A 52327-nucleotide genomic window follows, 5' to 3' on the forward strand; every position below is an offset into this window, starting at 1 on the left:
CCTACACCCCTACACCCCTACACCCCTACATCCTCAAGATCCATCAGCTTTAGCTTATATTATCTACACTTCCGGTTCTACGGGTTTACCCAAAGGCGTGATGATAGATCATCGGGGTGCGGTAAATACCATTTTGGATATCAATAGACGCTTTGGAATTAAATCAAGCGATCGCATCTTAGCTTTATCAGCATTAAACTTCGACCTCTCAGTTTACGACATCTTCGGCATATTAGCGGCGGGAGGAACGATAGTTATTCCCTCAGCAGATAAAACCAAAGATCCTGCACACTGGTTAGAGTTAATAGTATCTCAGCAAATTACCCTGTGGAACTCAGTTCCAGCTTTGATGCAAATGTTGGTAGAATATCTTACCAACCAACCACAACAACCATCATCTCTGCGTTTAGCTTTGTTGAGTGGAGATTGGCTACCTCTGAATTTACCAAATCAAATTCAAAAATTGTGGTCAAATATCCAAGTAGTGAGTTTGGGAGGAGCAACAGAAGCTTCCATTTGGTCAATTTACTATCCAATTACCCAAATCGATCCTAACTGGAAAAGTATTCCCTACGGCAAACCACTCGATAATCAACAAGTATATGTATTAAATCACAATTTACAGCAAACTCCTGTTTGGGTAACGGGACAACTATATATTGGGGGAGTCGGTTTAGCAAAAGGTTACTGGAAAGATGAAGAAAAGACAAACGCTAGTTTCATTACTGATCCAGTTACCAAAGAAAAATTATATAAAACAGGTGACTTGGGACGTTATTTACCCGACGGGAATATAGAATTTTTAGGAAGAGAAGATTTTCAAGTCAAAATCAATGGTTATCGCATTGAACTTGGTGAAATTGAAGCAATATTAAAACAGCATTCCACTGTTAAAGAAGCAGTAGTTACAACAGTGGAAAAAACACAACAATTAGTTGCTTATATTGTTAGCGATACACCAACTCCCAATTTAGCAGAAGCTTACCAACCATCTCAACAAGCAGGAGTATTAACCGATGCTGGAGAACGCATCGAATTTAAACTCCAACAACCAGGAATCCGCAAATCGGAATCATCGCCAATTACTATTCACTTACCCAAATCTGAACTTGAGCAAACACCTTATCTAGAACGCCAAAGTTACAGACAATTTTTACCACAACAGATATCCCTAGAACAATTTAGCAAATTTCTCAACTGTCTCCAGCAAATGCAACTAGGTGATTATCCCCTCCCCAAATATCGCTATCCTTCTGCTGGGAGTCTTTATCCCGTACAAACTTACTTATTCATCAAACCCAACAGCATCGAAACCCTTCCCGCCGGAATATATTATTATCATCCCAGCGACCACAATTTAATCTTACTCCACAGCACCAACGAAATAGATAGTAGTGTTTATCTTGAGAATCAACCACTTTTTCAACAATCCGCTTTTGCGATATATTTGATTGGGAAACTAAGTGCGATCGCACCGATGTATGGAGAAATCGCTAGAGACTTCTGTCTTTTAGAAGCAGGACACATCGGACAATTACTCATGAACAGCGCACCGACTCAAGAAATTGGTCTTTGTCCCCTTGGCTATTTAGAATTTCCACCAATTCAAGATTTATTTCAACTAGAAGCCAATCAAATTCTCCTTTATAGCTTTGTTGGTGGAAAAATATACCCAACAGATTCTCAGCAATGGTCAATACTTAAAAATCCTCAAACTACCAAATCAAATACTACCCAATTCCGAGAATATCTACAGCAGAAACTTCCACAATATATGATACCTGCTGAATATATTTTCATTGACACCTTACCCCTAACCACCAACGGAAAAATAGATAGAAAAGCCTTACCAACCCCCAATCTCGCAACAGCCAAATCAGCAACCTTAGTTCCTCCGCAAACCCAAACCGAAAAAACAATCGCCGAATTTATCCAACAACTGCTGCAAATCGAAGCAGTGGGAATACAGAATAATTTCTTTGAGTTAGGAATAGACTCACTCAAACTTGTGCAATTGAAAAATCACTTACAAAATCAACTCCAAGTCAATATTCCCATGCGCCAATTATTAGTGGAAACAACAAATATTCAACAACTAGCATTAGCCATTGACGAACAATTAATTATCGCTAAAATCACACAAAAACCATTAGCCACAGAACAAGACGACGATAAAGAAATCATCCAAATTTGAATGTATTCCGCATAGACCTCTTGCAAAATTTCTTTATTTTATATTCTTCTTTGCGCCTTTGCGCCTTTGCGTGAGATAAAAATAGTATGGTTCATTTACCTGAAAATTGCTGTAAATGAGGTACAAATTTTTGAAACGCAAAGGAACGCAAAGTAAAGCACAGAGTTACGCAGAGATTTCTGAAGAGACTAAAAAATACTATAAACGAACCACAAAGAACGCAAAGAACGCAAAGTTAAGAGAATTAAAAAGGGTTTTTGCATTATCAAGTGAATATTATTATCTGTGCAATTGGTGTTCGTTAAATCAAAAATTAAGAAAAACATTATGAACAAAAACCAACTTTTAATCGAACTCGAAAAACGAGGAATCAAACTCTGGTTAGAAAATGACCTATTAAACATCGAAGCACCAAAAGGAACATTAACACCAGAACTACGCGATTCCCTCAAAGAACATAAACCAGAAATTATCAAACTCCTAAATCTCAGCAATATAAAAACAACCTCCTTACCAATCATAAAACCAAATCCCCAGCAACGTTACCAACCATTTACACTCACCGACATCCAACAAGCACATTGGTTAGGACGCAACCAAGTATTTGAATTAAGCCATGTCAGCAACCATGTTTACATAGAATTTGAGACTAATAATTTAGACATATCCCGCCTAACAGCAGCTTGGCAAAAACTCATTCAACGTCATGATATGCTACGAGCGATAGTATTACCCACAGGAGAGCAACAAATCTTAGATCAAGTTCCCAATTATCAAATTAATATCCTAGATTTACAAGAATCAGAAACCCAAAAACTCGAAACTGAATTAATAGCAATCCGCAAAAAATTATCTCAGCAAAACTTACCTTCACACCAATGGCCTTGGTTTGATATTCGAGCCACTTATTTAAATCAAGAACAAATTCGGCTGCATCTTAGCATGGATTTATTACTGATAGATGCTGCGAGTATTCGGATTTTATTTCACGAATGGAATCAACTTTATCAAAATATCGAGTTATTATTACCACCATTAGAACTATCATTTCGAGATTATGTGATTACAAAAAATTCTCTCCAAGACTCAGAATTAGTCAAGCGATCGCAATCTTACTGGTTCAATCGTTTAGATACTCTACCACCAGCACCAGAATTACCCCTAGCTTGTTTTTCTAGTGAATTAAAAGAGTATACATTCAAACGCTATGCTGGAAAACTAGAACCCCATATATGGCAAAAATTAAAACAGCGAGGTCAAAAAGCTGGTTTAACTCCTTCTATTATCTTGCTAACCGCTTTTGCAGAAATTTTAACTTTGTGGAGTAAAAATCCTCAGTTTACTCTCAACTTAACTGTCCTGGAACGTCTACCCCTCCATCCTCAGATAAATCAAATTATTGGCGATTTTACCAATACAAATCTCTTAGCAATAGACAATTCATCTCCAAATACATTTACAAATCTAGCTCTAAAAATACAGCAACAATTACTACAAGACTTAGATCATATTTATATTAGTGGAGTAGAAGTACTGCGGAAATTGCTCAATCAAAAGAAAACAGAATTAACCGCAGCTATGCCTATAGTATTTAGTAGTGTTTTAGGTTTGGGTAATTTTGCTCAGGGAGATTTAGAATATAACTTTTTGGGAGAAGTAGTATATGGTATTAGCCAAACACCGCAAGTTTCCTTAGAACATCAAGTAGCAGAACACAACGGAAGCTTAATTTTTAATTGGGATGCAGTAGAAGCACTTTTCCCTATGGGAATGTTGGATGAAATGTTTACAGTTTACTGCAATTTGCTGGAGCGTTTAGCCCAAGAAAATGAATTGTGGACAGAACCCATAGAATTATTACCATCAATCCCAATTCATCCTCATCCACCAATCCCAGAAACAGCTTTACTCCACACCTTGTTTTTTGCACAAGTATCTCAACGTCCACAACAACAAGCCATCATTAGCAGCGATCGCATTCTCACCTATCAAGAGTTAAGCGATCGCGTCACTGAATTAGCACGACAATTAGGCGATCGTTCTGAGGTGGCGATCGCTATCATTATGGAAAAAGGTTGGAAACAGGTTGTCGCTGCTTTGGCTATCCTTACTGCTGGTGGGATCTATGTCCCCATCGATCCAGGATTACCACAAGAACGTATATGGTATTGTTTACAACAAGCACAAGTCAAACTCATACTGACTGAAACTTGCCTTGTTCATAGTCTGGAATATCTAGCGAACATCCCAAGGCTGTGTATAGATTCTCCACAACCTTGTTCATCTTGTCCGTCATTCAAGCAAGTCCCAAAACCCACAGACTTAGCCTATATCATCTACACCTCTGGTTCTACAGGAACACCCAAAGGTGTAATGATTACTCATGAAAGTGCAGTCAACACGATTTTAGATATTAACGAACGCTTTCGCATCGATTCCAGCGATCGCATCTTAGCTATTTCTGCTTTCAGCTTTGACCTCTCAGTTTACGACATCTTCGGCACTTTAGCAGCAGGAGGAACAATAGTCATTCCTGATGCTGCAAACAGTAAAGATCCATCTCATTGGAGTGAATTAATTACCACACACCAAATCACAATTTGGAACTCAGTTCCCGCTTTCATGCAGATGTTAATTGAGTATAATTTAAATCATCATCAAGTAGTATTTAATACTCTCAGGTTGGTTTTATTGAGTGGTGATTGGATACCCCTGAATTTACCCACTCAAATCCAAGCATTATCTCCACAAGCCGAAATCATTAGTTTAGGAGGAGCAACAGAAGCCGCCATCTGGTCAATTTATTATTCAATTACCCAACTTGACCCCAATTGGAAAAGTATTCCCTACGGAAAACCACTTAAAAATCAATATATTTATGTTTTAAATACATCTCTGAAAAAATGTCCTGTTTGGGTGACAGGAGAATTATATATTGGCGGTATCGGATTAGCAAAAGGTTATTGGCAAGATGAAGAAAAGACAAACGCTAGTTTCATTACTCATCCAATTACGAAAGAAAAATTATATAAAACAGGTGACTTGGGACGCTACTTACCCGATGGGAATATAGAATTTTTAGGAAGAGAAGATTTTCAAGTTAAAATCAATGGTTATCGTATTGAACTAGGTGAAATTGAAGCAACACTAAAACAGCATTCCACTGTTAAAGAAGTTGTCGTTACAACAGTCCCAAAAACACAACAACTAATTGCTTACATTGTTCCCCAAATAGAGTCAAACATCACCACTCAAGAAATACGTTCTTTTCTCCAAACCAAATTACCAGCATACATGATCCCCTCTACTTTTGTGTTGTTAGCATCTTTCCATCTCACAGCAAATGGTAAAGTGGATCGTCAGGCACTACCTATTCTTGAAGGTACACAACCAGAATTAACACAAACTTTTACGCCGCCTCGTAACCAAATAGAAGAACTATTAATTACAACTTGGACGGAATTATTTCAAATTCCGCAAATCAGCATTTATGACAACTTTTTTGCATTAGGCGGACACTCATTTTTAGCACTAAAATTAATCTCAAAAATCAATCATAAATTTCAGACAAATATACCTCTTAGTACACTTTTTCACTATCCAACTGTAGCCGAATTAGGAAATTTTCTCATCCAAAATTATCACGCTTCCCCAACACCAATATCTTTAGTCCCCATTCAACCAAAGGGAACTCAACCACCATTATTCTGTATTCATCCCACAGGGGGACAAGTAATGGTGTATCAACATCTTGCCAACTGTTTAGGAACAGATCGACCTGTATACGCTCTCCAGTCTCGCGCTCTCAACAACTCACTTGATGAGCATAATAGCATTGAAAATATGGCTGTCGAATACGCAAAAATCATTCGCCAACATCAACCTCATGGTGGTTATCATCTCATGGGCTGGTCTATGGGTGGAGTCATTGCTGTTAGTATTACCAAAGAATTAGAACACCAAGGATGTCAAGTTGATTTTCTTGGACTTGTAGATGCGTTCTTATTTCCAGATAATACACCAACTTTGACACCCGATCCTTTATATGAATTAGCATTAGTGTTTGGTGGGACTTTTGTTGATGCTTTGATGACGCTAGATACTGTTCAACAGCAGCAACTACGAGAGCAACTCATAAATTTAACTGCTATTGAACGTCTGCAATTAATCATGAATTGGGGACAATCACAAAATTTACTTTCAACAGAACTATCTGAAGTATCAATGAAAATATTGCAAAAACAACTAGAAATAACCGAAATCCACCAAAAACTCTTGAAAAACCATCAACCACCTCAAATCAAAGCCCAAATCTGTATCTGGTGGGCTGCACAACAACTCACACCTAAATTACCTTGTACCAACTGGAGTCAATATACTATCAACACAACTCACAACAGAATCTTAGATGGCAACCATTTTACCATTATGTATTATCCGTATATTACAACACTAGCCCAGGATTTACAATACCGTATGTGTGTTTAGTGGAGCAGGGGAGAAAAAATTACTTAGGAATCTTACAAAGAGAAGGGAGTAAGTCAGAAAGTTTGACAGATTGTCATTTGACGACGCAAGCCATGAGAAACGAAAATCATTGAGGATATTGTGCCGAATAAACTTTTTGTAGAGAGAACATGGGATGAAAAAAATTATTTCAGTGTTGTTGCTGGGTGTAGCGATTCTCGCTTTTGCTTTCAATAGTCCAGCTTTAGCAGCAGATGCAGCTAGTGGAGCCAAGGTCTTTAGTGCCAATTGTGCTTCTTGTCATGCAGGTGGTAAGAACTTGGTTCAAGCTAACAAAACTTTGAAAAAAGATGCTTTAGAAAAGTTTGGAATGTACTCGGCAGAAGCGATTATCGCTCAAGTTACAAACGGTAAAAACGCTATGCCTGCTTTCAAAGGTCGTTTAAAACCAAATCAAATTGAAGATGTAGCAGCATATGTGCTGGGACAAGCAGACAAGGACTGGAAATAAAGTCAGAATACGAGAATAGGGCTGTTATTCTTTAGTTACTAAATAGTAGATAGGGTATGTGCCTTATCTACTACTCTTGTTCTGCTAGTAAAGTGAGATGTTATTATGAGTCGTTTTTACCGATTCATGCTCAATTTTGGTATTACTGTTGCACTCACCTGCTTTTTTCTCATTTCACCTGCATATTCATTGTCTACATCGGACATAGGAATCTCAGAAGATGACCTATTCAAGCTAGGTATTGAAAAAATACAGCACGGCAATTACCCGGAAGCTATTCAAGATTTTACTGAGGTGATTAACCTCAAACATGATTTTTCTTCAGCTTATAGCAATCGTTGTCTTGCTTATCTGCAATTAGGAGATTATCAGAATGCGATCGCCGATTGCAATCAGGCTCTAAAGCTAACACCCAACAATGTGGAAGCACACCTCAACCGAGGACTAGCATACTACAGACAAGGGGACTATCAAGCAGCGATCGCTGACGATAATCAAGTTATCGCACTCAACAAGAATGATTTCAGAGCCTACTACAATCGAGGGGTAGCCCGTGGTATGTTGGGTAATCATCAACAAGCAATATCAGATTACAATCTAGCACTCACTAATATTCCCCAATTATCCAGTCTATTAAGAGCAGATATTTACAATGACCGGGGATTAGCTCATTTTGAGTTGTCAGACTTAAAAGCAGCTATGCTCGACTTCTCCCAAGCAATTGAACTCAATCATAATGACTACAGAGCATACTATAACCGAGGTTGTGCTTGTGGTAGAAGCGGCGATAACTCGTGTGCTATTAGGGATTTTGCTGTGGCACTCAAACTCAACCCAATTAATGCGATGGCTTATCTTAATCGGGGTATAGCCTACCATCAACTTGGTCACGAACAAGCGGCAATTGCAGACTTACAAAAGGCAGTTGCATACTTTGCCCAACACAGAGAAACTAAAATCTATGAAAAAGCTTTAGGTTTCTTAAAAAATTTACAGCAACAGCTTTCATCTTTATCAGAAATTGCCCTCATTGGAGAGTGGCCGCTTTTTCCAATCTCAACAAATTGATGAATTTCACCTAGGTAAATATACTGCTATTCAAAAATTATTAAATTCATAAAAATATTTGGTAGATACTAATTATGCTTTACATATCTGAACAAAGTAATTTATTAGCTTGAGGGGGAAGATAATATATCAATATTTGCAGGAATTTATTCAGGTAAATATCAAGATTTATTTAAGTTAGTAATCAGGGATTTATGCCAAATAAATAGATGAAATACTACTAATAGTCTTATCTTTGAGCCAATTTAATATACATTGTTGATTAATCAAAAATTAGTGATAAAGACAATCTATTTTTATCCTAATGCTCTTTCTTTACACCTGAATTTAAAATAATGTCTCCTTTACCTAATTATCGTCCTCAGCAGCTCTCGCTTGGCCCTCTGGAGAAAGAGATTTTGCATATCATCTGGGAACTTGGGAGCGTCACTGTTAAAGATGTGCATGAACGGGTCTTGGCTGACCTAAAGCGACAGTTAGCTTCTGCTTCAGTGACAACTATCCTAAATCGTTTGACTAAAAAAGGTTGGCTGACGTGCAATAAAGAAAGTCGCAATTATAGATGGCAACCACAGATATCCAAGCAAGAGGCACAGATACTCCAAGCCTACGATTGCTTGCATCAATTCTTAGCAGTAGGTAATCCAGATGTGGTTGCAGCTTTTGCCGACAGCCTGGATCGAGACAGTGTGGAAAAATTTGAGGCGATCGCTCAAAAAATACAAGCATTTCGCGTCCTTAAGCAGGATAATTAATGCGTCATTTAATACTAACCAAAGTTAATTACGCTTTGTTCTACGTTTTACTCTAATAAGCAAATTCCTACCGTACTCCACGAAAACTGCGATCGCAATCTTCGTCGATACTCAAAAGCCATAATTGCTTCTTATCTAATACCTTTAGACTTCTGAGAAAAACATTCGGTAGGATAGGAAATAGGGATGAGTTTTCGTAAGGATTCAGAGGGTGTTTGAAAAGTTGTGAGCAGTAAAAATTTATGCAAAACGCCGCACCATGATGCGAATCATCGCAAGATAGATAAGTAGGTAAATAGAATCCGCATCCGAGAGTAAAGTTTTGTTTATGACTCATGAGCAGAGTCAGGATTATTCATCCGAGAGCTATACCTTCAGATTCTTACCGTTATCTATTGCGTTAGCAGGTAAAAAAAGGATGACAACAGTTCAAAATTCAAAATTTAAAATTCAAAATCTAATACTCACTAACCAGCCCGTAACTAGAGTACTGTTGCTACTGCTATTATTCACCCTTGCAGTTTTGGGGATGAGCCTGAGTTTGGGAGATTACCCTGTAACACCAGCAGACATAGTGAAAGCCGTTCTTGCTTTACCAACCCAAGATCCAGAATCTCCCTTTGTTGTTGTTACCCTACGTTTACCTAGAGTGTTAATTTCTTGGTTGGTAGGAGTAGGTTTAGCAGTTGCGGGTGCAATTTTACAAGGATTGACACGTAATCCTTTAGCTGACCCTGGCATCGTTGGGGTAAATGCAGGTGCAGCCTTAGCATCTGTGACTTTAATTGTATTATTCCCAACTTTATCTACTATGTATTTACCCTTAGCTGCCTTTGGCGGTGCTTTTGTTGTTGCCTGTCTTATCTACTTGCTAGCAGGTACGGGAGAAAAATCACCTCTGCGTTTAGTGGTGGTGGGAGTAGCACTCGCAGCAATTATGGGAGCTTTCACTACCTTGATGTTGACTTTTGGTAAAATCAACGACGTTACTAGAGCATTAGTATGGCTGGCAGGTAGTGTTGCTGGTAAAAGTTGGGAGCAAGTATGGCAGCTACTACCTTGGATAGTTATTTTTGTTCCCTTAGCCTTGCTGTTAGCGCGGGAACTGGATACTCTGCAACTGGGTGATATGGTAGCTAAAGGACTTGGTAGCCGAGTCACATGGCAAAGAAGCAAATTATTGTTGGTAAGTGTGGCGCTGGCTGGGTCAAGTGTGGCGATCGCTGGTACAATCGGCTTCGTCGGATTAATGGCTCCGCATTTGGCACGTAGACTTGTAGGGTCAATACATCAAAATTTACTACCAGTCACCGCTTTAATCGGAGGATTATTGGTAGCAGCAGCAGATGTTTTAGGTAGAACTTTATTCTCACCGACAGAATTACCTTGTGGTTTGCTTACTGCTGCCTTGGGAGCACCTTATTTTATTTATTTACTGTATCAAAGGCGGAGGGGATGAGTAAGGAGCGTTTATTCCGTGCCTTGAATCTGAAAACCCAGTTTTGCTCACTTCAAAGCAAAATTTCAACTCTTTGGGCACATAAAACTCAGTCACTGTTAGCTATTGGGTTGTTGATGGTGCTTTTGCTGTATGCTTGTAGCAAAACACCAACCTATCACCAGAAATTTACTTCTAGCCCAAAATCAACGCTTGCCAACTTACGTATAGTCAAACATCAATTGGATGAAGCAAAACTTCCCATATCTCCTAAAAGAATTATTGTGCTAGATGGGGCTTTAACTGAAGCTGTCTTAGCTTTAGGTATCACACCAGTAGGCGCTCCTATTAAATTTATAAACTACACCCTATCCGCAAGACAACAAGCAGGTATAGAGGATATAGGGACACGAACCCCAAACTTAGAAAAGATTTTAGCCCTGAAGCCCGATCTAATTTTGGGAATTTCCAACTATCAGGAAATATATGGTTTATTATCGCACATAGCACCCACAGTATTGATTAATTACAGCTATTCAAAATGGAAAGAAATGTTTTGGTCAGTTGCTCAAATACTAGGCCAGACTACTGTTGCAAAGGAGTGGATGTTTCAGTACTACAACCGTATATCTGAATTTAAAGCTGCTATGGGCAAGCGATTAGCTTTAACTCATGTATCTGTCTTTCGGATTGCTGGATATACTGTGTTCATTAAAGGTTCTTTCTTTGGCAGCATCTTTAACGATATTGGTTTGAAAAGTCCTCTTTCACCAAATCTAGATGTTCTTAGAAACCGTCATCACATATTCACGAACGGATATGTTTATGCACTGTCTCCAGAACTATTGAATGAGGTAGATGGGGATGCTCTATTTCTGATTTCTGACGCTAGTTTTGGTCTAGCATCTGCCCAAAAAGCTAGAGAGAAATTACAAGTCCAGCCTCTTTGGTCAAAGTTAAAGGCAGTTCAGCAAGGCAAAGTTTATGTAGTAGGAAATTATTGGATATGTTGTGGACCTCTGGCTGCTAATCAAGTTCTCGACGACCTATTTAAGTCTTTACTCGAAACATCAAACTTGAAATAAATCTACTCATTCTCCTTTAAGATATTTAGTATAAATCTGGCGATCGTAAAATCTCACCATGAGATGCTGTCTAGGTTGTACTGCATTAGGTGAGATTGGAGAAACTACGTGCCAAGCGTTATGCTCACACAGAAAAAGAACGGAGTTACCTAACTGTGGTGGAATCTCTTTAACGACAGATTCACGATGTTCATTTTCTAAAATTTGAAGACTTCCTCCCCAGTTAATATCCCAATCTTTACTAAAATAGAATAGATGACTCAGAGCCATTCCTGAGTCCTTATTGTTCACAAACCATGAGTCTTTATGAGGTGCTAAGTTTTTGTTTGCAGTGCTATCTATTTGAGATAAATAAATACGGATTAGATAGTGTTCTAGGTTTAATCCAGTAAGTTTAGTAACAGCTTCTCGATAAGCAGGGCTAATCAATTCATCAACCAAAGTTTGCCAAAGACTATTCAGATTTGGTAGAGGATAAATATAAAATTCGTTTTTGGCAGCGTTGAAAAACTTTTCTGCATTTGTCACCACTTCTGCCCCTTGATCTAAAATCAATCCTCCAGGTCTTTGGGGAAATTTATTATATGGAAAACTATTAAACAACTCAACTAGTTGAGGTTTAGGTATGAGATTGTCAAAGAAAATCCAGTGATAAGGATGTTTTTGTATTACACCATTGCAAATTGCATCTAAATTCAACATGATAGTTATTTTGTTTAATTATTACTAGTTAAACTCTTGCTCTTTCTAACAAAGTCGTTCGGTCATAAAATCTAACTAGAACATTAAGTCTATCTTGCGATGCCTCTTGAGATGAAACTGGAGAAACGTTATGCCAAGAATTTTCCGAACGCACTATAATTACGCTTGTACCATTACGAGGAAGAATTTCTTGAAATATAGATTCGAGTTTTTCGTTTAAGAGAATTTGAAGACACCCTCCCCATTCAGTTTTCCAATCTTCACGACCGAAATAAAGCAGGTGTGACAGGATAATTCCTTCAGAATCCGAATGAGAACCATTTACAATCGGGTCTAATCGACTTAAAAAAATACTTATAAATTGCTCTTCCAGGTTTAACCCAGTTAGTTTGGCAATGCTTTCTCGATAAACATTGCTATGTAATTCCTCAACTAATACTTGCCAAACACTGCTCAAACCTGTGTTTGGGTAAAAATTTTTTGTTCTGCGATCGCCAACAAACTCTTGAAATTCGTCGTAAACTAAGATCGCAGGTCTGTGGTGGGGTTGCTCCCTTATTGGAAAAACTTCTATTGGGGGAAAAGTGTTTCTTAACTCAATTAGTTGGGTTTTAGGTATGAGATTGTCAAAGAAAATCCATTGATAAGGATATTTTTGTATTATTCCATTACTAATTGCATCTAAATTCAGCATCATCTACTCCATTTTTGTCAAACATCAATTTCAGGTTAAAAAAACTGTTGCGCCCAGCGATACTTGCAGCAAGGCTGCAATTAAAGATAGCTGCACAATTTGGCTTTTTTGTAGAAACAAGATAGTTTTTAAAACTTCCACCTTAGTGTAAAGTTAACCGTAAATGGGTATCCATAATAGACTGTGGTATTTACTGGCGTACTACCGAAAGCACCCTCAAAGTAATTTATGTCAAACAAATTCTGGAAGTTGAGTGCTGCATCAAATTTTTCCTGGCGGTAGAAGAGGGCAGCATCAGTGCGGACATAATTAGGTAACTTAAGAGTGTTAGCTGAATCAACAAAGCGATCGCCCACATAGTACAAACCCAAACCAGCGCCAAATCCTTTGAGGTTTCCTTTAGGAATAATGTAAGTCGTCCAAAGACTGGCTATATTTTGCGCTGCTCCAGGGAGTTCTTTGCCAACAGGAATGGAGTTATCTTCGGTAACGCGAGGATTGGCATAGGCATAGGAAGCAATCACATTCCAGCCTGGGGATATTTCACCTGTAATAAACAACTCAACACCTTTGCTGTTTGCTTCACCTACAGGAATAGAAAAGCCAGAATTATTGGGGTCATTAGTGAGGATATTAGATTGGGTAAGGTCAAACAAAGCTAAATCTACCGAAAGTTTATCACCGAGCAAATCTGCTTTAGCACCTATTTCGTATTGAGTTCCGTCCTGTGGTTGAAATGCCTGCCCAGTTGCGGTTAGTCCAGCCTGGGGAACGAACGAGCGAGCGTAGCTAGCATAAAGGCTTAGGGGTTTAATGGGTTGATAGACAATACCCACACGGGGACTAAATGCTTCACTTGAAAAGTTGGTTGAGGTTGAAGCGAGTTTGTTATCATTTGTCTGCCATGTCCAGTCATAGCGACCACCCAAAACTAGCTTGAAGTTTTGAGATAGAGTGATTAAATCTTGAGCATATACACCCAGGTTATAAGCATTGGTTGAACTGCTGGATTGGTTAGAAAGTGTACCACCTCCTCCAAACCCATAAACTGGATTGAAAATGTTGATTGAGGAAGCAGTAAAATTCTGATTATACCCATTAACAAAACTCCAAGCATACTCCGTTCCTACAATAAGTTGGTGTTCCAGGCTTCCAGTTTTAAACTGTCCCGTAACGAGAGTATTTAAATCAGTTCCATTCTGGAAACTCTCACCAACCTGAACAAATCTGCGTCGAGTCAAAGTCTCATTATCTGGCTGTAGGGCGATTGGAACTCCTCTGCCTATTGGGGAGTTGTCTATTTTAACATTCAGTAATCCAAAAGCATTCTCAATTGACCAATTATCATTGAAGTGATGTTCTATTTTGTAGCTCAAGCGAGTAGTAATAATATCTGTAGTCCCTACTTCTCCCACATAACGACTAATAGGCACTTTGCCATTGGGATTTGGATACAGAGTGCCGATCGCGGGCAACCCTTCGTTGGTTAAACTGCTATTGTAATCACCATAACTGGAATTAAATGTCAGTTTTGTATTACGATCTATATCCCACGAGAGTGCCCCAGCGAACTGATAGCGTTCCTCGTTGTAAAAATCAATAAAGCTATCAGAGTTGAGGTAAGAAGCATTGAAGCGATAGGAGACATTTTTATTTGTTGTTAAAGGCCCAGAAAAGTCAAGTGAACCTCGATAAGAGTTGAAATTGCCAATAGAGAAGTCCGCAGAATAGTAAGGGTCTTTTAAAGGTGGTTTAGTAACTAAATTGACAACACCGCCAAGCCCAGCTCGTCCGTAAAGCACAGAGGCTGGGCCTCGCAGAACTTCTACTCGTTCAATATTGTTGAGATTGAGAGCGGCTGATCCTCCCAAAGAGAAACCCCTGAGTCCATCGATTAAGATATTGCCAAAAGAAGAGTTAAAGCCTCGAATTATAAATCTATCTTGCGAACCTGGCTCGCGCTCTGCTGATACACCAACATTTTTCAATGCATCTCCAATGTAAAGAATATGTTGGTCTGTAATCACCTGTTGAGGGATAACATTTACTGTCTGAGGAATGTCGCGTAGTGGTGTATTTGTTCTAGTTCCAACAGCGGTATCAATAGGGTTGTAGCCTGTTTCCGGGGGAGCAGTCACCTCTAGTTCTATCGGTGCTTGGTTTTCACTAGATGACGGTTTTTGCTGTGGCGGCTTTGGTTGCTGTCCGGTGATTGCACTACTAGTCACTCCAAATACTAACCCTTCATTACTATCAAACAACTCCACTGCTGGCGCACTCGATTCACCTGTGACTGTTACCCGCAGGGTATTACCATCGATATTAGTAACACTTACTTCAGTAATTCCCGCTACTGGCTTTGATTGCCGAAATGTATTGCCACTAGCCAAGCGCAACTGAGCGTTAGGTATGTCTGCAACATAGGAATTACCCTCAGTTTTGGGAGTTACTTGCAAGCGATCGCTTTTCACTCCCGTCTCTAAAACCACCTCCAAACCCTTATCTGTACTATTTACCTTTACTCCCGTCACTGTTATCACTTCTGCTTGGAGAGGAGTTGGTGACTGTACTAACTTTTGGGCATCGATGAGACGGCGAATCTCTCTAATCGTCGTAACTGATTTTGTTATTCTTGTCCTGGGTAATAGTTGCTGGTTACTAGCTGGTATTTTTGCTGCTATAATAGGGAGAGCAACAACTCGCACAGGCTTAATCGTAAACACTACTGCGGAACCTGTTAGCAATATACTCTGCCAGAAAAAAATTTTTAATCTCTGGGACTTCATTCAAACTTCCTCACACACACTCGCTCACCACACGCTCTTAGTTTAGGTATAAAAGGTAAGTGGAAAATCTATTACCCTTTATCCGAACCCTGTGACAATCTGACCCCAAAATCCTGCTTGCGAAATTGGGGTTATTGCATCAAGTACGTTATTTAACTCAGTCTGAATATTACCAACTTAGTGAGTAAAATACCAAATGTATTTTTGATACAACTCTCAAAAATAGCATTCTAAATTTTGCTGCTTTGATGCAAGGAACTCATTATTGGGCTACTCAAATTCTTTATGGAAGCGGTTTTTAATTAAAATCATTTGGCAAAGTGCTGTGAAATTAACCCAAGTCCTTTGTCAGGGTATCTTTACCAAATACAATATTAACGAGCCAAAGTGTACTTGAGAAAGCAGGACTGGTTAGCAAGTGTCGAAGTGGTAAGGAGAAAGTTATTCAGATTACACCAAAGACTATCAAAGCAGCCGCAGCACATCTGAGTGAGTATGAAAAAGTATGGGGTAGGCGCTTCGACGCTCTGGAAAAATTATTAGAAGAAAATTGACACCTAGGAGACTTACTGTATGGCACATCTAAAAGTAACAGTCCCAGAGAATTCACAAAATATCTTGGGCACCGTCACTATCAATGCAACGCTTGAAAAGGTATTTGAGGCGTATATCAAGGAGGAACTCTTCACTAAATGGTGGTGTCGCGGTAAAAAAATGAAAGTGTACCACTTTGATTGTAAAGACGGGGGTAGCTGGCATATTGCCGAGCAATCAGAAGACGGTAATGAGTATGAATTTACTGGCTGTTTTCACGAAGTAGCTAAAGATAGACGGATCGTGCAGACATTTGAATTCTTAGGTATGCCGGAACGCGGACACGTCATGCTGGAAAAAATTGAGTTTGTCGCGGTTGACGAGCATACAACTGAGATTCGTACACACAGCACTGCAATGAACCAACTTGACCGTGACGGTATGATTGCAAGTGGAATGGAAAGCGGCTGGCGACAGTCAATTGAAGCCCTAGGCAAGCTTTTAGAATCAGACAATTAAGTAAATTGATCGGTCGAAAGACCGATTATGTTTGGAAACAGCTGATGAGAGCAGGCAACACAACAGAAGCGATCGCTATCCAGCAGTCCAATCGCTGAGAGATTCATACTTGCGTCTCCAACTTCGTTTGCTTCTAGTTGCGATCGCGTTCTTGGATGTCGTGTTTTAGGGGTTAGGCGACATCACGCCCAGAATAGCGATCGCTCGTATCAACCTGAATTCAATATAAGTGACGAAAGTAAAAGGGACTGGGGATTGGGTTACAAATCGCTCATATTCTGGTGGGTCAAAGCCCCCACCACTAAATTCTATCGAAATTTTTCCCAGTACCCAGTAGCCAATACTTTGCAATAGAGATGCACAGCATTGGCGCTGAAAACCGTTAATACGGCTCGGCTGTGACAACTATTGGTAAGAAGGTTTCGGCTAATTTTCTTACTTTTAGGTTTTTGGGAGCATCGTTACTATCAGCTGGCGATCGCCATCTGAACGCGAGATATAGCTTACATTGCCATATAATCGAACTTTCTACACGTCTTTCCCTACCATATTCTAGTAGTACAACCAATTGAGTTTCACTAGCAGGATGTTGAGGTTCTACTTTTAAACTCAATACGGTTTAGTTAAGGCTGAAAGTCGTGTAAATTAAGCATTGTCCCAAGAATGAAAATGAGCGTGTGGTGCATCTCAAAGATTTCTCATGGGTGTATCCAAATATACAAAATGTTGACGTACTCAAAGCAATCGAGACAGCGATTCCAGCTTTTGCCATCGAACAGGCGATTGCTAATACCAAAACCGAAGAGGAACGCAGGCGATCGCTACCAGCACAATTAGTGGTTAGTCTGGTAATAGCAATGAGTCTTTGGTCAAGAGACTCGATGCGTGATGTGCTGAAAAACTTGATTGATGGACTAAGTGAACAGGATAGCTTTGGTGTAACTCCAAGTAGATTGCAGTTTTATATTACAAATGTAGTTATTAAGTATTATTTGTTGACGTTGGTTCAAAGTTTTTTTAGTTTTGGCTCAAAAAAACTTTCAAAAGTTTTTGGCGTACTGTGCGTCAAAATTCAATATTATTTCGTGACGGAAAGCATAATACTACTCTGATATTCACCGCTTGAGAGTCGACGATCAGCAACGTTGTCCACTTGGCTCTTGCCATTCAAACCGCCACAAATGGCGGCACTCAATACAGCTTGACTAACATAAACTGTTAGAGAGAATTGAAAATGAAGAAGGATTGAACTGAATGAATAACGGCTCCATGAACAACAACCCTGCCACCCCTCCTGCACAATGTCCCTTCCGGGGAACCCGCATTGGCGGCGCGCTCGGCTCCAAGCCGCAAGTCGATGATTGGTGGCCGAACCGACTTCAGGTCGAACTGCTTCACCAAAATTTGCCCCAAGCTAACCCACTGCGAGATTTCGATTACAAAGCAGCCTTCTCGCAGCTTGACTTTGAACAATTAAAGAGCGATATCAAAGCGCTGCTGACCGATTCAAAGGACTGGTGGCCCGCCGACTATGGGAATTATGGACCTCAAATGATTCGTATGGCGTGGCACTCAGCAGGCACCTACCGGATCGCAGACGGTCGGGGTGGAGCGAGTCAGGGTATGCAACGCTTTGCACCCATCAATTCGTGGTGGGATAATGGAAACACAGATAAATCACGACGGCTGCTCTGGCCCATCAAGCAGAAATATGGTGCGGCACTAAGCTGGGCCGATCTGATGGTTCTGACTGGCAACTGCGCGCTCGAAATCATGGGGTTTAAGACCTTCGGTTTTGGTGGCGGTCGCATTGATGCCTGGGAGGCGGATCGCGCGACATACTGGGGACCGGAGTTCTGGAACGGCGATCCAGTTGACGACATTAAGGAACACCCTGGTCATCCTGATGAGATGGTCACTCGCACGATTCGGTGGGTTGGAAAACCGGACGAGCAATACTACGACCTTGAAAACCCGCTAGCGGCTTCGCACCAAGCGCTAATTTACGTCAATCCAGAGGGTCCAAACGCCGAAGGCGACCCCTATGGCTCGGCGCGAGACATTCGCGAGACATTTGCGCGGATGGGCATGAATGACGAAGAAACTGTCGCGCTGATTGCAGGGGGTCATGCCTTTGGCAAAAGTCACGGCATGGTCTCGCCAGACAAGATTGGTCCAGCCCCGGAAGCCGCGCCGATTCAGGCGATGGGCTTGGGGTGGCAGAACCCTGAAGGCACTGGGTTTGCCGAATATACGATGACGAACGGGATCGAAGGATCGTGGACTCCAAATCCAACTCAGTGGGACAACAGCTACCTAACCAATCTTTTTAAGTACGATTGGGAACAGACAAAGAGTCCAGTAGGTGCTATTCAGTGGAAGCCGAGCAATCCTGATGCGCCAAAGACACCGGATGCCCATCAACCGGGCGTTGAGCACCCGTTAATGATGATGACTTCGGACATTGCCTTAAAGGTCGATTCGGCCTATCACGAGGTTTGTCAGCGCTTCTTGGGTGACTTCGATTACTTCAGCGATGCGTTCGCGCGCGCCTGGTATAAGCTGATTCATCGGGATATGGGGCCAAAAACGCGCTATCTCGGTCCAGAAATTCCAGAGGAAGATCTGATCTGGCAAGATCCAATTCCGGCACTCGATCATGATGTCGTGGATGCCGCCGATATTAAGTCTCTCAAGGATCGGATTTTAGCGAGTGGACTCTCGGTTTCGGCGCTCGTGTCAGCCGCTTGGGCATCAGCATCGAGCCACCGCCATTCCGACAAGCGCGGCGGCGCAAATGGGGCGCGCGTTCGCCTCAATCCCCAGAAGGACTGGGAAATCAACCGCCCGCAGGAACTCGGCGAAGTGCTATCGACCCTTGAGCAAATTCAGGCGGACTTTAACGGCTCTCAGTCGGGCAACAAAAAAATCTCGATCGCAGACCTAATTGTCCTCGGTGGTTGTGCTGCGGTCGAGAAGGCTGCACAAGAGGCTGGACTTGCCGTTGCCGTCCCGTTTACTCCGGGGCGGATGGATACGACTCAGGAGCTGACAGATGTTGAAATGTTTAATTGGCTGAAGCCAGTTTCGGATGGTTTCAGAAATTATCACAATGAGGCGGTTGGCTATAAGGTGAAGCCAGAGCGTATCTTCCTGGATCGAGCGCAGCTCCTGACGCTGACCGCGCCTGAATGGACGGTTCTTGTCGGCGGACTTCGCGCGCTCGATCAGAACTGGGACTATTCAAAGCACGGTAGCTTCACTGACCGACCGGGTGTCTTGACCAATGACTTTTTCCGTGTTCTGACCAGTATGGACTACGAGTGGAAGCCTGTTGACAATCGCGAAATGCTTTTTGACATCTGCGATCGCGAAACCGGTACAGCGAAGTTCACTGCAACCCGCTGCGATCTCATCTTCGGCTCGAACGCCCAGCTGCGTCAGATTGCTGAAGTCTATGGCGCTGATGACGGTCACGAACGGATGGTCAAGGACTTCGTCGCAGCCTGGAACAAGGTGATGATGCTCGATCGCTTCGACGTTCCTGCTGAACAGACACGCTAAAGTCTTGAGCGCTCAACACGCCCGAACTCCACGGGTGTATCGCTGCGCTTTGAAGAACTCACCGTGGATAAGAACGCTGCTTATCCACGGCAAGAGGAACCTTGCGCTTTGGATTAAAGCAATACGAACGAGATTATCTCGTTTGTCACTTAAAAGTTTTTGCGACCTAACGCCATTGGACTGAAGCACTGCGATCGCACTTAGATTCAATTCTCAAAAGATACTTGCAATGTCAGGGTCATTTTTTGCTTGAATCTATCAGAGAATTGATAATACTTTGGGGTAGAATTAGGAAATTTTAGCTTATAAACCTTTACATAAAAGGATTTCAGATTCTGAGATCAAAAAGATGCTCCAGTTTTTCACCGGAAAATTATAACTAAAGTTAATAAATACTGCTGCTATTGTCGCTATACATACCTAAAATTTGCACTGTAGCGTAATTTGTACTGAAAAACCTGAAATCTATGTAGAGCAAGAATTTAGAGATGAGCTTGACTAGAATCCGTTGGGAAATATTAAACTAATCGGTTTAGTTTGCCCCCGGTGTCACCTACACCATATCATATCTATGCCTAATTGTAGTTCATTGTTCGCATTACCTACTTTTAATGGAAGGGAAGTAAGATGGCTCCTACTATTTTGACAGTCAATACCACAGTCGATCAAAATGATGGCAGTGCTGCTAATGGTTTATCTCTGCGGGATGCGATTTTGATTGCTAATGCGAATCCGACTACTGATTATGAAATCCAGTTAACAGGAGGGACAACGTACAATCTCACATCAAATGGTGTTAATGAAAATGCAGCCCTGACAGGAGATTTAGATATCACAAGTCGCAGTAATGTGCTTTATATTGTGTCAGTTGGTGGGAAAGCAACTATTGATGCGTCAGGTTTATTAAATAGCGATCGCGTTTTTCAGGTACTGGATGGAGGTCAATTAAGCTTACAGAACGTAGTAGTTACGGGTGGCAATATATCTAGTGATGGTGGAGGTATTAGGGTTGATTCTAATGCCGCTCTCGATTTGTATAATTCGACAGTTACGGGCAACAAAGCGTCCGGTTCTTATAATAACGGCGGCGGCATCTACAACAGTGGTGTTGTCTACCTACGCAACGGCAGCACAGTTAGTAACAATATCGCTGCTGGTGGCTCTAGTCAAGAAGGCGGCGGCATATACAATTCCGACGGTACACTGATTGCAACAAACTCGACAATTAGTAACAACCAAGCAGGAGTTTACGGTGGTGGCATCTCTACCATTAGTGGCTCGGTGACTCTGGTTAATACTACTGTTAGTGGCAATAGTGCAGGAAATGGGGGCGGCATCAGAAGTAATGGCACTTCAGTTGCTTTACTCAATACTACAGTCAGTGGCAATAGTGCTAATTCTCAAGGTGGCGGTATATATGCTTCTACTGATGGAGTATTCAATTTGCTCAACAGCACCGTTACCAATAATACTGCCATCAGCACCGCATCTGGCAACGGTGGCGGTGGTATTTATAGTCTTAGTGCCACAATTAACCTCAAAAATACGATTATTGCTGGGAATACAAATAATAATGCTCCCGATCTTCTCTCTTCTAGTTTGAGTTCAGCAATATTTAATGGTAACAATAATAACCTCATTGGTAGCTTAACAGGTGCTAAAGGTACTGTAGGCACTGGTACAGATATCGTTAAACCCAACCCCGGACTCGGCCCCTTACAAAACAACGGTGGACTAACCCTTACTCATGCTCTCCTTGCTGGTAGCCCTGCAATTAACGCCGGTAACAACAGCTTGATTCCTGCTGATACACAAGACCTTGATGGCGATGGAAATACAACAGAACCCACTCCCTACGACCAACGCGGTTTAACACGGGTTGTTGGCGGTACAGTCGATATCGGTGCATTTGAGGTACAACCAGCCGCATTACCCAGCCTTAGCATCAAAGATATTACTGTTACCGAAGGTAATACAGGCACAACGAACGCTACCTTTACTGTGACTCTTTCTGCCGCCAGTACCTCTACTGTCACAGTTAACTATGCTACTGCTAACGGCACAGCCACAGCAGGTAGTGACTATACCGCCACCACAGGTACATTAACTTTTAATCCTGGTGATACCAGTAAAACTCTTAATGTTGCTGTGACTGGCGATTTAACAATTGAACCGAACGAAACCTTCTTCGTTAACCTCAGCAATGCTGCTAATGCCACTATTGCTGATAATCAGGCAGTGGCAACCATAACTAATGATGATACTTTGCCCACTCTCTCCATCAATGATATCACTGTTGTCGAAGGGCAAACTTCGCAAGCTGTCTTAAATGTCACTCTAAGCAGTGCTTCTAGTCAAACAGTCACAGTTAAATATGCTACAGCCGCTGGAACTGCTACTGCCAATGCAGACTATACCAGCAGCAGCGGTACTTTAACTTTTGCTGCCAATACTACCACTGCCAAAATTACTGTTCCCATCCTCAATGATAGTCAGGGCGAAGCCAACGAAACTTTTAAAGTCAACCTTTCTAGCCCTACCAATGCAAATTTGCAAAAAGCTTCTGGGACTGTTACCATCACTGATACTTTCCAAGCTAGTACCACCACAACCTTAGCTTTGGGGATCGAGAACTTAACTCTAACTGGAACGAGCAATATTAACGGCACTGGCAATAATGGCAACAATATTCTGACGGGCAATAGTGGCAATAATATTCTCGCTGGTGGTATTGGGAATGATACCTACGCATTCAATGCTTCCACGCCATTAGGTAGCGATACCATACAAGAAACCAGCACAGGCGGCAATGATACTATCAGTTTTAGCGGTACTAGTACTGATGTACGAGTAAATTTGGGTGCGATCGCTACGCAGACAGTCAACAGTAACTTGAAGTTGACTCTATCTGCTAATAATGTAATTGAAAATGTGGTCGGTGGTAGTGGAAGCGATCGCCTGATTGGCAATAGCCTCAATAATAATCTCAATGGGGGCAGTGGCAATGATGTGTTAACAGGTAGAAGCGGTGCAGATATTTTAATTGGCGGGGCGGGAAATGATATTCTTTCTGGTGGGACTGAAAGCGATCGCTTTTGGTATAGTAGTGGACGAGCTTTTACCAGTAGCGATTTTGGCAACGATACCCTGACTGACTTTACATCTGCAAGTGATAAGTTGGTGTTGAGTAAACAGACTTTTACCGCTTTGACTAGTGTTGTCGGTGATGGATTGAGTCAAGCTTCTGATTTTACTACCGTAGAAGATGACAGTTTAGCTGCAACTAGTACAGCATTCCTGGTTTACAGCGTCAGTAGTGGCAGTCTTTACTATAACCAAAACGGCAGTGCTGCTGGGTTTGGGACTGGTGCTGAATTGGCTAATTTGATCGATTTGCCTAATTTGACTGCTACTGATTTTGCGATCGTTGCTTGATACTAACCTGAATAGGGTTAAGTTAAAGGTAATTCAAAGTAGAAGAACCCTGGTTTCTTGAAAAACCGAGGTTCTTGGATTGTGCAGCTTTCAGGGAAAACACATCTAAATATTGACTAGCTATTTAACCTGAGTTCGGGTTAAGCTGTTTGAGATAAAAGCTAGTCCATCTGAAGGCTAGAGAGGCAGTCCAGTAAAAGTAGTTGACAAGATGCACAGTTTTTGCGGAGTGTAAAAAGAGGAGAACACGGTATCAGGAGTGCAGCTATCATGCGTCCGTTAGTTTGGAACCCTCCCGTAAAACTGTCAGCAAAAGAAGAAAAAGTCTCAAAACGTATACGCAAAGCGAAACTGTTTGTATTTTTAAGGCAGATACGTCACGTATTATTTGATGCAGAATTTCAAACAGAATTAGCAACGGTTTTTAAGGATAGTAGCGTTGGGTTAAGCCCAGTACCACCCGCACAATTAGCACTCTTCTATCATTCTACAAGCTTATACAGGGGTTTCAGATGACGAGCAATGGAAGCAATTGAAACGGATAGACGATATTTTCTATGGTGCTCATTTTATTTCTAAGTCAACCCATTAGTGATTAGACAGAAGTCTGATCTTTTCTGCTTTAAAGTTCTCTATATATAGAGTTATGTAGTCAATATCTAAGTAGTTGCTTAAAAGTATGGCTGCTTTTTGCGTTTTTTCCTCTGCTCCTATTTGAGATTATCTTCTTTTAGAGGTGATTTATAAAGTAAACCTTAAATTGTCGGGTGTGTTATGGCAACGCTTAACGCAGTGAGAAAAGGAGTGCCCTGCGGCTATTTTTGATTCTCTTAAACTCTCAAATCCTTGAACATCTGTAACACAACGCTAGTTGCTTTATGCCGTCCAAGATGGGAGTTGCTTCACCGCACTGGCTCCCCTACCTTAATATTTACTTTATAAATAGGCTCTCAAATTTGTGCTAAATGATTTTGCACTTTTATGAATGCAAAACCAACCAATATTTTCCAGACGACAAGTCTAGAAAATAAATGTTTATTGATGTCTTAACCTATACATTCAATGATTATGAGACAGTCCTTTATGCAGAATCCATCCAACGATCTTGACCCTTCAGAGCAAAAGTTACGGGAGGCACTCGAACAGATAGAAGTGAGCGATGCCTCCGGCGGGCTACGCCTACGCACATCGCCGCAGCCTGAATGGACTAGAATTCAATCAGTCAAAACTCCATCGGTCAGACCTTCGCAGATCGCAATAAACACCAACATCAACGCAGCACCATTCTCAGCACAAATTTCTGAAGATGTGACCATCGTGCAAGTCGCAAGTCCTCTTCCAAAACCAGAAACAGGAAATCACAAGACCATTCTGCAAAAATCACCGAACCCAAGCTCTCAAAACTCTTCTGCTTCGGTAGTATCGGTCAATCATGTATCTCTTTCGCCGCAAAAACCTGGAGTGGTAGAACAAATCGGCTCTTCATCCCAACCTACTCGAACCGTTGAACCAGTAGGCCTTAAGCCAAATCCCGTTGCTCAATTTTCCTTAGAGGATGATTCTAAAAATCTTAATGCTGCTGGGGTTGCTGTAGTTCAAAACCATAACAACACCATTGTCCAACACTCAGATGCGGTCATTCAAAATCTAATGAATCGCACTGTTATCCAATACTCGGACTCAGCCATTCATAATCCAGCAGAGCGAACGGCTCTTCAAGCGATACCGCCATTATCTACCAATCTGGAGCAAACGATTCTCCAATCGGGGATACGAAAATCTCCGCAGCCATCGACACTGACGACTGCGCCAAAAAATCGGGCGCATGTTCAACTATTTCACCCAAATATTTTTCGGGATATATTTCGGACATCAAGCTCATTTCCCTCGCGCTTTATAAGTACCACAGGGCAATTTTTTGATTCAATCTGGAGGAAGATTGATCTAAAGCAACTACAATCTCGTTTTCATCTAGGTAAGCAGCCATCTTCAAGCCGCATCAACAATTCTACTGATAACGTGATGGTTTTAGAAGAGCAGCCTAGCTCAGAGCAATATCAGAAAAAACTGCGAGAGTTGGATCTTTGTCGCCTTTCTTATGCCAAAGAGTTAGCTAGAAATGGTAAATTTCGCAATGCGATCGCTGTGGCAGAACAAATTTCTGAGACGAGCCACTTTTTTAAAGATGCCCAGATGCTGATTCAAAGTTGGAAGTAATTTTCCGGAACTGCCTTTTGGGATTTGAAATACGACATTTGTCTATTTTCATGCTTCATTACTCACCCTAATATGGCCTTATCCAAGGAAATACACACGTTATAGTGTAGCGGGTTAACGCCCATTTATAATTCGGTGATGTCTATGCCCCAAAACTCTAGTCAGACAAATTTAACTGACACAGATTTTGAGTATAACCGTCTGGCACAATCAGCTCAACTATATCTCAACAATCCGGTACTAATGCATCAATTATGCGATCGCGTTTACGAACGACTCTACGCAGATATCAAAATTCAAAGAGAGAGAATCGGTAACTCTAGTACAGGAAGACAATAAAATGCCTACACAACAATCTAATTCTCACGCTGAGAACTACGTCACAACCAACCGATTTTATATAGAAATAGGGAAAAATATAGTTGCTTCATTTTCGGAATGTTCGGGCATCAGTATTGAAGTAGAAAAAGAAGTCTATCACGAGGGTGGCGTAAACGAACAGCAAAGAATTAGTTTAGGACAAACTCGTTATTCAGATATCACACTCAAGCGGGGGACAACTGACGACAACACCTTTTCGCAGTGGTTAAGCGAATTATTTGAGCGAAAGACACAGCGACGCAACGTTACTATTCTGACATACAACCAAGCTGGAGAAATTATGAAGAGCTGGTGCTTGATTGGTGCCATTCCAGTAGGATGGAAACTCCCAAGTTTAGAGGCCGATGGCAATATGGTTGCAGTTGAAGAATTAACTTTAGCCTTTGAGGGTTTGAAAATTGGCAAGCAGTCTGCTGGTGGCGATGCAGTCTCTAGGGATGCGAAGGGATATTTTGCTGAAAGCACCTGGAAATGAACGTAAGTTGGAAGTTTAATCATGTATGAGTTTAAACGCCCTATCAAGCCCACGCTAACCCAAGACTTAACTCAGCAGGGAAGCGAGCTGCCACCGGGGACTTTTGCGCCTCAAAACCCCATACTTGAGGAAGTCCTAACTCCAGCCGTTAATAGTGTTGAGCAAGCAGCAGAAGATTTAGAATTGCTTGTGCAGATGATTTGCGATCGCATCAGTCCGCGTCTAAACATTGAAATGGAACGTAAAGGCTACCATCAAAGCCATCGCATCTTTTCGCACCAAACGATTGCAACCCATCAGACTTCCTCAGAATCCGAACAGTCAACAGATGTACTAGAACAGCTAACTCAAGAAATCGAGCAGCTTTTGCACCACCGTTTAATCCACGAGCGCGAACGACGGGGACGATTTGTAGGCTGTTTACCCTGGTAATTTTAATGCATTTAAAGGGTTGAGGAAAACGCAATGAAACTTGAAAAAGCAAAGCTGATAGTTCATAGTGACCCCAGCGGACAAGCTAAAGATATTGAGTTCATGTATAATCCGTCAGAACTTGATTTTACTCGGCGAATAATTTGGGATAGTGACGTAGGCGATCGGGGAACCACTTTATTGCCAAAGGTTAATTTTTCGGGCGTAGAACCCTATTCGTTTACATTAAAGAATTTGTTGTTTGATACTTATGAAAAAAAGACATCTGTTCTTAAGGAATATATTGACAATATTAAGAAAGGTGCAACAGCTCGTAGCAATACTCTTACTCGCCCGCCAGTCTATATCCTGACCTGGCACGATAGTTATTTTCACTGCGTGATGACGAGTTTAAACTATCGACTCACCCTGTTTTTGGCTGATGGCACCCCGGTTAAAGCGATCGTTAATATTGCGCTCGAAGAAGTCGATCCTGAAAATATAGCGGGAGGAAAGCCACCGACAACAGGAACCCTTAGTAAAAAATTTCCCTAAATTCTAAAACTTACTGAATATCTCAATCCAGAATCTATTCCACCTGTCAATATAATTCGTAAGTCGTAATTATTACCTGAGAAATTACGAATTAGCAATTATTTATCAAGAAAATAACCTCTAAATTTTTACCCAACAACACTGAGAATATTTCCAATGCCTACCAAGAATAGTCAAACTCTTTATTTACACAAGCCTATACTCAAACTGGGTGGAGCGAATGCACCACAAGAACTAATGAAGGACATTCTGGAAATTGTCGTCGATGAAAGCTTACATATGCCAAGTATGTTTGTCATCAAAGTCCATAATACCTATGTTTCTGCGATCGATAACAGCAAGCCTTGGAAACACGAAAAATACTTTAATATTGGCGATCGCATTACGATTGGATTTGAGGCTGGTACAACAGAAGATCCTGAATTTTTATTGTCTGAGATAGAACAGCGGTTAATTGAGGGCGAAATTACAGGTATTGAAGTCAAATTTTCCCATACATCTGAAGCGCATATTGTCGTGCGTGGCTATGACATTTCCCATCGACTGCATCGGGGTCGCTTCAACCGATCTTTCTTAAACTGTACAGATACCGATATTGTGCGACGTATTGCTCAAGAAGCAAGAATTAGAATTGGTCAATTGGATGCGAGTGGTGTTCCCCATGAGTATGTTTTTCAAGAGAATCAAACTAATATGGAGTTTCTGCGGGAGCGCACTGCCAGAATAGGATTTGAACTCTTTGTGCAGGACAACAAGATTAACTTTTGCAAGCCCAAAAGTGAAGCCTCTCTCAAGCTGAAGTGGCTCAAGGATATTAGGAGCTTCGATGTAAAAGTTACCAGTGCCGAACAAGTCAGTTCGGTCGAGGTTAATAGCTGGGATTATGGTAATAAAAAGTTAATCTCAGAAACCGCTTCAAAGGAACAGTTGGTCACGGTGACGGGAAATGGCGACGGAAGCAGCATCAGTCATAAGTTTAAAATGAAACAACCTCCTAAAATGATTGTGGTAGACCAACCTGTAGAGACTCCAAAAGAAGCAAAACAGATGGCTCAGGCGCTTTGTAATGAGCTAGGCGGAGAGTTTGTGACTGCTGATGCCAAAGCTTTGGGAAACCCTAAAATTCGACCGGGCAAAGTGGTTGCGCTGGAAAATATGGGAACTCGCTATAGCGGCAAATACTACGTAACAGGAACCTGTCACCGTTACATCCATAGGAATTACACAACTGATTTTACAGTTCGAGGGCTGAGAGAAGGGAGCTTACTTTCTACACTACCGCCTAAAACTCATCTGCAACCCGGTCAAACTCTCTTAGTAGGTCTGGTAACTAATAATAAAGATCCAAAAGGTTGGGGTCGCGTTAAAGTAAAATTCCCCACTTTGACAACACAGCATGACAGTCATTGGGCCAGAGTGGTGGGTTTAGGGGCAGCCAATACCAGAGGATTTTATTGCTTGCCAGAAATTAATGATGAAGTGCTTGTCGGTTTTGAGCATGGAGATATTCATCGACCCTATATAGTGGGGGGTGTCTGGAATGGCAAGGACAAAACGGTTGAAACGGTTGCTGATACCATTAAAAACCGCAAAGTAAGAGTACGCACCATTAAAACTCGTACAGGACATACGATTCAATTTGTCGAGGAAGATCATAAGAGATCCAAAGCAGGAATTTATATTAAAACTAAGGGCGGACATCGTATCGACATCAACGATAGTCAAAAATTTATAGAAATTAAAACTGCTGGTAGGCATAGCATCCGTATGGACGACAAACCCACGTCAAAAAAGATCGAAATTAAAACGTCAGGTAGAAATCAAGTGATTTTAAATGATACAAGATCTCTTGTTAGCGTTAGAACTAGAATGGGGCAACAGCTAACCTTTCTTGACACTGGAATGACGGTTATGCTTAGAACCACAGGGACGATTAATGTAAACGCTGGCCCCCTTATCAATGTCAATGCAGTGGGCGCAATTTCATTAAAAGGTGCATCAATTAATATGATGGCCCCTACAATCACTATGACAGGAACTGTGACAACAACAGGACCTTTTACAGTTGTTGGCCCTGCAACAATGGGGCCTGCTGTTACGATGACTGGGGCAGTCACTGCTAACGGTGCACCAGTCATGGTTGTACCAATCTAACTTATATCTTGCACCTGGAAATATGTATGTCAAAACTATAACTACGTATCAATACCTTCGCCAAAAAAAGAGTATGAAGAGAGAGGGCTGAATGTCACTAAGAAAAGATGAAACTTCGCTTTTGGCAGGGTGTAGTGGTTTAACACGATTGAATTTTAGTGCCTCAAACAAAACGACACTCCAATTTATTCCCTACACCCCACACCCCACACCCTACACCCGCTCATCCTTATAAATACTAGGTTTACCGTTAACAAGCGTGCCATTCGAGAGAGGGCTGGCGTAGTAGAATTATGCGGAATGTGGGTTTTATCGTTAGCTGAATCTCCTAAAACTTACGCAAAATATCTCTGGAACTTTCATGACTCTGCGTCGCGCCAGGTGCTACAACGGGGGGAACCCCCGCAACGCACTGGCTTCTCTGTGCCTCTGTGGTTCGATTTTTAGAACTGGTGCTTAAGTCCAGCAGCAAAATTTTCTTAACCCGAACTGAGGTGTAGGTAACCTCAGTGATAGTTACTTAAAGCCAATTCCCCACTAAAACATACGGGGCCCAATAAAATGGATGTCCTTTATCCTTCAAAACAAACTCTTGAGCGCGACGTAGGGCTTCTGCTTTACTTAGATTAACATCTTGGGTTAACTGTCGATAAAATTCACTCATCAGAACGGAGGTAGATTTATCGTCTACTTGCCACAGTGAAGCCAGAGTACTGCGTGCGCCGGAACGTACAGCGACACCAGCGAGTCCCAAAGCAGCACGCTTATCTCCAGTCGCTGTTTCACAAGCACTGAGGACAAGTAATTCAATTGAAGAAGGTACGCGATTGGAGCGTCCTACCACTTGTTCTCTAGTTTGCAGTATTTCACGCAACTGTTTAATTTTAATCTTGTCATTCCAAGTAAGAATATATGTATCATCAACTTCAGAACTGAATTTACCGTGAGTTGCTAGGTGAATTACAGGAAAGGAAACTGAACTGACTAGCTGCTTAATGTTGGTATCAGTAAAAGCTTGGTTGATGAGTTGTTTAGAAGGAACAATAGACTCTATTTGCTGCAATTCGGTGGCGACATTTGGTAGGGAACTAAAGCCGAGGCGAGATTCTGTTAATCCGGCGACTAATGCTTCAAATCGTCTTTGCTTTTGTTTGGGTGCTAGCAGTTGCAAACCGGGCGAGACGGCAACGCTGTATTTTTCAATCAAATACTGTTTGCCGTCGTAAAGTGCAGCCATTGGGATATTCCGCAATGAACCATCCATCACAAACACTAGATTTTTGATATGACTTTGCTCCAAGTCTGCAATGGCAGGTTTAATAATCCAGTTATATACTTCTTGGGAAAGCTCTTCGCGATCGCGAAATGTATACCGTTGTTCTAGTTTTTGTCGCAGTGCTTCTAAAATATTTTCTATTTCGACTTTGGGTTTGTAAGTCGTATAATGCCGTAATTCTTGAGAATGCGGTAATTTAACAATTATTTCGATGCGGTCTGTTAAGATAATTGAGTAAAAAACTGCTGTTCCTGGATTAGCAGTGTCTACCAGTTTGTCAATCTGCGTTGGCTGAATGGTAATACAAGTATCTCGGAAAAAGTTGTCTAATTCAGCCAATTGTAAAGCTTCAATCGCATTGCGAGCTTGCTTTAAGTTTTTCTGACTGACTTGTTTTGTTACCGCTTTGTCATTCGCGGTTCGGTCGGGTTGTAAAAGTAATCCTACCAATTGGCGATATACTGGTTCTACTTCATCTCGGAAGTCAAATTGAATGTCGGGATTAAGAGCTACCAAATCACCGCGTAAAGTCTGAAGAGTTTCCACTGCTGTGGTATAAGCTGCTACTGCTGTTTCTGAATCTCCTTGTACCAAAAGCAAGCGTCCGAGTTGCCATTCCCACTGATAGGCAATATCCGGTGCATTTATGAGTTGAGCAAGGTTTAAAGCTGATTCGGTATATTGCTGTGCCTTTGACAGTTGTTTTCTCAACTCATAAAACTGACCCAGATAACCTAGACTATAAGACTCGGCTCGTTGGTCTTTGAGGTCTTTGGCTTGTTGCACAGCAGTATTTAATAGCTTGACAATATCTTCGGGATTTAGGATTAGGGAATTGATAATTTCTTTTGTTGTCTGCTGATGCGCTTTTTCAAGACAAACCAAACTCTGGACAAAATTTATTTTGGCGTAGACTGCGGCTCGACTGGGGGGCCAATTGGAGAGTGCAGATTGAATTGATTCGAGTTCTTCGCTCGTCGGTTGTTGCCCAAGAAATTGCAATACGCTCAAGCGATTGAGTTGTGCTTGTACGGCAGTGATGGGTAAACTTGACTTATTAGCGATTTCCTGATAATAGTCAGACGCTTTTTTGAAGTAATTGGCATCCTCGGTTTGGGCGATCGCTTGTCCGCACCGCGACGGGAGAAAGTTATCCTCTTTAGTGCTTTCTTTAATGAAATTTCTCTTGCCCTTTGCGAATGCAGCATTGCCTAAACTAAGTAAAGTTGCACTTTCTTCTTGTGGCGATCGCAACTGTTGCGCAACTGTCAAACTTTGCTCCAGCATTTGCTGAGACTTTTCTATCTCTCCACTAGCTAGCAGCGAATTGCCAAAACTTCGCAATCCAGCAGCTTTTAAAACTGAGTTTGGCATGGAAAGGAGATTTTTTTCTACCTGCTCAAATATTTTCATCGTGCGGCGGTAAAGCCCCAAAGATTGGAGGGCTGTAGTCTGGTTAATTAAACTACCAATATTACCAGCAGTATCGCCAATTTCAGTATAAGTTTTAGCTGCCTTTTGCCATGCTTGCAAAGCATTTTCAGCTTGTCCTAGTGCTAATTGTAAATTGCCTTGAGTGTTGAGAACCAAGGCCAAAATGTGTTTTGCATTATTACTGCTTAACTTTGATGAATTTAATAAATTAAGACTAGTTGTAATTGCAACGCTTGCTTGGTTCCAATGGCCCAATTTTTGCTCAGTTAATGAAAGAAAATTGAAAGCCAAAGCTTGGTTCAGCAGATCATTTTGGGATTGATAAACCTGTGCAGCCTGCTGAAAACTTTGCGCCGCAGAGGCAAATTGTCCTGATTGGTATAAAGTTTTGCCTTTTTGCATTAGTTGTTCTATGCTTTCAGGGGTTTGAATACCGGACATAGAAGCATTACTCATTGGCTGACTTGAAAGGGTCGGAGTCTCAATAGCAAGGACAATAGAAGCTGCCGATAGCAGATGAACGCCAAAGCTGAAAATCAACCCCAGCAAAGCTAACAGGGTAATTCGCCACTTGTGAAATACACCTTTTTTTCTAGCTGTATTCAAAAAATTAGGTCTTGCCATTCCAAATCCCCCGAACAATCATCATTACCTGATACCGCGTGCCATTAATTGGCAATTTGCGGGTGACATGCCAATGATGAGTTTCCGACTTTGTGTGGTGTCGCTGTGGAAGGATAAGCAGTAAGTTTCACTTCCCCATTCTTACTAATTATCCACCCCTGCGCTTCCACAATTTCAGTAGGGCGTAAGGAATTATTCTCTCCCCCTTGCGAGGACTCTGAATTTCTCTTATCTCTTTCTCCCTCTCTTTTTGTTGGCAGGGCAGTGAGTCGCCAATCTTCCCATCCCGTATCAGTATTAAGCGTGTTGTTGGGAGAGGGAGGTAAGCCACCACGTCCGGTATAAATGAAACTACTGTTAGCAACTCTATCGCAAACATTATCGTCTAATAAACGAGCGACATCCACCACATCTGTTGTTAAAGAAACTAATCCTTTACTAGGATCTGTATCAAAGGTATTGATTTGTACATTTCCGCTCAAGTCAGGACTTGCTCCTGTTGCAGTAATGCTACTTGTTTGTGGTGATGATGTTGTTTGGGATTGAAAACCAAAGATGTCAGCTACATTAATCGTGACATTTCCACCACGAAAGTCTTCAGAATCAGCACGAATATTACTATTTTCATTTGCAACTGCAATCAGAAAGGCATTTTTGCCATCGATTTTGATATTACCACCAGTAATATTTTTTCCAAAAGCTTTAGTAGTGATTTCACTATTACGACGCATTATTAATAAATCTCTTGGATTTAGATTTATATTGCCTTGTCCTGCTACGGTGTCGGCTGAAATTTTGCCTCGGTTGTTAAGACCAATCAAATTAGCATTTACCGTTAAATTGCCTGCTGCTCCATTTCCCTGACTGCTGCTAGATAGTTCGGCACTATTGGTAATAAGAAGTGACTTAGTTGTGATATCAACATTACCTCCATTTCCCACAGCATTTTTTGTTACCTGACTCTCAATCGTACTTGGAAATCCATTGCTGCTCGTTCCATCAATAGATACTATATCTTGGGCAGTAATATTTATTTTTCCTGCATTTCCTATTCCGTCTGTGCCTGCGCGCAAGTTCGCACCATTTCGCAGAAAAAGTGAACCTGTATTAATGTTAATATCATTTGCCGCACCTGTTCCTAGAGGAAACACAAGACTGTAAGCGCCACTTCTGTTGTTGTTATTACCTACACCATCAAATAAAACGAAATCAGTCGCGTTGATATTGACCTTACCAGCATTTCCATTACCATTTGTACTAGTAGCCAAGCGTGCACCATCGGTAACTTTCAGCGACCTAGTAGTAATATTTATATCGCCTCCATTACTATTTGGTTGAATGGTCGCAACTTCGCTGTAAATGCCTCCTGGAAAATCTTGTTGGTTGACTCCACTTAAATTAACCCAATTAGCGGCGTTAATAGTTACACTGCCAGAATTTCCTTGTCCGAGAGTGCTTGTTGCCATAAAAGAACCATCACTCAGGGTCAAAGAATCCGCTTTAATATCTATATCACCTCCCCTACCATTGGCATTTAGTTGTACTCTACTATATGCTCCTCCCTCAGTGATAAAAGACACGTTATTTCGTGCTTCAATACTAATATTACCTCCGTCTCCTAATCCAAAAGTATCAGCGTCGAGCGAGGAACGACTGGCAACTGAGAGTGAACCTGTGGTGATGCTGATATTGCCTGCTTTACCCTTTATTTGGTTTCCTAACAGGCTGCTTATCAAACTTTCATCTGATAAAGAGACGGTATCGCGGGCATTAATGATGATATTACCTGCATTTCCGGCTTTGCTGTAGCTTTCTGCTGTTAATTTGGCTTGGTTAGTAAGCTGAAGCGAACCTGTAGAGATTTTTATTATTCCTCCATTGCCTAATCCTTCGCCATATCCTTCTAAACCTACGCTGCTAGCAGCATAACTTTTATCATCAAATAGAACAGAATTGGCAGCATCAATTATTACATTACCTGCGTTGCCTTCACCGAAAGTTCCTGCTGTTAAAAACGATCCATCAGTAACCGAAACAGACCTTGCTTGGATTAAAAGGTCATTTGCATTTCCTATACCACCATCTTGGACTGTAGTAAACGCTTTACTATTAGTTGCAAAGGATACATTATCGCGAGCTTGTATTTGCACGCTACCCGCATTTCCTTTTGCAAGGGTACTAGCACTCAGAAACGAATTATTGTTCAGTGCGAGCGAACCCGTATTGATTTTTATGATTCCGCCATTACCTTCTCCTTGTTGAACTTGGCCCAAGCCAAAGGAATTATTATAAAAGTCAACGGTATTACGAGCATCAATTGTTAAATTGCCAGCATCTCCCTGGCCTAAAGTACTAACCTTTAATTGAGAGTCATTACCAACTGACACAGAATCAGCTTGAATCTGCAAATCTCCACTTTTTCCTACACCTGTAGGTTCTAAAGTAGTCCAGCCAAAACCTCCATCTAGAAAAGAAACTTGTCCGCGAGCATTTATATTGATATTACCAGCATTACCTTGAGCCAAGGAACTAGTCTTTAATTGAGAGCCGCTACCAACTAATACAGAATCAGCTTGAATCTGCAAATCTCCACTTTTTCCTACACCTGTAGATTCTAAAGTAGTCAAGCTAAGACTTCCATCTAGAAAAGAAACTTGTCCGCGAGCATTTATATTGATATTGCCGGCATTACCTTGACTAAAGGAACGAGTGTAAATTCCAGATCCGCCCTTTAAGGACAATAAGCCAGTAGTAATATTAATATCACCAGCATTCCCGATCCCATTCTCTCTAACCTGATTTCTAATTTCGCTTTGCTCTTGTATCGTGATTGCTTCTGTAGCATCCAAAGTAATATTGCCTGCTTTTGCAGTTGCTGAACCCAAAGTTGCCTCGATACCAGCATTGAGCGAACTGTTTTTTAATAAATCTATGTTGCGTGCGTTGACTGCAATACTACCACCAGTTGCATAAGAAACATTAGCGATCGCTCCATTATTCAAAAATACATCGCTGCGTGACGATTCTGGTACTTGAGTACTAAAATTATTGCCATCTGTGACAAGGTTTATACTTCCTGGAGCTGCTAATCCTGCTAATTCGATTCGTCCACCATAAGCATTTAATTGTCCGTTATCCATCGTCACATTACCACCGATTAGTAATATGCTTTTACCATCGGGTACTCGCAAACCAAATGTTTCAAAACCTGCTAAATGCGGGCCAGCAGGTGCAACTGAGTTATTTTGAATTGCTCCTGTAGTGATTTGGTTGTATAAAAAAGCTGAAGGGTTAATCGTTAGTAACGATGAAGGTGCTTGTGGATTTGTAGCGCTGAAGTTGCCTAGATTACCAAATTGTAAAGCGTTGGCTGTTGTCGCAATAAAGGAACCGCGAATATCTAAGCTGCCTTTTGGGCCAAATACAATGCCATTCGGATTAATTAAAAACAGATTTGCATTTCCAAAAGGGTTTGTCTTAATTAAGCCGTCGATCTCAGAACGACTGCTACCTGTGACTCGACTAATAATATTTTGCACGCCTAAGGCATCATTAAACAAAGCTGTGCTGTTAGCAGGGACAGAGAATTCGGAAAAACTGTGAAAAAGATTGCTTCCGACTTGCGTTCCACCCTCAATAATTTTGGTATCGCCCTCTAATCTGACATTAGAATTATTTGGCAGAGTGTTATCCGGCGTTATTTGGGCAATAGCGCAATTAGCAGAGAATATTATTGCACTAGCGAACTGATAAGTTAGGAATTGTGCGATAAGCGAAGCGCAGTGCGGGTACGCCATTGCAATTTCTCGCCCTTGGAAGCGCAAATTCAATATATATTTTTCCAAAATTGCATCCCTCTAAAGAAGTAGAAAAAGCGATCGCAGATATCCAATGCTTGATGCCTTATGTTAGAGAGTACAACAAGGAGCGATCGCTTCAGTAGAAATATTTTCCAATCCCACAGACTCCAACAAATCTTTCCAATCGGTCGCCAAGCTTGCATCTTGGCGTTGGCGAGTACGAAGTTCTCCTAAAGTAGTTAGAGCATCTTGCCAAATACCTGCTTGAGCATAAAGGGCTACTCGTTGACGTGGGGTCGCTGTTTTTAGGCGACGCGTTAATTCATCATTTGGGACAATGCGTTGCACTAACCCTTCAACTGCTATATCTTCTGAATTGTTTTGCGGGTTACAATCAATCAAAAAGTACCAGTGATAATATTGTCCAATTTCCAGAGGTTTCTCAGTTTTCGGAACATTAACTCTAATCACTCCTGGCGTGTTAAATAAAGTAATTGGAATTGGTTCTTTGGTGAGAGAGTTATTTTTTTCATCCAGTATGACAAATTTCACCGAGTTGAGATTCTTGGGTAAATAGGGAACGTAAAACCAAAAAGTTGGATGTTCAGATGTGGTTAAGCCTAAAACATATTGTGTATTGTTTGTGCCTGTTGTTACTTGCTTTTGATTAGCAGTTGTTGACACCAAAGGTACTAAGGCTGTAAGAGGTTTGTTAGTAGCTGGGCAATCACCGCGAGTTCCTGCACCTCTTCTGTCTCTCGGTGCACCCCGATTTTCTGGTTGCCTTTCTAAGGTTGGCTGAAAAAACCATATTCTTGTAGTGTTTGATTGCTGAGATTGTGCTGCTAATTGCGTAATATTAACTAATAAAAAAGTTGCGCTCAATACTAATGCTTTTAGTGGTGAAAGAAAGTTGATTTTAGTCATAATTAAATTTTCAATTATTTATAATTGTTTTTTATGAATATTATCTTCATATTTTTTTACACTAATTCCAGCGATCGCTAATCCCAATGCAGAAGGAAACAATGGCATCCAACCTCCATATATTAAGAGAATAAAACAGCAACTGTAGAGGATGAGTAATTCAGCACAGATGAGAATAGCAAGTTTCAATAGCGACCGACTGTATACAGCTAATATTCCAGCTATCAAAGACGTAGCGCAGATCCACAGGATTTCACCCCATGCAGGTAAAACCCACAGCAGCGGTCGCTTGTCTAAAACAGCACTGAGAATTTGACTAACCATGTGTGCGTGAAGCAGTACCCCTGGAATTTCCTGGTTGGGAGTAGTTGCCATACTGTAGGGTGTAAGAAAATAGTCTTTAGCGCTTTGTGAGTCAACACCAATCAAAACAATCTTATCTTTTACCCAGTCGGGGTTAAATTGATTATTTAGGATTTGTGCGACACTGACTTGTTTGGCAACCTCCGGCGAAGAGCGATAATTGAGTAGGATTTGGTGTCCTCCGGCGTTAAATTGTTGATAACCACCCGTAGGGACATCTATAGGTTTAAAAACTACTTTGCCAAGCTGTAAGTAGCCGTCGTCAGTAATATGGAATTGGATGCCTTGTTTGGCTAGATATTGTCGTGCGAGTTGGAAGTTTAAGGAGTAGCGCGACTTGCAATTCGATTCCGGTTCTGGTGTCATAGATAGTAAATGACGACGGATTACCAAATCGCTATCAAATACAACATCACTAAAACCTATACGGCTAGATGGAATTTCTGGTGGTGGTGAAATCCCAACCGCTTGCTGTTTGCTACCACTAACTTGACAGATACCAATAAAGTTGTTGTTTGTTCGCAAACGAATTGCTAAATCTGGATGTTGAGAATCTACCGGAAAATCTCGATAAATATCCAAACCAATAACTCTTGGTTTGTAAAGTGACAGTTTTTGCAATAGTTCTTGTAGCGTACTATCTGATAGTGATGATTTTTGTCTTTGTTGTTGAGCTTGAATATCTGCTTCGGTGACAGTAATTACCAAAAGACGTTTATCTGCACCTTCGTCAGGTCGCATCCGCATCATGGAGTCGAACGCTGATAGTTCCCATTGTTGCATGAAGCCGAGCGATCGCACTCCCGTAATTAAGCCAGTAATCAAGATACTCACTAAAAATGTGATTTTCAGATTCTGTACTGTCAATTTCGGGATGGGAATTGTGTTAGTTTGACCGCATAATTCTTGCCAAGTTAGAGTCTCTTCCGCTATATTTTGACAAATTACAGGTAGCCAAGAAGCACCAGGAAATTCCTCTTCCAACCCCTGTAATCTCGAACGTGCATAACGTACTGCTAAATAGAAAGATTGACCTTCAGAAAAAGCCTTCAAGAAATGTTTGACAAACTCTTGTGCTACCAAATCGGGTATTTCTTCCCGCATGACAATAATTTGGGGTATTTGCAAATCAGCTAACTGTCTCGCTAATCCCAAACCATCACAAGAATTGAAAATAGCTATTTTTAACCCGCGTGAAATTGCGTAACTCAATGCATTTTTTAATTCGTTTATTGTTAAACTACTAGTTTTATTTATATGTATATGACCGCGATCGTCTTGGCTATGACTGTGTCCCGCAAAAAACAGTATATCCCAGCCTTGTTTGTCCCAAAGCCACTTATCTAATTCCTGGCGTGAAGGTTCTACTAAAAATACTGTTGATGCATTTGGTAATTGTTCTAGAATATTTCTATCTTGCTGAATATCTATTCCTTGACTGTTACCCAAAATTGCCAGGATTCTCACTTTATTTTTTTTCTGTTTGGGTAATGGTATGACTCGCTCATATTTGGGAGTACTGACAGCAACCTCGCATAGTTGGTAATGCTCAACAAAATTCCACAAATGCCAAGGTAGCCGTCTTAGGAGGCGATCGCTTGCTTCAATAATGACTTGAAATTCTTCATCTAAAGCCAATTTTTCTCTTAATTTTTGGTCTATTGGTCGAAATAAATCAGAGTTTAGCCAATAATTAATTGCTTTATATAACTGTTCTTGAACGTCACTAAATTCTACTTCACTAACGTTAGTTAACCCAGTCGATTCTATTTCGATTCCTGAACGAATCGCAAATCGTTTATAAATTGCTTGATATATTATTTGAAAGCGTTTATAGAGTTCGGCAATTTCTGGTGCAGGAGGTAAACTACCTGTAAATTTTATCGGACGAGAGTTGTTAGTTTCCCACAATTGTGCCGTTACAGGGGAAAAGCCATCGTTGAAGTTACCTTTTTCTAAGTTGATAACAATTAACTTACTCATCTTTAATTATTAAGATAGCTATGATTTATAGTCAGAATGTACACCTTTTTAATACATATTATAAGTGATTATCTGTTACCTTATAGATATCGTGTCTGATTAAAGACTTATTCTTAACATTGTAGGAACAAAGGTGCAGAGGGGAAGGTTTTCAAGTTTTCTGCATAGATTCGGAAATTATAACTAATTAGCCAAACTCGCTCTAAAATTAATAATTAGCTAATATCAAGTCTGCTGAAATACTTATAATGTTTTTAGATTAGATTGAAGAACAAAAACTCTACCAAAGTTTAAAGTTCAAGTTGGTTTTACAAGGTTCAACCCAACCTGTATTAATAAATTTTATCAGCGATGTCTGACGACAAACTGCTAGCCTACAGCAACGCCAAAGGCGAACGCATCTACACCCAAACTCGATCTAATTTCAAATTGAAAAATTTTCGGTCATCCTGAAATTATCAAGAGTCAGTTGGATAGAAAAACTGGTTCCGCTTAAACCTTTAAAACGGTTAAGTTGAATGTAGCAGTCTAGACTTCTTGATTGAATTTGTTGGAGAATGTTTCCCGATTCTAAAAGCATAACTTTGAGATTTGGTGGCAAATATTTCTTATTACCAGTAGGATGAATTTGTACGATAATAGCAGTTTTTTCGTCTTCTTCCTGCGAGAGAGCAAGCATCAGTGCTAAAGATTGTCCTCCTAATTCTACCCCCAAATCAATTAGCTTGACTCCACTTACACCTGTTTTCTTGGTTGCAGAAAAACTTCTGAACTCAAATGCTAAATTTCCTAACTGTGAATTTAAAACTTCATCAATAGGCTGCCAACCTGCTGCAAAAAGATTCTGAAACCATTGATTCAGCTTCACCTGAATTAATGAAGAGTCTATGCTTGGTGACAAGTATTTCTCAGCAATGGATACAGTATTTTTTTCTTTACCTAAACGTTGATTATACAGTTGTTGTCGCCACTGTTCGTTGGAAATTAATGCTGCCCACTGAGCAAATGGTATATCCAAACGTACCCTGGGAGAATAAATAGAAGCATCACTCAATGTCTGCAACAAATTTTGAACTGCTGCTGCTGACAAAGTTGCTTCAGGTGGAACTTCTTCTCGCCAACGCAATCCTAGTGTAGCAAAAAGTACGGTGAAGTTTTCAGTTAACTCTTCGATCGGTAAACAATAAGTGCGATCGCTTGCATTATATTTGCCTTGGTTTTTCAATTGACGATGGGTAGCAAATCCGCATACTCGTATCCAAGAATCATCGTCATCCAAATTTACCTGGACTGGTATATAATAGTCAGCCGCCCAACTATTAATATCTACCCATTCTTGCGGTACGCACAATTCTTCTATATCTATTGTTTCAGTTGGTACTAATACTATCTTGGTTTCACCCACCTTAATTGCTGTGCCATTTACGATCTCTAAGATACTAGGTAAATTTTCTTCACTAGGAAATACCTCTGCACGTAAGGTGTATTCTTGTAGCGATTCACTAAACCAAGTAAGTAAGGTATTCAAGCAGATGCGATTGAGATAAGCATTGTAAATTGCGATCGCATTTGAGTGATGTTGGGAAAGCTGCCACACTTTTTCTTGTTCAGCTGTCTCTATCTGCAACCAAATATGCTTAGTGTCGATATTTATGAAATCTGATAAACTTAGCATAATATTCACTCTCCCTAATACAGCTAATACGACTGATTCTGAATATACATTTCCACTAAGGAAATTTTTTCTTCTTGGTTTAATTCTTTATTTGGCGATTGAGCTTCCTTTTTCAATACTAATTTGATGAGAGATTTGTAGTAATTACCTAACCATTTTTCTAAATATTCTTTCATCCAAACGTTGATTTCTTGCATCAATTTGTCTTGGAGATGATTTCTTACTTTCGTAAGTCTTGTAGCTATTTCATTCAAGCTCATACCTAACTGAGAAGCAATTTTTATTTCATCTATTTGTTCGCCATAATAAAGTTGCAAAATTTCGCGTTCTTCGTTTGCTAATTTCTTGATGGCTGATACCAAAGCTGCTTGAATCAAATCTGAATGTACTGGTGCTTGATACTCACTTTCTAACCATCGTCTTACATACTGTTTAACCCATTGTTGGGGTTGGGAGATTTTTGCTATAGTCTCTAATAATTTGATTGTAGATTTAGTTAGATAACGAGAAATTGTACTTTGATTGATTCCTAATCTTTCTGCTAGCTGTTTTTGATTAAGTCCAAACCCATAATAGAGAAGTAAAACTTTGCGATCGCCCAGTTTCATGGATTGAAGTTGCTCAGATAAAAATGAATTAGCTTGATTCGCCAAAAATCCTTGTTCTGTTGTATCTTCAGTGCTTGATATCTTTTTCCATTCAATTTCCGGAACTTGTAATTCTGATTTAGCTTCAAATTCACCTAATTGGAAGGCATCAAGTGAAAATTTCGGTAGAATTGATATCGGGTAACTTTCTAAAGCTTTAATGCAAATCTCCATCCAATCTTGAATTTGTTTTGCAGTCACCTTAGTCGAGTTAGCAAATACCTCATGAGGCGCAGTTGGTAATACCTTTTCTGCGTTATAACATTGAGCAGATTTGGAAAAATCCTCTTCATCAGGGGCTATCCATTTTTTACCTGTAGTTCTGGTTGGATTTTTAATCTTGTTAATTAAATAGACTTGCTTAAAGTATTTTCTAGCAAAAATAATTAATGAAATTTCTGGTTCGGTGATTCCGAAGACTTTTAGTGCTTCTATGAGTTCTTTATCACTTTTTTTATATAATAATCTCCACCGCGAAAATCTACTAACTTCTGCTGAAGATTTAATATAATTTGTCAAAGTAGTAGTTATATATGTATCTAAATTCGCAGTATTAGAATTATATTTAACTAAAATTTCTTTCAATTTTAGGGGGTTGTAAACTAGCAATCTAGCAACAAATAGATATTCTTCCCAAGAATTGGCGTTACGCTCTTTACATAAGTCTTTAGCAGCCCAGTAGCATTTTTCTTCAAAGTAACTTGCTAAATGTTCATAAGCAAGTTGTGTTTTATTACTTGGTTCCCAATCTGCTATTAGCTGTGATTCATCAAATGCTACTCTTCGCCAAAAATTCGCAATGTCTATTCCTTTATCTTCGCGGCGAAATAAATTAGAAAAACAGTCATGTTTTTCTTTATATAATTTCACATTACGTTGCAGAGAAGGTTGATGTTTCCATTGCAACGTTAATTGATTGTTTTGGTTATTTAGTACAATATAGGTAGAAAATTTATCCAGATTATCCCTTCGCTTTGGTAGTACAGGAATACTATAAATTTTGGTAAAATTAAGCACCATAATTTTTTCTCCCTAATAGACAACAAAATGAGGCTTAGAATATACGTAAGTATTAAATACCCTGCCTTGTTTTGTATGATTTTAACTTTACTGAACTTATTGGGAGCAAAGCAAGCTAATTATGCAGATTGTAGGCATAAAAAAACTTGAGAGTAGAAATTGGTCAAAATGCTTATAAGTAGAACGGTGCAAATAAATCGAAGTATGTAACAAAAAGTAAAGTTGTCTAAAACCCTCTTTCCTTCTGCCTTCTGCCCTCTGCCTCCTGCCTTGTTATAACAACAATTTTTAACATCGACCTACTTACTTTTACCTTACTAGCATAGATACTTATTGGGACAAAATTTTAAATCCAGCCAGAAATTTCTACGCTCGTTAATGATTTCCCTAGTTTTTCGTACTCTGTTTGAGTTGCTCTTAAAATATGCTTCATTTGCACAGGCTCTTCTGCATCGGCGGCCATAAAGGCTGAGTTGAGGGCAATGATACGGATATTACCGCCAGGAGCGTTAAGTTGAGCCAGTCTTTCAAAGTTTAAGCCTTCGGTTGGCGTATCAGGTGGAAAAATCCGTTGCCAAATTTCAGCTCGATGGGCGGCATCCGGGAGAGAAAATTGAATCACGAACCGAAGTCGCCGCATGAATGCAGCATCTAAATTACTCTGTAAATTCGTCGTTAAAATAGCCATTCCTGGATAAGATTCCATTCGCTGAAGTAAATAACTGACTTCGAGATTGGCATTGCGATCTTTAGAATCTTTAACTTCACTCCGTTTACCAAAAATAGAGTCTGCCTCATCAAAAAGCAAAATCACACCCCCACTCTCAGCCGCATCAAAGATTTGCTGTAGATTTTTCTCGGTTTCGCCAATGTACTTACTGACAACAGCAGAAAGTTCAATTTTATAAAGATCGAGGTTCAATTCATTGGCAAGAACACCTGCTGCTAGAGTTTTTCCGGTTCCGCTAGGCCCAGAAAATAGGGCTGTAATACCCAGTCCGCGTCTATTTTTAGATGCAAATCCCCACTTTTCGTATACTTTGGCTTTCTGTCGGACATGAGCCGAAATTTCCTTGAGGATTCCCTTCTGAAGAGGCGGCAATACTAAATCTTCCCAAGACAATTTAGACTCAATTCGTTCTGCAAGCTCATCTAACCCAGGACGAGCTTGGATGCGGCAGCTTTGCCATAGAGCCTGTTTTAGGGAAGGAGGGGAGAGCATTGTCAACTGCCCGACAGCTGCCTCACAGGCTCGATGAATCATAGAAGTACTAAGTTGAAACTGAGACGTGAGTCCTTGCAAGTCTTCTAGCAGTTGATTTGAGTCTGGTATATATTTCCCTTGCCCATTGAGTCGAGTTTTAAGTTCGGCTACAGAGGTTTCCCAGGTAATTAACTGCTCCTGAGGTAGGGGTTTTGGAACATCAAAGCGAATCATCTGACGCTTTATGCCTTGAAGTGGAAAAAGTGTCGTAACGATCGCAAAACATTGTAGTTCTTCAAGTAGTTGATGCACACAAGCGAGTTGTAGCTTGTCGGAATAGTCGATATCCTCACAAATTAGAAGCAGCGCTCTACGCTCCAAAATACACTCTCTTTCCAGTCGGCGGATAAAAATCTCTAATTCACTGGGTTTGAGAGGGATACGATGGCAGTTCAAAAGACTTAGCTGTAGATTAAAATGCTGACAGACAGCTTGAGCAATGTCAGTTTTATCCTCCATTTCTGAACCGCATAGCTGAATCAGAGGCGGAAAATTCTGAAATGAATTCAATTCCCACAGAGCCTTTATACTATCTGCCAAGCGTTGATGAGAAGGAATCAGTTGTTGTGTATAGAATGGTAGCTCAGTAATTTCTGTCAATAACGGATCTATTGTTTTCACACCTATAAGATAATGAAGAATTCTCTCATCTATATGAAGAGATTTGTTGGTCAGGGTACTACCTGAGCCGAAGTTGAGTAGTTTCCAATAGCGAAGTGTTCCATCTGGTGCCAAAGCGCTCCAATGGGGGTTAGGCAGTGCGCTAAGAGCCAAAGCAAATGTTGGGTGATATTGACTATTATCCTTGTGAGCTTCAACACATAACTCTGAAAAACGCGAATCGATTTCAATAGCTGCACAAAATACTAATATAGAGCGCTCAAATTCTGAAAGCTCAAACCTTTGACAAAGTTGTTCTAAAGCTGGAGGCTGCGACATCACTGCTTCCAGCTTCATAAGCTCAGGTAGATATTGATTCGGGCTACTAAGCTTTATTTCCGAATTGTTTTCAAGCTGATTAATATAATTCTGAATAACTGTGTGAAGTTGATTAATGACTGCGATAAAATAATTTCGATTAGATTCATACCAATCTTCAGAATCATTTGAGGTATACATATAAGATAAACCTTTTACTTTAAAAAAATAGATGAGTATATTTACAAAAACAATAACTTATGTTCAAAACATATAAGATTTTACTACACCTATTTTTATTAAAAAACTGATATTGGCTTATCTAAGAAAGAAAAGATTTATTCAGCAATATTAACTGGTAAAACGAATTGGTGTAGCCGCACATACTAGTCTTGAAGAGCTATAACAGCACTATCGTTTATGGTTGGATGTAAAATGAAAGTCTGCTCGTTCGACACTACCTCTAAATCTTTATAGTTTTGGTACTTATATAGTTGTTGATGAACAACTTGAACCTTTTGAACCCCAGCATGTAAATTTTGAGGCAGTTTAAACAAAATTCTATTGTCTTCAACAATTTGTGGTTCTAAGAGGTTTTCTGCTGCGTTCAGACGCAGCAGAGTTATATCTGCACTGAGATTTTTGCCATAAACGATTAGACTGCTTCCCGCAACAATCTGGCTATTTGTAGGCGATGCAACAATTTTCTCAATTTGCGGCTGATTCAATGCTCCCTTACTAGAACCTGAAGCAAGTGAAGATATCTGAGAGCCAATAAACACCATTGATACTTCGTAGGCAATTGAGGGTCGATAAGAACCTTGTAAGAGCGACCACAATCTCGACATCTGTTCTGTATCAAACAAGTTTGGAACGATCTTTACTTGGTCTAACTGCTCGGTCAAAGCTTCAACAGAAGTCGATTCAATCGCTTGTGCCAAAAGACCGGAACGATTGATAGTTGCGACATGATTTAGTGCTGCTCGAATCGCGGCGTTGGATAAAACCGGAGTTTGATGCATCAACTGCATGACATAACCCAACAGCATTTCCGTCTGAAAGTCTTTGTTTCCGTAGGCGGTCAATACATAATGGAGATTGAGGGCCAAAGGGAGAATTGCACTTTCTTCCGTACTGGCTTGATGATAGGCTGGTTGGTAGCGATCGCGCTCACCCATATCTGCATTCCGGTTTTGTGAAACTTGGTAGAGAAACAGATTTAGCTGGGGTTGATCGTCAACTCCAATAGAAATCCGATCTGGGGGAAGTGTGGTTACTAGTATATTTCCCATACTCGACAGTGCTGCATTCTGAACCAAACCATCTTCTAACAAGTTTTTGAATACAGCTGTCATCGCTGCGATCGCTAATCCATTACTCATAAATTTCCACTTAATGCACTATCTTCATTCAGAGCTTTGTCGCGAGTTTTTAGTCTAGTTTTTGAATCAAGACTTAGTGAGGATAGAAAGCCAGAAATGAAGTTGGAGTTTGGTAAAAAAATGGGCGTTGCTGATTGAAAGTATGAATGAGTTTCACGCAAAAACACAAAGGCGCAAAGAATCTTTTTTTAGTTATATCAAAGATGTCAATTCATACTCTGATTCCGCACTACTAAGTGTTGCACTCGCAGGGCTATTAATCCTTACTAAAGTAGATGTTGCTAAAACAGCAATTACACTAAATAAATTTCGTTTTATGATTTTGCTTCTCTACAATGAATTTAATTTTGTACAACTACTTACTTCACCCGTTTAAAGCCTTCGTAGGCTACTTCTACTTCCTCAATTTCTATCTCTTGGCTATTAGATTTAACATCTAAAATTTTGTACCGCGATGGCCAAGCTGCTGTCAGTTCAAATCTTGCCTGGGGTTTTCCATCTTCATAAATTGTTAAAATAGCATTTTTTCGCTGTTTAGCCCAGTTACCATCCTCGGTCAACTCAAACCATTTCCATAAAGCCATCGAACTTGTCATTCCTCGAAGTAATGTTAAATTTCCGCTCTTTGCATTACCTGGAAGTTTCGTTCGTACAACCTTTCCTTTACTTGCCTTGCCCCATCGACCCGAAGTAACTTCACAAAACTCAATTACATCTTGCGAGTAGTCAAATCCTTGGCATTCTAAGAAAACTGCGTCTACCAAGTCACTTGAGCCATCAAGCTTTAAATCTAAATGGAAATTAGATGCAGTAAAATAAACGGGACTTCTAGATGAATTTGCCATAATTTCTATCGTCAAACTAAAGGAGCTTAATTATCGAACTAACAAAATTAAAAAAGAAGGTTTGCCCTCTATTGAAAGAGGGCAAGTGATTTATTTTTGCGCGATAATACAGATATTAACTATTGTTCGCGTGTGACTTCTTGAGCAACTAACTCTATCGTTTCGCAAATTAATTCTCCACCAGCAGAAGTCATTGAAGAGACTGAATACTTGCAGGGGTAGCATTGCTTAATCTGCCATTCCATAACTGGCTTACCATCTGCATACGCAGTAATTTTTGCATCTTCAAGTTGTCCTTTCCAGTCAGGATTCTTACCTGTAGGAGGATTAACTTTATTAAACCAAGTATAGGCACTCTTATCTTTACATCCAGCTAAAACAATTGTTGGGTTCTGCGGCTTGACGGGTGTTGGCTTTGGCTGGTATGTTTTCTCTCCCTGTTTCCCAGATCCAGCAACATGATCCGTAGGAGGAGCATCCATACCCATATTACTAAACTCTTTGACTGGTAAGTCCTTGATCTTAGACCCAGCACTAAAGGTAAAGCTAGAACATTCAATGTAATTTTGCTCTGGCATGATTTTTTCTCCTAGTTATTTCGTGCAATGAATAGTTGACTTGAGAGGATTATTAGTTTTGTTCTGTTTCTAGAGAATTCCACTGGCTGATGCGGAAGACCACAAATTCAGCCGGACGTACAGGGCATACACCAACATCGATATATAAACGCCCCAAAGTCATTGTTTCAGGTGTATTATTTTCAGCATCGCATTTGACGTAAAACGCTTGGCTAGGAGTAGCTCCAAACAATGCACCCTCGCGCCATATCCGCTCTAAAAAATTACTAACGGTATATCTAACCTGCGTCCACAAATCTTCGTCATTCGGTTCAAACACAGCCCACTGAGTTCCAGCTTCAATTGAGCGTTCAATATAGCTGACGAGTCGTCTGACGCTGATATATCGCCATTCAGTTTTATCAGGTTCAACCAGGGTTCTAGCACCCCAAATCCGAATTCCTCGGTTAGGAAATTTCCGAATACAGTTGATACCTAACGGGTTAAGGAGTTCTTGCTCTCTGAAGTTGACATCGTATGCTAAACCAGTAATTCCTCTGGGGACTTCATTCGCAGGAGCCTTATAAACACCCCGTGATTCATCGGTTCGACCCCATACGCCCATCATGTGCCCAGAAGGAGGAACAAGAATTGGCCGCCCGGCATTTCGAGGATTAGGTACTTTAACCCAAGGATAATAAAGAGCGGCAAACATGGAACGACGACCAAAATCATCTAACCAATCAACGACATCTTGAGGTTTAGTGCGATCGGGGGGAGAGTCTAACACAACCATGCGATTAGTTGGCCCTGGCATATCGCCGCTAGTAGAACCTTCAGACATACTGATCATGGTCTCCATCACACCATGAACTTGTTCGAGATCTAAAATTTGAGCTTCATAAGCTCGCATTAAATCTGGAAAACAGATCATTGTAATCTCGTCGATTTCAAAGATACCGAGAACGCCTGTTCGTTCGCTGCGATCGCCTTCTATTTCATGAGCAAATTTTTCAGGTGTAGAATTTGGTGCTGGAGGCAGTAGTTCGTATTCGCCATTTAAAGGTCGTCGGGCTATGGGCATTCCAGGTTTAGCAATGTCTTGAATCGAAACATACTTAGAGTTTTTCAGAGCCTCAACAACGTAGGTTGCAGCCTGCGCTTGGGGTTTTAGATCCATACTCAAGTGATTATATTCCTCAAGCACTTGCTCATCTCGGCACACTTTTAAAGAGAAGAACTGACCTGAATTACGAGGTATCGTTAAGAGCGATTCACCCTCAATCTCGTCGCTTTCTCCATCGACATCCTTTGCAGGAGGCAACGCCAGAGGCGTTCCATCTTGAATTTTGATTTTAATCGGCCCGTTATCGAATTCTTCCGGCCGGATGAATAAATTTAAGCTTGGGCGATTACCGCGTCTTGGGATCTCTAAGGGAGGAGCTTGCCGTTTTGAATTTGCTTGCCCAATACCGGGGAGTTGCGTTCCAATACTTGTAATCCAACAACGTCCGCCTCCATTCAAGAAATATCCGCGAACCGAGAAAGGTAAATAGGCATCGAACTCTGTGAAGCCGTTAGAGTTGGGTCTGGCAAAGTATTCCAGATACTGAGTCCAACTTGTAACCAGCATAGGTTTAAAGAGTTCAGCCCCACCTCGTATATCTTCAGTAAAACCGATAAATCCGGCGACCGAAGTACTAACGCCTTCAATCGGACGACTGCCGCGATCGACTTCTTCAACATAAACGCCTGGTGCAAAGTAATCTAGTCTAGCCATGTTAAGTGTTCCTTGATTTGTTGGATAATTGATTGATAGAGAAATTTAGTAGGCGGGCATAAGTAATATCTCTTTGGGGATACATGGTTCTCCGTCTACAAAAACATTGCAAGTTTTAAACTCATAGCCAGATCGTTTCAAGTGTAAAATGTAGTTTCCAGAGGTCAAATTCTCAAAGATAAAATACCCTTCATCATTGCTAGTTACTGATTTTTCGGTTCCTTGAAGCATGATTCGGACTCGTTTTAATGGTTTTGCGTTCATAGTATTTTTGACAATGCCAGCAATGGCAAATCGCTGAGTTATAACTCCACTTTTGCTGATAGCTGGAATTGAATTATTGACCCCAAAATGCCGTTCAGTAACCAAAGGCACAGTTGTTTTTCTCCATACATTAAAGGGAACAGTTACTGTCAAATAAATAGCAGGTCGTATGGGAATAGAAAGAGAACTCCATAAACTTTCTACATTAATAGGTGGGTCGCTAGTGACTGATAATGATAAGTTGCCGTGACCGCGAAGGTCAGGAGTTAAAAACTCCTCTCGTAACGTTCGACTACGCATTAATAGCAGTAAAGTCTCAGATAGAAGGTGAAGCTCTCCCAATACAGTGCGATCGCGCGCTGTAATTACAATGGAGATATCGAACCAACTAGGCGCTCTAGATACTTCTGCAACCTGTCGTGAATCATCAAAATAGCGTTCAACCTGTCTGCCATTATTTGGTATTTTTTTACTTATTCGCACATCATAGAGATAGAGGTTAAGTGATAGCTCTCTATGATTCTTTTCTAAACTTGCAGGGTGACTAAAATCTATTTGCTCAGTGCTAGTGAGAACAGCTCCGTTAGCCAACATTTCAGCAAGTGTTTGAAGAATCGAATTTAGCATGAGCAGATATCTAATTCGTTTCTATATACTTAGATTAGGACATCTCTTAGCCAATGCAATTAGACTTATGTATTAATTTAAATTCAGCAGTTCTGGCTGAATTGTTTGGCAGAAATCACTAAAAAACACGGGTATAAGGGTGTAGGGGTGTAGGGTGTAGGGGAAGAAAAAGTGTTGCTTTCATTCATAACAGGTGGTTTGCTGTCTGTCGGACGCTTCTATTACTTTCTGGATTAAATAAGTAATAAATAAACCCTTTTATCTAGAAGAGTAAAAGGGTTTAAATTGATTCATTGCATGGATTAAGTGATTGAATCCAAGCAATAAATGTGGATTTTCTAAGGACGCTGTATTTCTTGCGCTGCGCGTCTCAAAATACATATTTTCTTACTTTTCATAAATAATGGTGTCTTTAAACACCCTAGACTTAAGTAAGATTGTTTTTCTAAAACCTCCTGCCCTTTACCTTTCTTCGGTAAAAAGATAATCCCCATAAATAAATGAGCAGGGATTTATAATGAATGTATTGTTCCTCACGCTGTGCGTCTCGAAACAAGTGTTTTGACTTTGTTCCATAAATAAATTCAGTTGCTTTCAAATCATTTATCTTCTTCTTTCTTTTTTTCTAGAACCGCAAAGTTTGCTAGAGAGGGTCAGATATTCAAGTAAACTAGGGAACACAGAGAATATGTGGTGCATGAATGGCAAGAAAAAGCCCTCAAGCAAAAGCGACATCATCTGAAGTACTAGAATGCGTGCAACAGAATTGTCCCAGTTGCGGCAAACCCATGTGGAATGAGTACAACAATCTGCGACGCGTGAGGACTCTCAAAGGAGTAGTACAACTGCTGTTAAAAATTCGCCGTTGTCAGAATAAGTCTTGTGAGCGTTACAGAATTAAGTATCGACCAGAACAGGAAGGTTCTTGGGCATTACCACAACAAGAATTTGGGTTAGATGTGATTGCACTGGTAGGAGCATTGCGCTACCAAGAAC

Annotated in this window: 34 protein-coding genes and 3 pseudogenes; 20 read left to right on the forward strand and 17 right to left on the reverse strand. The window is 40.6% G+C overall.

Annotated elements, in window-relative coordinates; translation table 11 throughout:
- The 7 genes from I8752_RS27330 to I8752_RS27360 all read left to right on the forward strand — a co-directional run.
- Positions 1–2194 (forward strand): amino acid adenylation domain-containing protein (locus I8752_RS27330; RefSeq protein WP_214435369.1); only part of this gene is annotated, 2194 nt, incomplete at its 5' end.
- Positions 2195–2521: 327 nt separating this feature from the next.
- Positions 2522–6682, forward strand: a complete 4161-nt coding sequence (locus I8752_RS27335; protein WP_214435370.1) for a non-ribosomal peptide synthetase — start codon at positions 2522–2524, stop codon at positions 6680–6682.
- Between the two features lie 154 nt (positions 6683–6836).
- Positions 6837–7172 (forward strand): cytochrome c6 PetJ, encoded by a 336-nt coding sequence (petJ, locus tag I8752_RS27340; protein WP_214435371.1) that lies wholly within the window; start codon positions 6837–6839, stop codon positions 7170–7172.
- A gap of 105 nt (positions 7173–7277) precedes the next feature.
- Positions 7278–8240, forward strand: a complete 963-nt coding sequence (locus I8752_RS27345) for a tetratricopeptide repeat protein (protein ID WP_214435372.1) — start codon at positions 7278–7280, stop codon at positions 8238–8240.
- 335 nt (positions 8241–8575) lie between these two features.
- Positions 8576–8995 carry a BlaI/MecI/CopY family transcriptional regulator gene (locus I8752_RS27350; RefSeq protein WP_214435373.1) on the forward strand — a complete coding sequence of 140 codons (420 nt, stop codon included), beginning with the start codon at positions 8576–8578 and terminating at the stop codon, positions 8993–8995.
- A gap of 418 nt (positions 8996–9413) precedes the next feature.
- The gene (locus I8752_RS27355; protein ID WP_214435374.1) at positions 9414–10454 is read left to right on the forward strand and encodes a FecCD family ABC transporter permease; all 1041 of its coding nucleotides are present in this window, start codon (positions 9414–9416) and stop codon (positions 10452–10454) included.
- Entirely contained in the window at positions 10451–11518 is a 1068-nt protein-coding gene (locus tag I8752_RS27360; RefSeq protein WP_214435375.1) for an iron-siderophore ABC transporter substrate-binding protein, read from the forward strand. Before I8752_RS27355 ends, I8752_RS27360 begins: the two co-directional genes overlap by 4 nt.
- A 6-nt stretch (positions 11519–11524) precedes the next feature.
- On the opposite strand, the gene I8752_RS27365 is transcribed toward I8752_RS27360, so the two are convergent.
- From I8752_RS27365 to I8752_RS27375, 3 genes are all read right to left on the reverse strand, one after another.
- Entirely contained in the window at positions 11525–12220 is a 696-nt protein-coding gene (locus I8752_RS27365; RefSeq protein WP_214435376.1) for a 2OG-Fe(II) oxygenase, read from the reverse strand.
- A 28-nt stretch (positions 12221–12248) separates the two neighbouring features.
- Positions 12249–12917 (reverse strand): 2OG-Fe(II) oxygenase, encoded by a 669-nt coding sequence (locus I8752_RS27370; RefSeq protein WP_214435377.1) that lies wholly within the window; start codon positions 12915–12917, stop codon positions 12249–12251.
- A 125-nt stretch (positions 12918–13042) separates the two neighbouring features.
- Positions 13043–15700 carry a TonB-dependent siderophore receptor gene (locus I8752_RS27375; RefSeq protein ID WP_214435378.1) on the reverse strand — a complete coding sequence of 886 codons (2658 nt, stop codon included), beginning with the start codon at positions 15698–15700 and terminating at the stop codon, positions 13043–13045.
- Between the two features lie 573 nt (positions 15701–16273).
- Between I8752_RS27375 and I8752_RS27380 the strand changes: the two genes are divergently transcribed.
- Both I8752_RS27380 and I8752_RS27385 read left to right on the forward strand, forming a co-directional pair.
- Entirely contained in the window at positions 16274–16753 is a 480-nt protein-coding gene (locus tag I8752_RS27380; RefSeq protein WP_225895944.1) for an SRPBCC domain-containing protein, read from the forward strand.
- A gap of 31 nt (positions 16754–16784) precedes the next feature.
- Entirely contained in the window at positions 16785–16922 is a 138-nt protein-coding gene (locus tag I8752_RS27385; RefSeq protein ID WP_214435379.1) for a hypothetical protein, read from the forward strand.
- On the opposite strand, the gene I8752_RS27390 is transcribed toward I8752_RS27385, so the two are convergent.
- Both I8752_RS27390 and I8752_RS27395 read right to left on the reverse strand, forming a co-directional pair.
- Positions 16919–17158 (reverse strand): hypothetical protein, encoded by a 240-nt coding sequence (locus I8752_RS27390; RefSeq protein WP_214435380.1) that lies wholly within the window; start codon positions 17156–17158, stop codon positions 16919–16921. The two genes, I8752_RS27385 and I8752_RS27390, sit on opposite strands and share 4 nt — an antisense overlap.
- Positions 17136–17366 (reverse strand): hypothetical protein, encoded by a 231-nt coding sequence (locus tag I8752_RS27395; RefSeq protein WP_214435381.1) that lies wholly within the window; start codon positions 17364–17366, stop codon positions 17136–17138. The genes I8752_RS27390 and I8752_RS27395 overlap by 23 nt, the downstream gene beginning before the upstream one ends.
- A gap of 130 nt (positions 17367–17496) precedes the next feature.
- Between I8752_RS27395 and I8752_RS27400 the strand changes: the two are divergent.
- From I8752_RS27400 to I8752_RS27440, 10 genes and pseudogenes are all read left to right on the forward strand, one after another.
- Positions 17497–17676: pseudogene (locus I8752_RS27400) on the forward strand (transposase domain-containing protein); the annotation flags it as partial.
- A gap of 331 nt (positions 17677–18007) precedes the next feature.
- Positions 18008–20317, forward strand: a complete 2310-nt coding sequence (katG, locus tag I8752_RS27405) for a catalase/peroxidase HPI (protein ID WP_225895945.1) — start codon at positions 18008–18010, stop codon at positions 20315–20317.
- A gap of 627 nt (positions 20318–20944) precedes the next feature.
- The gene (locus I8752_RS27410) at positions 20945–23752 is read left to right on the forward strand and encodes a Calx-beta domain-containing protein (protein ID WP_214435382.1); all 2808 of its coding nucleotides are present in this window, start codon (positions 20945–20947) and stop codon (positions 23750–23752) included.
- Between the two features lie 270 nt (positions 23753–24022).
- Positions 24023–24304, forward strand: a pseudogene (locus I8752_RS37650) (IS5/IS1182 family transposase); the annotation flags it as partial.
- A gap of 531 nt (positions 24305–24835) precedes the next feature.
- Complete coding sequence (locus I8752_RS27415; protein WP_214435383.1) at positions 24836–25969, forward strand: hypothetical protein; 1134 nt, start codon at positions 24836–24838, stop codon at positions 25967–25969.
- Positions 25970–26113: 144 nt separating this feature from the next.
- Positions 26114–26308 (forward strand): hypothetical protein, encoded by a 195-nt coding sequence (locus tag I8752_RS27420; RefSeq protein ID WP_214435384.1) that lies wholly within the window; start codon positions 26114–26116, stop codon positions 26306–26308.
- Position 26309: 1 nt separating this feature from the next.
- Entirely contained in the window at positions 26310–26825 is a 516-nt protein-coding gene (locus I8752_RS27425) for a phage tail protein (protein ID WP_214435385.1), read from the forward strand.
- A 21-nt stretch (positions 26826–26846) separates the two neighbouring features.
- On the forward strand, positions 26847–27257 hold the full coding sequence (locus I8752_RS27430) for a hypothetical protein (protein ID WP_214435386.1): 411 nt from the start codon (positions 26847–26849) through the stop codon (positions 27255–27257).
- Positions 27258–27290: 33 nt separating this feature from the next.
- The gene (locus tag I8752_RS27435) at positions 27291–27791 is read left to right on the forward strand and encodes a CIS tube protein (RefSeq protein WP_214435387.1); all 501 of its coding nucleotides are present in this window, start codon (positions 27291–27293) and stop codon (positions 27789–27791) included.
- 156 nt (positions 27792–27947) lie between these two features.
- The gene (locus I8752_RS27440; RefSeq protein WP_214435388.1) at positions 27948–29945 is read left to right on the forward strand and encodes a VgrG-related protein; all 1998 of its coding nucleotides are present in this window, start codon (positions 27948–27950) and stop codon (positions 29943–29945) included.
- 520 nt (positions 29946–30465) lie between these two features.
- Here I8752_RS27440 and I8752_RS27445 read toward each other — a convergent pair.
- The 12 genes from I8752_RS27445 to I8752_RS27500 all read right to left on the reverse strand — a co-directional run bounded on the left by I8752_RS27445 (position 30466) and on the right by I8752_RS27500 (position 51331).
- Entirely contained in the window at positions 30466–33279 is a 2814-nt protein-coding gene (locus tag I8752_RS27445) for a CHAT domain-containing protein (protein ID WP_214435389.1), read from the reverse strand.
- A 44-nt stretch (positions 33280–33323) separates the two neighbouring features.
- A complete protein-coding gene (locus I8752_RS27450) occupies positions 33324–37076 on the reverse strand; it encodes a two-partner secretion domain-containing protein (RefSeq protein WP_225895946.1) in 3753 nt (1250 codons plus the stop codon).
- 111 nt (positions 37077–37187) lie between these two features.
- Positions 37188–38006: a DUF928 domain-containing protein gene (locus tag I8752_RS27455; protein ID WP_214435391.1), complete on the reverse strand. Its 819-nt coding sequence runs from the start codon at positions 38004–38006 to the stop codon at positions 37188–37190.
- 18 nt (positions 38007–38024) lie between these two features.
- A complete protein-coding gene (locus I8752_RS27460) occupies positions 38025–40352 on the reverse strand; it encodes a CHASE2 domain-containing protein (RefSeq protein ID WP_214435392.1) in 2328 nt (775 codons plus the stop codon).
- A 424-nt stretch (positions 40353–40776) separates the two neighbouring features.
- Positions 40777–42027, reverse strand: coding sequence for a DUF1822 family protein (locus I8752_RS27465; protein WP_214435393.1), 1251 nt, complete (start codon positions 42025–42027; stop codon positions 40777–40779).
- A gap of 23 nt (positions 42028–42050) precedes the next feature.
- A complete protein-coding gene (locus tag I8752_RS27470) occupies positions 42051–43694 on the reverse strand; it encodes a sigma-70 family RNA polymerase sigma factor (protein ID WP_214435394.1) in 1644 nt (547 codons plus the stop codon).
- A 346-nt stretch (positions 43695–44040) separates the two neighbouring features.
- Positions 44041–45915 carry an ATP-binding protein gene (locus tag I8752_RS27475; protein ID WP_214435395.1) on the reverse strand — a complete coding sequence of 625 codons (1875 nt, stop codon included), beginning with the start codon at positions 45913–45915 and terminating at the stop codon, positions 44041–44043.
- Positions 45916–46262: 347 nt separating this feature from the next.
- A complete protein-coding gene (locus I8752_RS27480) occupies positions 46263–47258 on the reverse strand; it encodes a DUF4255 domain-containing protein (RefSeq protein WP_214435396.1) in 996 nt (331 codons plus the stop codon).
- Positions 47259–47617: 359 nt separating this feature from the next.
- Complete coding sequence (locus tag I8752_RS27485) at positions 47618–48103, reverse strand: phage tail protein (RefSeq protein WP_214435397.1); 486 nt, start codon at positions 48101–48103, stop codon at positions 47618–47620.
- A gap of 119 nt (positions 48104–48222) precedes the next feature.
- Positions 48223–48681 (reverse strand): phage tail protein, encoded by a 459-nt coding sequence (locus I8752_RS27490; protein ID WP_214435398.1) that lies wholly within the window; start codon positions 48679–48681, stop codon positions 48223–48225.
- 52 nt (positions 48682–48733) lie between these two features.
- Positions 48734–50440, reverse strand: coding sequence for a phage tail sheath family protein (locus tag I8752_RS27495; RefSeq protein WP_214435399.1), 1707 nt, complete (start codon positions 50438–50440; stop codon positions 48734–48736).
- Positions 50441–50485: 45 nt separating this feature from the next.
- Complete coding sequence (locus I8752_RS27500; protein WP_214435400.1) at positions 50486–51331, reverse strand: beta-sandwich domain-containing protein; 846 nt, start codon at positions 51329–51331, stop codon at positions 50486–50488.
- A 701-nt stretch (positions 51332–52032) separates the two neighbouring features.
- On the opposite strand from I8752_RS27500, the pseudogene I8752_RS37655 reads away from it, so the two are divergent.
- A pseudogene (locus I8752_RS37655) lies at positions 52033–52327 on the forward strand (ISNCY family transposase); the annotation flags it as partial.

The organism is Dendronalium phyllosphericum CENA369 (genome assembly GCF_016056275.1).
Taxonomy (GTDB): domain Bacteria; phylum Cyanobacteriota; class Cyanobacteriia; order Cyanobacteriales; family Nostocaceae; genus Dendronalium; species Dendronalium phyllosphericum.

What these genes read in the sequence shown, in the direction of transcription:
- I8752_RS27415 (WP_214435383.1), top strand. Translation starts at nt 24,836, where the DNA reads ATGCAGAATCCATCCAACGATCTTGACCCTTCAGAGCAAAAGTTACGG.
- I8752_RS27370 (WP_214435377.1), bottom strand. Translation starts at nt 12,917, where the DNA reads ATGATGCTGAATTTAGATGCAATTAGTAATGGAATAATACAAAAATAT.
- katG (WP_225895945.1), top strand. Translation starts at nt 18,008, where the DNA reads ATGAATAACGGCTCCATGAACAACAACCCTGCCACCCCTCCTGCACAA.
- I8752_RS27485 (WP_214435397.1), bottom strand. Translation starts at nt 48,103, where the DNA reads ATGGCAAATTCATCTAGAAGTCCCGTTTATTTTACTGCATCTAATTTC.
- I8752_RS27440 (WP_214435388.1), top strand. Translation starts at nt 27,948, where the DNA reads ATGCCTACCAAGAATAGTCAAACTCTTTATTTACACAAGCCTATACTC.
- I8752_RS27455 (WP_214435391.1), bottom strand. Translation starts at nt 38,006, where the DNA reads ATGACTAAAATCAACTTTCTTTCACCACTAAAAGCATTAGTATTGAGC.
- I8752_RS27450 (WP_225895946.1), bottom strand. Translation starts at nt 37,076, where the DNA reads ATGGCGTACCCGCACTGCGCTTCGCTTATCGCACAATTCCTAACTTAT.
- I8752_RS27475 (WP_214435395.1), bottom strand. Translation starts at nt 45,915, where the DNA reads ATGAAGCTGGAAGCAGTGATGTCGCAGCCTCCAGCTTTAGAACAACTT.
- I8752_RS27435 (WP_214435387.1), top strand. Translation starts at nt 27,291, where the DNA reads ATGAAACTTGAAAAAGCAAAGCTGATAGTTCATAGTGACCCCAGCGGA.
- petJ (WP_214435371.1), top strand. Translation starts at nt 6,837, where the DNA reads ATGAAAAAAATTATTTCAGTGTTGTTGCTGGGTGTAGCGATTCTCGCT.
- I8752_RS27460 (WP_214435392.1), bottom strand. Translation starts at nt 40,352, where the DNA reads ATGAGTAAGTTAATTGTTATCAACTTAGAAAAAGGTAACTTCAACGAT.
- I8752_RS27365 (WP_214435376.1), bottom strand. Translation starts at nt 12,220, where the DNA reads ATGTTGAATTTAGATGCAATTTGCAATGGTGTAATACAAAAACATCCT.
- I8752_RS27425 (WP_214435385.1), top strand. Translation starts at nt 26,310, where the DNA reads ATGCCTACACAACAATCTAATTCTCACGCTGAGAACTACGTCACAACC.
- I8752_RS27490 (WP_214435398.1), bottom strand. Translation starts at nt 48,681, where the DNA reads ATGCCAGAGCAAAATTACATTGAATGTTCTAGCTTTACCTTTAGTGCT.
- I8752_RS27500 (WP_214435400.1), bottom strand. Translation starts at nt 51,331, where the DNA reads ATGCTAAATTCGATTCTTCAAACACTTGCTGAAATGTTGGCTAACGGA.
- I8752_RS27350 (WP_214435373.1), top strand. Translation starts at nt 8,576, where the DNA reads ATGTCTCCTTTACCTAATTATCGTCCTCAGCAGCTCTCGCTTGGCCCT.
- I8752_RS27410 (WP_214435382.1), top strand. Translation starts at nt 20,945, where the DNA reads ATGGCTCCTACTATTTTGACAGTCAATACCACAGTCGATCAAAATGAT.
- I8752_RS27355 (WP_214435374.1), top strand. Translation starts at nt 9,414, where the DNA reads ATGACAACAGTTCAAAATTCAAAATTTAAAATTCAAAATCTAATACTC.
- I8752_RS27375 (WP_214435378.1), bottom strand. Translation starts at nt 15,700, where the DNA reads ATGAAGTCCCAGAGATTAAAAATTTTTTTCTGGCAGAGTATATTGCTA.
- I8752_RS27420 (WP_214435384.1), top strand. Translation starts at nt 26,114, where the DNA reads ATGCCCCAAAACTCTAGTCAGACAAATTTAACTGACACAGATTTTGAG.
- I8752_RS27470 (WP_214435394.1), bottom strand. Translation starts at nt 43,694, where the DNA reads ATGGTGCTTAATTTTACCAAAATTTATAGTATTCCTGTACTACCAAAG.
- I8752_RS27445 (WP_214435389.1), bottom strand. Translation starts at nt 33,279, where the DNA reads ATGGCAAGACCTAATTTTTTGAATACAGCTAGAAAAAAAGGTGTATTT.
- I8752_RS27465 (WP_214435393.1), bottom strand. Translation starts at nt 42,027, where the DNA reads ATGCTAAGTTTATCAGATTTCATAAATATCGACACTAAGCATATTTGG.
- I8752_RS27430 (WP_214435386.1), top strand. Translation starts at nt 26,847, where the DNA reads ATGTATGAGTTTAAACGCCCTATCAAGCCCACGCTAACCCAAGACTTA.
- I8752_RS27335 (WP_214435370.1), top strand. Translation starts at nt 2,522, where the DNA reads ATGAACAAAAACCAACTTTTAATCGAACTCGAAAAACGAGGAATCAAA.
- I8752_RS27380 (WP_225895944.1), top strand. Translation starts at nt 16,274, where the DNA reads ATGGCACATCTAAAAGTAACAGTCCCAGAGAATTCACAAAATATCTTG.
- I8752_RS27345 (WP_214435372.1), top strand. Translation starts at nt 7,278, where the DNA reads ATGAGTCGTTTTTACCGATTCATGCTCAATTTTGGTATTACTGTTGCA.
- I8752_RS27495 (WP_214435399.1), bottom strand. Translation starts at nt 50,440, where the DNA reads ATGGCTAGACTAGATTACTTTGCACCAGGCGTTTATGTTGAAGAAGTC.
- I8752_RS27360 (WP_214435375.1), top strand. Translation starts at nt 10,451, where the DNA reads ATGAGTAAGGAGCGTTTATTCCGTGCCTTGAATCTGAAAACCCAGTTT.
- I8752_RS27480 (WP_214435396.1), bottom strand. Translation starts at nt 47,258, where the DNA reads ATGAGTAATGGATTAGCGATCGCAGCGATGACAGCTGTATTCAAAAAC.